General features: G+C 37.9%; 51 protein-coding genes and 1 other RNA gene. 23 read left to right on the forward strand and 29 right to left on the reverse strand.

Going from position 1 to position 47,803, the window contains the following annotated elements; genetic code table 11:
* Nucleotides 1-63 precede the first annotated feature (63 nt).
* Nucleotides 64-1,659, reverse strand: coding sequence for a phosphoethanolamine--lipid A transferase (locus tag P8M52_RS04490; protein ID WP_300307910.1), 1,596 nt, complete (start codon nucleotides 1,657-1,659; stop codon nucleotides 64-66).
* A 67-nt stretch (nucleotides 1,660-1,726) separates the two neighbouring features.
* On the opposite strand from P8M52_RS04490, the gene P8M52_RS04495 reads away from it, so the two are divergent.
* Genes P8M52_RS04495 through P8M52_RS04505 form a run of 3 tightly spaced genes read left to right on the forward strand, consistent with a single transcriptional unit; the run spans nucleotide 1,727 to nucleotide 3,717 of the window.
* Entirely contained in the window at nucleotides 1,727-2,401 is a 675-nt protein-coding gene (locus P8M52_RS04495) for a TatD family hydrolase (RefSeq protein WP_300307913.1), read from the forward strand.
* Nucleotides 2,401-3,138, forward strand: a complete 738-nt coding sequence (locus tag P8M52_RS04500; protein WP_300307916.1) for a tRNA threonylcarbamoyladenosine dehydratase — start codon at nucleotides 2,401-2,403, stop codon at nucleotides 3,136-3,138. The genes P8M52_RS04495 and P8M52_RS04500 overlap by 1 nt, the downstream gene beginning before the upstream one ends.
* Before the next feature lie 24 nt (nucleotides 3,139-3,162).
* Nucleotides 3,163-3,717: a thioredoxin family protein gene (locus P8M52_RS04505; RefSeq protein ID WP_300307919.1), complete on the forward strand. Its 555-nt coding sequence runs from the start codon at nucleotides 3,163-3,165 to the stop codon at nucleotides 3,715-3,717.
* Here the strand turns inward: P8M52_RS04505 and P8M52_RS04510 are convergent.
* Nucleotides 3,714-4,034 carry a DsrE family protein gene (locus P8M52_RS04510; RefSeq protein WP_300307922.1) on the reverse strand — a complete coding sequence of 107 codons (321 nt, stop codon included), beginning with the start codon at nucleotides 4,032-4,034 and terminating at the stop codon, nucleotides 3,714-3,716. The two genes, P8M52_RS04505 and P8M52_RS04510, sit on opposite strands and share 4 nt — an antisense overlap.
* Before the next feature lie 116 nt (nucleotides 4,035-4,150).
* On the opposite strand from P8M52_RS04510, the gene P8M52_RS04515 reads away from it, so the two are divergent.
* The 6 genes from P8M52_RS04515 to P8M52_RS04540 all read left to right on the forward strand — a co-directional run bounded on the left by P8M52_RS04515 (nucleotide 4,151) and on the right by P8M52_RS04540 (nucleotide 9,878).
* A complete protein-coding gene (locus P8M52_RS04515) occupies nucleotides 4,151-6,025 on the forward strand; it encodes a DEAD/DEAH box helicase (protein WP_300307925.1) in 1,875 nt (624 codons plus the stop codon).
* A gap of 162 nt (nucleotides 6,026-6,187) precedes the next feature.
* The gene (locus tag P8M52_RS04520) at nucleotides 6,188-6,391 is read left to right on the forward strand and encodes a cold-shock protein (protein ID WP_053951228.1); all 204 of its coding nucleotides are present in this window, start codon (nucleotides 6,188-6,190) and stop codon (nucleotides 6,389-6,391) included.
* 78 nt (nucleotides 6,392-6,469) lie between these two features.
* Nucleotides 6,470-7,885, forward strand: coding sequence for an exodeoxyribonuclease I (gene sbcB / locus P8M52_RS04525; protein WP_300307939.1), 1,416 nt, complete (start codon nucleotides 6,470-6,472; stop codon nucleotides 7,883-7,885).
* 79 nt (nucleotides 7,886-7,964) lie between these two features.
* The gene (gene nth, locus P8M52_RS04530) at nucleotides 7,965-8,597 is read left to right on the forward strand and encodes an endonuclease III (protein ID WP_300307942.1); all 633 of its coding nucleotides are present in this window, start codon (nucleotides 7,965-7,967) and stop codon (nucleotides 8,595-8,597) included.
* Between the two features lie 8 nt (nucleotides 8,598-8,605).
* Nucleotides 8,606-9,025: a DUF1841 family protein gene (locus P8M52_RS04535; protein WP_300307945.1), complete on the forward strand. Its 420-nt coding sequence runs from the start codon at nucleotides 8,606-8,608 to the stop codon at nucleotides 9,023-9,025.
* A 4-nt stretch (nucleotides 9,026-9,029) separates the two neighbouring features.
* Nucleotides 9,030-9,878 carry a fructosamine kinase family protein gene (locus P8M52_RS04540; protein WP_300307947.1) on the forward strand — a complete coding sequence of 283 codons (849 nt, stop codon included), beginning with the start codon at nucleotides 9,030-9,032 and terminating at the stop codon, nucleotides 9,876-9,878.
* On the opposite strand, the gene hisH is transcribed toward P8M52_RS04540, so the two are convergent.
* From hisH to folB, 9 genes are all read right to left on the reverse strand, one after another.
* Entirely contained in the window at nucleotides 9,875-10,492 is a 618-nt protein-coding gene (gene hisH, locus P8M52_RS04545) for an imidazole glycerol phosphate synthase subunit HisH (RefSeq protein ID WP_300307950.1), read from the reverse strand. The two genes, P8M52_RS04540 and hisH, sit on opposite strands and share 4 nt — an antisense overlap.
* A 12-nt stretch (nucleotides 10,493-10,504) precedes the next feature.
* Nucleotides 10,505-11,086 carry an imidazoleglycerol-phosphate dehydratase HisB gene (hisB, locus tag P8M52_RS04550; RefSeq protein ID WP_300307953.1) on the reverse strand — a complete coding sequence of 194 codons (582 nt, stop codon included), beginning with the start codon at nucleotides 11,084-11,086 and terminating at the stop codon, nucleotides 10,505-10,507.
* A gap of 13 nt (nucleotides 11,087-11,099) precedes the next feature.
* Nucleotides 11,100-12,125: an aspartate-semialdehyde dehydrogenase gene (locus P8M52_RS04555; RefSeq protein ID WP_300307956.1), complete on the reverse strand. Its 1,026-nt coding sequence runs from the start codon at nucleotides 12,123-12,125 to the stop codon at nucleotides 11,100-11,102.
* A gap of 115 nt (nucleotides 12,126-12,240) precedes the next feature.
* Complete coding sequence (locus P8M52_RS04560) at nucleotides 12,241-12,981, reverse strand: Nif3-like dinuclear metal center hexameric protein (protein ID WP_300307961.1); 741 nt, start codon at nucleotides 12,979-12,981, stop codon at nucleotides 12,241-12,243.
* A 10-nt stretch (nucleotides 12,982-12,991) separates the two neighbouring features.
* Complete coding sequence (gene hisC / locus P8M52_RS04565; protein ID WP_300307964.1) at nucleotides 12,992-14,056, reverse strand: histidinol-phosphate transaminase; 1,065 nt, start codon at nucleotides 14,054-14,056, stop codon at nucleotides 12,992-12,994.
* 1 nt (nucleotide 14,057) lies between these two features.
* Entirely contained in the window at nucleotides 14,058-14,810 is a 753-nt protein-coding gene (locus P8M52_RS04570; protein ID WP_300307967.1) for a hydroxymethylpyrimidine/phosphomethylpyrimidine kinase, read from the reverse strand.
* Between the two features lie 9 nt (nucleotides 14,811-14,819).
* Entirely contained in the window at nucleotides 14,820-15,440 is a 621-nt protein-coding gene (locus P8M52_RS04575) for a thiol:disulfide interchange protein DsbA/DsbL (protein ID WP_300307971.1), read from the reverse strand.
* Nucleotides 15,441-15,456: 16 nt separating this feature from the next.
* Nucleotides 15,457-15,948: a 2-amino-4-hydroxy-6-hydroxymethyldihydropteridine diphosphokinase gene (folK, locus tag P8M52_RS04580; protein ID WP_300307974.1), complete on the reverse strand. Its 492-nt coding sequence runs from the start codon at nucleotides 15,946-15,948 to the stop codon at nucleotides 15,457-15,459.
* Nucleotides 15,941-16,297, reverse strand: a complete 357-nt coding sequence (gene folB, locus P8M52_RS04585; protein ID WP_300307976.1) for a dihydroneopterin aldolase — start codon at nucleotides 16,295-16,297, stop codon at nucleotides 15,941-15,943. The genes folK and folB overlap by 8 nt, the downstream gene beginning before the upstream one ends.
* Before the next feature lie 45 nt (nucleotides 16,298-16,342).
* Between folB and plsY the strand changes: the two genes are divergently transcribed.
* Nucleotides 16,343-16,936, forward strand: coding sequence for a glycerol-3-phosphate 1-O-acyltransferase PlsY (plsY, locus tag P8M52_RS04590; protein ID WP_300307979.1), 594 nt, complete (start codon nucleotides 16,343-16,345; stop codon nucleotides 16,934-16,936).
* Here the strand turns inward: plsY and P8M52_RS04595 are convergent.
* On the reverse strand, nucleotides 16,926-17,684 hold the full coding sequence (locus tag P8M52_RS04595) for an ABC transporter permease (RefSeq protein WP_300307982.1): 759 nt from the start codon (nucleotides 17,682-17,684) through the stop codon (nucleotides 16,926-16,928). The genes plsY and P8M52_RS04595 overlap by 11 nt on opposite strands.
* A gap of 1 nt (nucleotide 17,685) precedes the next feature.
* Complete coding sequence (locus P8M52_RS04600) at nucleotides 17,686-18,600, reverse strand: ABC transporter ATP-binding protein (RefSeq protein ID WP_300307985.1); 915 nt, start codon at nucleotides 18,598-18,600, stop codon at nucleotides 17,686-17,688.
* Between the two features lie 131 nt (nucleotides 18,601-18,731).
* Here P8M52_RS04600 and P8M52_RS04605 point away from each other — a divergent pair, with 131 nt between their 5' ends.
* Genes P8M52_RS04605 through P8M52_RS04650 form a run of 10 tightly spaced genes read left to right on the forward strand, consistent with a single transcriptional unit; the run spans nucleotide 18,732 to nucleotide 30,025 of the window.
* Nucleotides 18,732-20,279: a dihydrolipoyllysine-residue acetyltransferase gene (locus P8M52_RS04605; protein WP_300307988.1), complete on the forward strand. Its 1,548-nt coding sequence runs from the start codon at nucleotides 18,732-18,734 to the stop codon at nucleotides 20,277-20,279.
* Nucleotides 20,279-21,682, forward strand: coding sequence for a dihydrolipoyl dehydrogenase (gene lpdA, locus P8M52_RS04610; protein WP_300308059.1), 1,404 nt, complete (start codon nucleotides 20,279-20,281; stop codon nucleotides 21,680-21,682). The genes P8M52_RS04605 and lpdA overlap by 1 nt, the downstream gene beginning before the upstream one ends.
* A 6-nt stretch (nucleotides 21,683-21,688) precedes the next feature.
* Nucleotides 21,689-22,345 carry a protein-L-isoaspartate O-methyltransferase gene (locus tag P8M52_RS04615; protein ID WP_300307991.1) on the forward strand — a complete coding sequence of 219 codons (657 nt, stop codon included), beginning with the start codon at nucleotides 21,689-21,691 and terminating at the stop codon, nucleotides 22,343-22,345.
* Nucleotides 22,346-22,368: 23 nt separating this feature from the next.
* Nucleotides 22,369-24,744: an MMPL family transporter gene (locus P8M52_RS04620; protein WP_300307994.1), complete on the forward strand. Its 2,376-nt coding sequence runs from the start codon at nucleotides 22,369-22,371 to the stop codon at nucleotides 24,742-24,744.
* Nucleotides 24,745-24,756: 12 nt separating this feature from the next.
* Nucleotides 24,757-26,307 carry an L-aspartate oxidase gene (gene nadB, locus P8M52_RS04625; RefSeq protein WP_300307997.1) on the forward strand — a complete coding sequence of 517 codons (1,551 nt, stop codon included), beginning with the start codon at nucleotides 24,757-24,759 and terminating at the stop codon, nucleotides 26,305-26,307.
* A gap of 2 nt (nucleotides 26,308-26,309) precedes the next feature.
* A complete protein-coding gene (gene def / locus P8M52_RS04630) occupies nucleotides 26,310-26,801 on the forward strand; it encodes a peptide deformylase (RefSeq protein ID WP_300308000.1) in 492 nt (163 codons plus the stop codon).
* 9 nt (nucleotides 26,802-26,810) lie between these two features.
* Nucleotides 26,811-27,785, forward strand: coding sequence for a tRNA dihydrouridine synthase DusB (gene dusB, locus P8M52_RS04635; RefSeq protein ID WP_300308003.1), 975 nt, complete (start codon nucleotides 26,811-26,813; stop codon nucleotides 27,783-27,785).
* Nucleotides 27,782-28,012, forward strand: a complete 231-nt coding sequence (locus P8M52_RS04640) for a helix-turn-helix domain-containing protein (RefSeq protein ID WP_300308006.1) — start codon at nucleotides 27,782-27,784, stop codon at nucleotides 28,010-28,012. The genes dusB and P8M52_RS04640 overlap by 4 nt, the downstream gene beginning before the upstream one ends.
* A gap of 49 nt (nucleotides 28,013-28,061) precedes the next feature.
* Nucleotides 28,062-29,603 carry a bifunctional phosphoribosylaminoimidazolecarboxamide formyltransferase/IMP cyclohydrolase gene (gene purH, locus P8M52_RS04645; RefSeq protein WP_300308009.1) on the forward strand — a complete coding sequence of 514 codons (1,542 nt, stop codon included), beginning with the start codon at nucleotides 28,062-28,064 and terminating at the stop codon, nucleotides 29,601-29,603.
* An 8-nt stretch (nucleotides 29,604-29,611) separates the two neighbouring features.
* A complete protein-coding gene (locus P8M52_RS04650; protein ID WP_300308012.1) occupies nucleotides 29,612-30,025 on the forward strand; it encodes a hypothetical protein in 414 nt (137 codons plus the stop codon).
* Between the two features lie 74 nt (nucleotides 30,026-30,099).
* Here P8M52_RS04650 and dbpA read toward each other — a convergent pair whose 3' ends face one another.
* A complete protein-coding gene (dbpA, locus tag P8M52_RS04655; RefSeq protein ID WP_300308015.1) occupies nucleotides 30,100-31,473 on the reverse strand; it encodes an ATP-dependent RNA helicase DbpA in 1,374 nt (457 codons plus the stop codon).
* Nucleotides 31,474-31,631: 158 nt separating this feature from the next.
* Between dbpA and ssrS the strand changes: the two genes are divergently transcribed.
* Nucleotides 31,632-31,813: non-coding RNA, 6S RNA (ssrS, locus tag P8M52_RS04660), on the forward strand.
* Nucleotides 31,814-31,836: 23 nt separating this feature from the next.
* Nucleotides 31,837-32,388 carry a 5-formyltetrahydrofolate cyclo-ligase gene (locus tag P8M52_RS04665; protein ID WP_300308018.1) on the forward strand — a complete coding sequence of 184 codons (552 nt, stop codon included), beginning with the start codon at nucleotides 31,837-31,839 and terminating at the stop codon, nucleotides 32,386-32,388.
* Here P8M52_RS04665 and P8M52_RS04670 read toward each other — a convergent pair.
* From P8M52_RS04670 to P8M52_RS04720, 11 genes are read right to left on the reverse strand one after another with little or no spacing between them, the layout of a single operon-like run.
* Nucleotides 32,385-33,539: a UbiH/UbiF/VisC/COQ6 family ubiquinone biosynthesis hydroxylase gene (locus P8M52_RS04670; protein ID WP_300308021.1), complete on the reverse strand. Its 1,155-nt coding sequence runs from the start codon at nucleotides 33,537-33,539 to the stop codon at nucleotides 32,385-32,387. The genes P8M52_RS04665 and P8M52_RS04670 overlap by 4 nt on opposite strands.
* On the reverse strand, nucleotides 33,539-34,849 hold the full coding sequence (pmbA, locus tag P8M52_RS04675; protein ID WP_300308024.1) for a metalloprotease PmbA: 1,311 nt from the start codon (nucleotides 34,847-34,849) through the stop codon (nucleotides 33,539-33,541). The genes P8M52_RS04670 and pmbA overlap by 1 nt, the downstream gene beginning before the upstream one ends.
* A 4-nt stretch (nucleotides 34,850-34,853) precedes the next feature.
* On the reverse strand, nucleotides 34,854-35,645 hold the full coding sequence (locus tag P8M52_RS04680; protein ID WP_300308027.1) for a sulfite exporter TauE/SafE family protein: 792 nt from the start codon (nucleotides 35,643-35,645) through the stop codon (nucleotides 34,854-34,856).
* Nucleotides 35,645-36,493: a CBS domain-containing protein gene (locus P8M52_RS04685; RefSeq protein WP_300308029.1), complete on the reverse strand. Its 849-nt coding sequence runs from the start codon at nucleotides 36,491-36,493 to the stop codon at nucleotides 35,645-35,647. The genes P8M52_RS04680 and P8M52_RS04685 overlap by 1 nt, the downstream gene beginning before the upstream one ends.
* 38 nt (nucleotides 36,494-36,531) lie before the next feature.
* Nucleotides 36,532-36,828, reverse strand: a complete 297-nt coding sequence (locus P8M52_RS04690; RefSeq protein ID WP_300308032.1) for an RnfH family protein — start codon at nucleotides 36,826-36,828, stop codon at nucleotides 36,532-36,534.
* On the reverse strand, nucleotides 36,828-37,562 hold the full coding sequence (gene hisA, locus P8M52_RS04695; protein WP_300308035.1) for a 1-(5-phosphoribosyl)-5-[(5-phosphoribosylamino)methylideneamino]imidazole-4-carboxamide isomerase: 735 nt from the start codon (nucleotides 37,560-37,562) through the stop codon (nucleotides 36,828-36,830). Before hisA ends, P8M52_RS04690 begins: the two co-directional genes overlap by 1 nt.
* Before the next feature lie 5 nt (nucleotides 37,563-37,567).
* Nucleotides 37,568-39,073 carry a YifB family Mg chelatase-like AAA ATPase gene (locus P8M52_RS04700; RefSeq protein ID WP_300308039.1) on the reverse strand — a complete coding sequence of 502 codons (1,506 nt, stop codon included), beginning with the start codon at nucleotides 39,071-39,073 and terminating at the stop codon, nucleotides 37,568-37,570.
* Nucleotides 39,070-40,095 carry a tRNA (adenosine(37)-N6)-threonylcarbamoyltransferase complex transferase subunit TsaD gene (gene tsaD / locus P8M52_RS04705; RefSeq protein ID WP_300308061.1) on the reverse strand — a complete coding sequence of 342 codons (1,026 nt, stop codon included), beginning with the start codon at nucleotides 40,093-40,095 and terminating at the stop codon, nucleotides 39,070-39,072. The genes P8M52_RS04700 and tsaD overlap by 4 nt, the downstream gene beginning before the upstream one ends.
* Nucleotides 40,082-40,816, reverse strand: coding sequence for an LPS export ABC transporter ATP-binding protein (gene lptB, locus P8M52_RS04710; RefSeq protein ID WP_300308041.1), 735 nt, complete (start codon nucleotides 40,814-40,816; stop codon nucleotides 40,082-40,084). The genes tsaD and lptB overlap by 14 nt, the downstream gene beginning before the upstream one ends.
* Nucleotides 40,817-40,851: 35 nt before the next feature.
* Complete coding sequence (locus P8M52_RS04715; protein WP_300308044.1) at nucleotides 40,852-41,610, reverse strand: biotin--[acetyl-CoA-carboxylase] ligase; 759 nt, start codon at nucleotides 41,608-41,610, stop codon at nucleotides 40,852-40,854.
* The gene (locus P8M52_RS04720) at nucleotides 41,589-41,891 is read right to left on the reverse strand and encodes a diacylglycerol kinase (protein WP_300308064.1); all 303 of its coding nucleotides are present in this window, start codon (nucleotides 41,889-41,891) and stop codon (nucleotides 41,589-41,591) included. The genes P8M52_RS04715 and P8M52_RS04720 overlap by 22 nt, the downstream gene beginning before the upstream one ends.
* Before the next feature lie 110 nt (nucleotides 41,892-42,001).
* Between P8M52_RS04720 and truA the strand changes: the two genes are divergently transcribed.
* The gene (gene truA, locus P8M52_RS04725; protein WP_300308047.1) at nucleotides 42,002-42,736 is read left to right on the forward strand and encodes a tRNA pseudouridine(38-40) synthase TruA; all 735 of its coding nucleotides are present in this window, start codon (nucleotides 42,002-42,004) and stop codon (nucleotides 42,734-42,736) included.
* Nucleotide 42,737: 1 nt separating this feature from the next.
* Here truA and P8M52_RS04730 read toward each other — a convergent pair whose 3' ends face one another.
* The 4 genes from P8M52_RS04730 to P8M52_RS04740 form a co-directional block, all read right to left on the reverse strand.
* A complete protein-coding gene (locus P8M52_RS04730) occupies nucleotides 42,738-44,681 on the reverse strand; it encodes an SLC13 family permease (protein ID WP_300308050.1) in 1,944 nt (647 codons plus the stop codon).
* 30 nt (nucleotides 44,682-44,711) lie between these two features.
* Complete coding sequence (gene sulP, locus P8M52_RS04735) at nucleotides 44,712-46,469, reverse strand: sulfate permease (RefSeq protein WP_300308053.1); 1,758 nt, start codon at nucleotides 46,467-46,469, stop codon at nucleotides 44,712-44,714.
* Nucleotides 46,470-46,763: 294 nt separating this feature from the next.
* A complete protein-coding gene (locus tag P8M52_RS06775) occupies nucleotides 46,764-46,853 on the reverse strand; it encodes a hypothetical protein (RefSeq protein WP_363320158.1) in 90 nt (29 codons plus the stop codon).
* A gap of 90 nt (nucleotides 46,854-46,943) precedes the next feature.
* Nucleotides 46,944-47,747 (reverse strand): CbbQ/NirQ/NorQ/GpvN family protein, encoded by an 804-nt coding sequence (locus P8M52_RS04740; RefSeq protein ID WP_300308056.1) that lies wholly within the window; start codon nucleotides 47,745-47,747, stop codon nucleotides 46,944-46,946.
* Nucleotides 47,748-47,803: the final 56 nt, after the last annotated feature.

The raw sequence follows: 47,803 nt of genomic DNA on the forward strand, positions 1-47,803 counted from the left end.
AAAAATTCAAATATCACAACTGCTACAACTAATGCTATAGCAACAGTTGGAATACTAAAAAAATTACTCTTCATATGATAGATAATCCATATTTTTGTCATACACTGTTGACCTAATATTCATCAGTCCTAAGAGTGTATGAAACATGCCGTCATGTGTCGTAGAGCTTTTAACTGTTTTTTGTAGGTCTTGTTGATTAATTTCCTTTGCAAATTGATCGTCAAACCACATAATTGAGCTAACATGAGTTTGCTCTTTTGGTGCTATAAAATACGGCATGCCGTGCAAATATAAGTTATTTTCACCTAAAGATTCACCATGATCACTCATATAGAACATAGCAGTTTTATGAGTTTTTTGATTATTTTTCAATAGTTCAACCACTTTAGCAAGAAAATAATCTGTATAAACAATGGTATTGTCATAGGCGTTGTTAATTTGCTCGTTCGTGCATTCATTTAGTTGATTGGTTTCGCACACAGGTTTATATTTCTCAAATTCTGCTGGATAACGCTTGTAATAAGCCGGACCGTGACTGCCCATCATATGTAAAACAATCATAATATCCTGATTTTTACGATCGTCTATATATGACTGCAACCCAACCAGCATCCCTTCATCACGACATTCATTGTCACAAATGGTATTACTATTATTTGACTGATAGTCTTGATATTCAACTCGATCTGCAACACTCTTTGAGCTAGAGTTATTATCACGCCACAATACATTAACCCCTGCTGTTGATAAAACATCTAAAGCATTGCTCATATTTTTTCCTTGGGCATGAGAATAATCACTCTTAGTTAGCTTTGAAAACATGCATGGTAAAGATACTGCAGTATCGGTGCCACAAGAACTCATCTGGGAAAAGCTAATTACATCTTGCTGAGCAAGCAATGGATTGGTGTCTCTTTCATATCCATTTAATGAAAATCGGTCAGCTCTAGCGGTTTCTCCTGCGACAACAATGACTATTTTTTTACTCTTGTCATTCCTTTGAATAGTGGCATCTTGGCCAATGGTGACAAATGGTGCATTAGCGCTTTTAAACTGATTGCCAGTATACTTGCCGATTGCGTATAAGAAATAAGTTGGATTAATGTGCAATCTAAGTTGTTTATTTTCTCTCGCAAATGACGTATAAGCTTTTGAAAACAACAGTGTCACCAAAACAAATACCATAATTAGAACCACAATGGCTTTAAACTTACTCCACAACATTGAGGATATCGCTGTCTTTTTAAGCTCTAGTTTATAAACCCATATTGAAGGTAAAACACCTAATACCACAAAATATACGATTAACTTAAAACTAAACAGATCGAGTGATTCTGACAAGTTAGTTTCCAAGGTATTAACAATCATATTATCATCGAAAACAGTGCCGTAACTGTTGGCAAAGTAACTAACAACAGAAGAGGATAACAATATAAAAATTAAAATGGGCTTAACACTATAACGATAAGCTACTAACAACAAAAAAACTGACAAGAAGGAAAAGAGCCAAACTAGCAAAGAGACTACAAAACCAAGATTCTCAGAGAGCGGATAGACTACTATTGTCTCTGTAAAAAACTTAACATTGCCTGTTAAGGTTATAAACAATGAAACGATCAGTACAAGCGACGTAATGGAGATTTTCTGAGTAAAATTCATGTTTTATATCAAACGTAATAAATGTCGATTATTATATTACGTAATGATCTTTCTTAGAAGCCAACATATGATTAATTCACACGCACATTTAGATTTTGACAATATGAATTCAGTTGCAGAAAATGCAGTTGCTATTGTGCCTAGTATTGGCCAGCAAAATTGGATCGATGTACAAATGTACCCTTATTTTGCTTTTGGCATTCATCCGTGGATGGTTGAATCTCACTCACAGCAAGAACTTGACCATTTAGAGTATTTAATTAAATGCAATAATCCAGTTGCAATTGGTGAATGTGGACTAGATTACATTAAAGATATTGACAAAGAAACGCAACTGCATTTTTTTAATTCTCAACTGATAATGGCGGAAAAATACGATCTTCCTATAATCATTCATGCAGTCAAAGCTACTGAAGATGTTATCTTTCTACTAAAAAAATACTCAAAATTAAGGGGTGAAATTCACGGTTTTTCTGGCAGTGAATCTCAAGCCAAACAATTAACTAGTATGGGGTTTTATCTTGGTTTTGGTATGCAAATTCTTAATCAAAAATCAACCAAAATTCGACAAATTGTTAAAAACTGTCCGCTGGAATTTATATTGATTGAGACTGATGACCATCATAATCCGAATGATTTACAGCTAGTGGCAGAAGAGATTGCCAAGCTTAAGAAAATTCCAATAGACACTGTGACCACTCAATGTGATAATAATGCTATTTTATTATTTAACTTAAAATAATGGCTGGAAGTTGTGCGCGTACTGAAATACTACTAGGTCAAAACGGCTTGGCACGATTGGCCGAATCCCACGTGGTCATTGCTGGACTTGGTGGTGTAGGTGGCGCCTGTGCTGAAAGTCTGTGTCGAGCTGGCATTGGCACCCTGACTTTAATTGATTTTGACATTGTTGAAACAACTGACCTAAACCGACAAATTATTGCGCTTAACTCTACTTTGGGACTCAAAAAGGTAGATGTATTGGCTGATAGGTTGCATGATATCAACCCAACGACTGTTATCATTAAGCGCGATGAGTTTATTGATCGAGAGAAGGCTCAATTAATAGCTCTGAATGAGGACTATCATTTTGTGGCAGATTGTATCGATGCAATTGCCTATAAAACCGTCCTAATAGATAGCTGTAATAAATCAGGCATGGCTATTATTTCAAGCATGGGTGCTGGCGGCAGACTGGATCCAACACAAGTGAAAATTTCGCGCATGGATAAAACTCAAAACTGCGCTCTAGCTAGGGAAATGCGCAAACAACTTAGAAACATCCGCGCCTCAATGAAATTTCCTGTAGTGCATTCTACTGAATTACAAATTAAAGCCTTGCCACATAAAGCAGTTACTGAGACAGATACAGCGCCAGCTGGAAGACCTAGAGCTGTAAATGGTGCAATTTCCTATATGCCCAATATCTTTGGACTCATGATGGCAGGCCATATTATTCAAACTTTATTAAAATCTTGACATAATTTAAACAAGGAAATACTTATGGTTAGTACTGAAACACCTATTTGTGACTTTAATTCACCGGCAGTTAATTTTGAACTAAAGGGTGTCGATGGAAAAACTCACACTCTAGAGAGCTGCAAAGGCGAGAAAGGCTTATTAGTTATGTTTATTTGTAATCACTGTCCTTATGTAAAGGCGATTATTGATCGAATCATTCGTGACACTGGAGAATTAAAAGCAATGGGCTTAAATACGGTGGCCATTATGTCGAACAACCCTGATGAATATGAAGCGGATTCTTTCGAAAATATGAAAAAAATAGCTGAAGAAATGAATTTCCCTTTTCCTTATTTGATCGATGAAACACAAGAAATCGCTAAATCCTATGGCGCAGTTTGCACGCCTGATTTTTTTGGCTATAACAACAAACTCGAATTACAATATCGAGGTCGTCTAGACGCATCACGCAAAGAAAGCGCAGCTGAAGATGTTAAACGTGACCTTTTCGATGCAATGAAACAAGTGGTCATTAACGGCAAAGGTCCGTTAGAACAAATCCCATCAATGGGCTGTTCTATTAAGTGGCTCGACTAAAAGGTGAGCACCTTATCAGAGTGCTTAATAATTGTATGTAAATCATCCAAGGTAGACATTGAACAAAAATTGGAGGATTTAGATTGTCTAATCTTTAGACATGTTCCGCAGGCAAATATTTTGCCACCTTGATCGACAAATTCTTGCATTAGTTCTGTAATCTTAAACTGGCCATTATCCAATGTTTCACTCTCTACACCCTTTGCCAATAAAAACACTTGAACTACCTCATTTTTACCTAAGGAAAAAACACCAATTCTGAATGCATTAAATACAGTTTCAGGATCATTAGAATAGATAATCATTCCAAGCTTCATCACAACCTCCATAAAGTTCGTATCTTATTAAGATTGTACGCCTAATTAATATAATAAAAAACTGATATAACATAGTTAGCGTATAATTGCGTTCTTTGCCTGTCTTATAAATCCGCATGTCTGAACAAAAAACTGATAATCAATCACAAAAAACATTTAATGATTTAGGTCTTTCCAATTCGATTCTAAGTGTACTAGATACTATTGGATATGAAACCCCTTCTCCGATTCAGGAGCAGTGTATCACTCATCTTTTAAACGGCGAGGATATCATTGGTCAGGCGCAAACAGGTACTGGAAAAACAGCTGCTTTTGCTCTTCCGTTATTAGATAATATTGATCTTAACTTAAATGCGCCTCAGCTACTCATTTTAGCGCCAACACGTGAACTGGCTATTCAGGTTTCAGAAGCCGTTCAAACTTATGCACGTGGCATGAAGGGTTTTCATGTGCTGCCAATTTACGGTGGACAATCTTATGATGTTCAACTGCGTCCTTTAAAGCGCGGTGTTCATTGTGTAGTAGGAACGCCTGGTCGTGTGATGGATCACATCAAAAAAGGCACTTTGAAGTTAGAAAACTTAAAGTCATTTGTACTAGATGAAGCCGATGAAATGTTAAAGATGGGCTTTATTGACGATATTAAATGGGTAATGGAGCGCATTCCTGAACAACGTCAAATTGCACTTTTCTCTGCTACCATGCCAAGTGTGATCAAGCGTGTTGCTGAAAAATTTTTAAACAAGCCTAAAGTTGTTCAAGTCAAAAACAAAACTGAAACAGCGCCAACTATTACTCAAAAATACTGTCTAGTTGGCGGCTTACAGCAAAAACTTGACGCACTAACTCGAATTCTAGAAGTGACAGAGTTTGACGCGATGATTATCTTTGCGAGAACCAAAACTTTGACAGTTGAATTAGCAGAGAAACTTTCAGCTAGGGGATTTACTGCTGAGGCGATAAATGGCGATATTCAGCAAAATCAGCGTGAGCGCTTGATTAATAACTACAAAAAAGGCAAGATTGACATTCTAATTGCAACTGACGTTGCGGCTCGTGGACTAGATGTACCACGTATTTCTCATGTAGTGAACTATGATATTCCTCAAGATGCAGAAACTTATGTACACCGAATTGGTCGTACTGGTCGAGCTGGACGCGAAGGTGAAGCAATTTTATTTGTCACTCATCGTGAGCGTCGTATGCTTAACAATATTGAGCGTGTAACACGTCAAAAAATTGAGCCTATTGAGCTACCTACTGCAAAAATCATTAATGAAAAACGTATTGACACGTTTAAGAAAAAAATAACAGAAACTATTAACAATCAAGATTTAAGCATCTTCGAAAAACTTGTTACTGAGTTTCAAGAAGCTAACGAAGACAGTTCGCATCTTAAAATTGCAGCAGCGTTGGCACATATTGCACAAGGTAACGAGCCTTTACTATTGTCTGAAAAAGAGCCAAGCTTTGGCAGAGATCAAAAACCAGGTGAAGAGAAAATTGTACCAGTAGAGGCAACTCCGCTAAAAGATCATCCGCAAATTCCAATGCGTCGCTATAAAATCGAAGTGGGCAATAGTAACAATATTAAGCCGGGAAATATTCTCGGCGCCATTGCTAATGAAGCAGATATGGATAGTGAATACATTGGCTCTATTCAAATTTTTGATCATTTTTCGACTGTTGATTTACCAGATGAAATGCCCAAAGAAATATTTGAGGTGTTGAAAAAAACAACAGTTAATGGCAAGCGCTTGAATATTGCTGAATTAACCGAAAAAAACAACAAGGCAACCGTTGGTGGCTTACAAAAATCTAAACGAAACTTTGGCCGTAAGAAGTTTTCTAAAGACTCGCGTGGTGGCAACCGAGGCTCTAGAGATGGCGGTCGAGGCTCTAGAGATGGCAGAAAAGGTGGTGGAGATAACAAGGGTGGCGGTCGTAATAAACCTAAATTCTCACGCTCTAAACCTAAAAACAATTCTTAAACATTAAATTTAACCTGTTAACAGGTGTAAAGTACGTTAAAATGCACGTGCTGGTAAAGTATACAGCTGCTATTTATATTGTTTTGACTGATGGTTTCATCCTCTCTAAGTTATAAATGTGGTCTATTTTTACGGTATTTTTTTAAACTTATAGGAGACATCATGTCTACAACAGGAAAGGTTAAGTGGTTTGACGCAAAGAAAGGTTTTGGTTTTATTGAGCAAGAAAGTGGTGACGATGTATTCGTTCACTTCCGTGCTATCCAAGGCGACGGTTACAAGTCACTAGAAGAAGGTCAAGAAGTAGAATTTGATTTAGAAGATGGTGCTAAAGGTCCACAAGCGGCTAACGTACATCCTCAGTAACTTTATAGTTATTTGAATTCAAAAAACCCAGCTTGAACGCTGGGTTTTTTATTGTCTAAAATTCGTTAAAATAGACTCATGAAAACATACTATTGGTACGACTACGAGACTTTTGGAATCAACCCAAAGACAGATCGAATTTCTCAATTCGCTGGAATTAGAACAGATGAAAATCTTAATATACTAGATGAGCATATGTTTTATTGTAAACCAACTAATGACTGTCTACCATCGCCAGAAGCCTGCAATGTAACAGGAATAACACCTCAATTGTGCGCTCAAAAAGGCATGATTGAGCACGAGTTTATTAAGAAAATACAACTTGAGTTTGCCACGCCAAACACCTGTATTGCAGGCTATAACTCAATCCGATTTGATGATGAATTTACCCGTTACACCTTGTATCGAAATTTCATGGACCCTTATGCATGGCATTGGCAAAATGGCAATACACGCTGGGATATATTAGATGTAGTTCGAATGTGTTATGCACTAAAAAAAGACAATAGTCTTAAATGGGTTTATGATGATAACGGTAAGCCTATTTTTAAATTAGATCGACTTTCCCCTGCTAATGGAATTGAGCACGCCAATGCACATGATGCTCTCGCTGATGTGCGTGCAACCATAGCACTTGCTAGAATTATAAAATCCACGCAACCAGGATTATTTGACCATGCATTTAAATTGCGAGAAAAGAAATTTGTTGAATCCAGTCTTAACTTATTTGAGCCTATGCTGCACACTTCTGGCATGTACCCAGCAGATAAGTCGTGTACACGTCTTTCTGTAGCACTTGCCTACCATCCTCAATATAACGATCGGGCTATTGTCTTTAATTTAGATCAAGATCCGTCAGTATTACTAGAAATGAGTACGGATGAGCTCAGAACGCTTACGTTTACCAAGCAAGCAGAATTGCCATCAGGTGTTAATCGGTTACAAATTAAAGATTTGGTTTTTAATAAAAGCCCAATGTTTGTCACTAATATTTACAAAATCGATCCAAAAATTGCGGAACAATTGCAAATTAATATGGAGCTTTGCCTTCAACACCTCACTTTTATTAAATATAATCAAGTTGCCATTGAGAAAGCGGTTCAAGATTTATACAGTAATAATCAAGATTTTTCTGATAACAATGACGTTGACCAATCTTTATATGGTGGGTTTATGGATAATACTGATAAACGTATCGCCCAACAGCTACAAACACTCAGCATTACCGAACTCAAGAATTTCCATCCAAAGTTTAAAGATGAAAAGCTTGCTAATTTACTCATCCATTTCAAAGCTAGGAATTATCCTGAATGCTTAACTGATGATGAAGCTGAAAACTGGTTTGAAATAGTACAAGGTAGAGTTCAAGCTGGAGAAAATGGTTATCTTTCAATTGATCAATATTTCCAACGTATTAATATTATGCGTGAACAGTATCCACAAAAAGAATCGCTTTGGCAACAACTCGAAAGCTATGGAGAATCTTTCTTTTAAGTTTTTTCAGCTCGTTTTGCTATTTATTTAGATTTCAGGTATAATCTTTGGCTATTGAGAAATTAAGCAAAAGAGAAGAATGAACGCTGAGACTCGTTTCGAAATGTTTGAAAGGTTACTGAAAAAGATACCTAACCCTACAACAGAACTAAACTATGAAACACCCTTTGAGCTACTGGTAGCAGTTACTTTATCTGCTCAAGCAACAGACAAAAGCGTCAACAAAGTTACTGATAAATTATTTCCTATTGCCAACACCCCTGAATCTATCTTTGAGTTAGGTGAAGATACTCTTAGAGATACGATTAAAACGATTGGATTATTTAATTCAAAAGCCAAGCATATTATTCAAGCTTGTAAAATTTTAATCGACAAGTACGATTCAAAAGTACCTGAAACACGCAAAGAATTAGAAGCATTACCAGGTGTTGGACGTAAAACAGCAAATGTTGTTCTTAATACTGCTTTTGGTCATCCGACAATTGCAGTTGATACACACATCTATCGTGTTGCTAATCGCACTGCAATTGCTAGTGGAAAAACAGTGCTTGAAGTTGAAAAAAAATTAGTTAAATTTATTCCTGATGAATATCGAGTTCCAGCTCACCATTTAATGATTCTACATGGTCGCTATACTTGCAAAGCGCGCTCTCCATTATGTACAGAGTGTATTTTATTAGACTTGTGTGAATACGAAGAAAAAAACCTATAGTCTGATCTGTGCTCTATACTCAAAACAGGACTGAGCAACGAAAATTTTTAGCCAAAGCCTGGCAGAAGTTTTTAGATAAAAAAATTCTTGACCCTTTAGAAGATCAACTAACACGAGTGATTGAAATTCATCCTGAATATCACACACTTATTCAAAATATTGAATCTGATTATTTCCCTGAACAAGGAGAGGTAAATCCCTTCTTGCATATTAATTTACACCTATCGCTTAGAGAGCAGCTTTCTATTAATCAGCCTCATGGCATTAAAGAAATTTATCAAAAAATTTTAAATAAATGTAGTGATGTGCATGAAGCAGAACATCAGATGATGGATTGCATTGCAGAGATGATTTTTTCTGCGCAAAAAAATAATGCAGCGATGGATCATCAAGCCTATATTCGTTGCCTGGAACAAAAGTCCAATTAATAATATGACTGTTCCATTAGAAACACTAATCGAACAGCATCTAAATCATTCAATAATTAGTAAAAATTCTATTGGCACAGGGATCTTTGAAGCTTATAAGATAACACTATCTAATGGCCAAACATACTTCGTTAAATACCAATCAACCTCATCACAACAGCTAATAAATGAGGCTAATATGTTGCGCATGTTGGGCGGCACAATATATACACCCAAGGTATTAGCAAATTGTAAACACTGTTTAATTCTTGAATGGATTGAGGAGCGATTTAAACAATCCAATCAAGCGCAATTAGGAAGGGACTTAGCATCCCTACATAGAATTACACAAGATTATTATGGTTTTAATGTGGATAATCACATTGGCACTACTCCTCAATTAAACGCGTCAGACAAACATATTAATAATTGGATAGATTTTTTTTGGAACTATCGATTGCTATTTCAAATCAATCTGGCAAATACCAATGGACATTTAAATCGCGTTGATTATCAATCTTTGATGGCTGTTAAAGATACCCTACCAAGCTTGATAGATATTGATATTACTCCCGCCCTACTTCATGGTGATTTATGGTCAGGCAATGTGATGAGTACAGATTCCGGACCTTGTTTTATTGATCCAGCTTGTTATTTTGGTCATCGTGAAATAGATTTTTCGCTCACCTTTATGTTTGGCGGATTTACCGAAGAGTTCTATAGCACCTATGAGCAAGAATTCCCATTTGACCAAGGCTTTGAACAAAGAAAGCCTTTGTATATGCTGTACCATTATTTAAACCATTTGAATATTTTTGGCAGTGGATATCATGCCAACGTTATGAACTGTGTTAGCCAATTAAAAGCTAGCTAGATCTTCCAATTAACAAAGTTAGTTAGCAATTGTAAGCCATCATGTTGAGACTTCTCAGGATGAAACTGAACGGCAAACATATTATCTTTCGCCACCGCACAAGTAAAATCCATTCCGTAATTAGTGACACCGGCAACAACTGCAGCATCAGCTTCGGAGACGTAATAGCTATGAACACTATAAAATCTGGAATTATCGTCGATATTGTGCCAAAGCGGATGGGCTATCGATTGTTTAACAGTGTTCCAGCCCATATGTGGAATTTTTAATTCATTTTTTTCAAACTTGACCACATTTCCAGGAATGATTGATAGTCCATCTGTACCATTATTCTCTTGAGAATGATCGAATAAAAGTTGTAATCCCAAGCAAATTCCTAAAAAAGGCTTTTCTTGTGCAGATTTTTTAATAACATCAACTAGTCCGTGCTCATTAAGTGCCTGCATGCAAGCGCCCATTGCTCCTTGTCCGGGAAAGACGATACGATCTGAACTGCTTATTAAATTGGCATCATTTGTAAGAAATATCTGATCATTTGGAGCGACATGCTCAATGGCTTTTTGCACACTGCGCACATTGCCCATGCCATAATCGACAATTGCAATACTTTGCATAATTATAAACCCCTACAAAGAGCCTTTAGTTGAAGGAATAATTCCTGCTTGACGTTCATCAGGTGTAATTGCCATTCTTAACGCTCTGCCAAACGCCTTAAAGATGGTTTCTGCTTGATGATGTGAGTTAACCCCTTTTAGATTATCAATATGTAGTGTTACCAAAGCATGATTCACAAAGCCAGTAAAAAACTCAGAGAATAAATCTACGTCAAATGTTCCAATTAAGGCGCGAGTAAATCTTACATTTAAATCCAAACCTGGACGACCAGAAAGATCCAACACAACACGAGACAACGCTTCATCTAATGGTACATATGAATGCCCATAACGAGTAAATCCTTTCTTATCGCCAACAGCTTGAAAAAAAGCCTGGCCAAGTGTAATGCCGATATCTTCAACACTATGATGATCATCAATTTCAGTATCGCCATCACATTTAATGGTTAAGTCCATTAAACCATGGCGAGCTATTTGATCAAGCATGTGATCTAAAAAAGGCACGCCTGTGTCAATATTAGCTTTGCCTGTTCCGTACAGGTTAAGTTCAACTGTAATATCAGTTTCGTTGGTTTTTCTAGATACTTTAATCATGTTTATTATCTTTTTATAAATACTCTTTAATCAAGATTTCAGCGATTTGAATAGTGTTTAACGCTGCACCTTTACGAATATTGTCAGAAACTACCCATAAGTTTAAACCTTTCTCATGAGAGATGTCTTCACGAATACGACTAACAAACGTATCATCATTGTTAGTTGCCTCAACAAACGGTGTTGCATAACCACCGTCTTCACGTTTATCCATAACAGTCACACCATCAGCTGTTGATAGAATTTTGCTCGCCTCTGCTGCCGTAATTTTGGTTTTGGTTTCAATATTAATCGCTTCAGAATGACCATAAATAACTGGAACACGAACTGCAGTTGGGTTAACTAAGATGCTTTCATCTTCAAAAATCTTTTTAGTTTCCCAAACCATTTTCATTTCTTCTTTGGTATAGCCATTCTCTTGGAATACATCGATGTGAGGTATTACATTAAAAGCAATTTGCTTTGGATACACGTCAATATCAATATCAGTATTACCACCTAATAATTTTGCTGATTGATCTGTCAGTTCAGAAATGGCTTCTTTACCTGAACCTGATACAGCCTGATAAGTAGCAACATTAATACGCTCAATGCCTACTGCATCATAGATTGGCTTCAATGCTACTAACATCTGAATCGTTGAGCAGTTGGGATTAGCAATGATATTACGTTGAGTATAACCAGCAATCGCATGTGGATTAACTTCTGGAACCACCAATGGGATATCTTCATCACGTCTAAAGTGCGCCGTATTATCAATAACAATACAACCAGCTTCTGCGGCAATAGGAGCGTATTTTTCAGAAATACTGCCACCTGCTGAAAAGAGGCCAACTTGCGCTTGTGAAAAATCAAACTTATCTAAATCTTGAACCGTCCAGCTTTTACCCTGACAAAAGACTTTTTTGCCGGCAGAGTTGGCGCTTGCCAATGGATATAGATTGTCAATAGGAAAATTTCGCTGCTCTAAAATTGAAAGGATAGTTTCGCCCACAGCGCCTGTTGCGCCTACAACGGCAACATTAAATTTCTTACTCATAAGTTTAATAAATTGAAAATTATAAAATCATAGTTATTATACTCGATTTTATAAAATAACATTCAGCCTAAAAATTAGGCCAACTCTTTGAGTTTAAAGCTATTTAGAGTAATTATTAAACAATATTATCAATATCAATATATTGATAATCTAATGAATATTTTTGACTTAAATGCTGACCTAGCGCCTGCACACCATATCGCTCGGTAGCGTGATGCCCTGCAGAAATAAACGCAATGTCATTTTCTTTAGCAATGGCAGGAATTTGTTCGGAAATTTCTCCGGTAATAAAGCAATCAGCATGACTATCAATAGCATGTTTAATATAGTTTTGAGCACCACCACTACACCAAGCCACTTTGTTCATTTTCTTATCTTGGGTGCCAAAAGACAAAGTTTGGCGTGATGTTGCACATTCAATAATATTACAAAGCTCTGTAAGAGTAGCGCTTGATTCGCCTTCCCATACCAAGGTGTCACCAATCGGCCGAGGGTTTTTAAGATTGAATAATCGCGCCAATTGCGCATTATTCCCAACAATTGGATGCGCGTCTAATGGCAAATGATAAGCAAATAAATTAATATTATTTTCCAGTAAAGCTTTAATGCGATTTTTCTTTATACCGGTAAGGGTTTGCACCTCACCCTTCCAAAAAAAACCATGATGAACCAACAGCGCGTCAGTCTTTTCATCAATTGCTCGATCAATCAAATCTTGGTTGGCACTGACACCAGAAACAATGCTCTGAATATCTGTTTTTCCTTCAATTTGAAGTCCATTTGGACAATAATCATTAAATTTAACAATATTTAAGTATTTATTAATATATTTTTCTAAGGTTTTATTGTCAATCATTGATGTCGCCTTACAGAGTGTAAAACTGCTTTACTATTTGCATAAATAACTGATTTTGATCATTATCACCTACGGTTACACGCAAACAATCAGTTAACTTTGGTGCACTGCTAAGATTTTTAATCAATACGCCATTCTCTTTTAAATAATCAAATAATTCTTGTGCTCTAGGCGCCTTAAATAAAATAAAATTAGCTTGTGAAGGATATACAGTTAAGCCAGACACCCTCTCTAATTCTATTAATAGTAGCTGGCGCTGTTCAATAATGATTGCTGCATTTTTATTAATTTCTGCCTTTTCTGTTAATAAAAAATTAGCACTCACTTGAGTCAAGGTATTGATGTTATAAGGTAGGCGTAATTTATCTAACTCTGCGACTGTTTCTTGAGCGCCCACTAATAAGCCCAATCGCAAACCTGCAAACCCGATTTTGGACACTGTGCGTAATACAACTAAATTTGGATATTTAGCAATATCATCTATAAAACTGTCGCCCGCATAAGCATAATAAGCTTCATCCAAAACCACCATAGCATCGGTGGACTGAATAATAGTTTCAATCTCTACTCTATCAAATGTATTGCCCGTTGGGTTATTGGGATATGCAATAAAAATTAGCTTAGGGTTATGCTTTTCAATAGCTTGCAACATGAGTGCTAAATCTAATTGATAATCTTTGGTTAGTGCCACACCCTGATAATTTAATCGTGTAAATTTTGCAATCATGTCATACATGACAAAACTTGGCTCAACACTTAAGATTGTATCATTGGTTTCGCAAGCCAATGCCAAAAGCTGGATTAATTCATCTGAGCCATTACCTAACAAAACACCGAAATCATCAGCAATATCCATTAGTTGTCGTAATGTCTGATTTAATTCCTCAGCACCTGGATTTGGATAACGATTAAGCTCACTGTCAGCCAAATAAGCCAAATATTGACCAATTAAATCATCAGGCAAGGGAAAAGGAGACTCCATGGCATCAAGTTTAACCATGTCGCCTGATGGGGGTACATGATATGCGTTAATCGCTTGAATGTCAGATCTTAGCCAATTATTTATAAAACTCATATCAAGGGGTTATTCTATTGGGATGATATTGTATTTTACCTATTCGTTTGGCATTTAACAAAGTTTGGTATGTGTAGTCTAAAGCACGCTTAACAGCTATATGCATCTCAATTTTTGAAGCTATTAGCGCACTAATAGCACTTGATAGTGTGCAGCCAGAACCGTGATAATCACCAGGTAATTTGTGATAAGAAAAACATTTAAATAATTTACTCTGATGGTAAAGCCGATGCTCAATCAATTGTTCAGAGGTGTCAGTTGTTGTCAACAAAACCCATTCACAAGGCAGTGAAGCGATAGCCTCTTGCTCACTCAATCCTGGTGCTAGAGCCTTTAATTCAGCAACATTTGGGGTTAATAAACTCACCTTTGGCAGCAATTCTTGTTTCAATGCTTGAATAGAGTCTTGTGTTAATAATTCGTCTGTCGTACTGGCTTTAATAATAGGGTCAAGCACAATCCAATGGTTTGTATTTAGCCAACTTGCGATTGTATTAATTTGCTTAGCAGATGATAGTAGACCAATCTTAACAACATTCATTTGAATATCATCAGTCAACATGTCCAGCTGTTTTTTGATGAATTGATCATCCACTGCTTGGACAGCACCAACTTGCTGTGTATTTTGAGCAGTAAGCGTGGTAATAATGGGCAGAGGTGTCACCCCAAATTGATTAATGGTTTCAATATCGGCAGCCATACCAGCGCCACCACAAGGGTCAAGACCAGATAAAACTAAGACGCAATCAAGCACAAAGATTATTTATTTAGATTCTTTTTCGATTAAATAATTGACCACTTTAAACATTGCTAATTCACCACCTGCATGAGAAGCGTCAGTCCAGTATTTACCGTTAACAACAATAGCAGGTACGCCTGAAGTGTGATATTTCACTGTATTAAGCTTAGATTTATTAACCTTAACTCTCACAGAGAAAGACTTAAATGCATTATTTGCTTTATTTTTATCAATGCCATGATCACCTAACCAGTTAACAAAATCACTTTGAGTAGTAAAGGCTATTTTTTGTAAATGAATAGCGTCAAACAATTTACCATGTAGGCGCTCAACCTCACCAAGCTGTTCCAACACATAATAAAAAATTGCGCCGTTAACCCATCGATCAGAAAAAACAGCAGGTTGACGGATGAATACCGCATTATTTGGCAAAGTCTTAACCCAATTGTTTAATACTGGCTCTACATTGAAACAATGCGGACAGTAATACCAAAACAACTCTCTAACTTCGATTTGCTCTTTTGTTGTCGTCTTAACTGGCTTATCAAGTTTTATATAATGCTCACCCTCTGTATAAGAGCCTGCAAAAGCAAACATTGAAAGATTTAACAACAGTACAGACAAAATAAATTTAATTTTATGCATAAGTTTCTCCGGAATGCTAAAGGATTTTTTCAATATTATACTGCGATAATTCGAATTGGTTTTTGCTTTGAAAGGCCTGCCAAAGCTGCTGGTAAGTTTTTCTCTCAATTGGATGAATGTCATTGCCACTTAGTTGAGCCAGTGGCGCCAAAACAAACGAATATATCATAATATCATCTCTAGGTAGGTTCTGCTCTGGCGCAATAATGTCATCATAAATAACCAAGTCCAAGTCAATGATTCGAGATGAAAATTTAGGCTGAGATCGATCTCGGCCAAAAGTTTTCTCAATACTCTTTAAGACTGCATTTACATCTTCAATACACAGCTGTGTCGTCGCATTGACGCCTACATTGTAAAAGTCATCGCCATCAAATCCTGCGGAAGGCGACTCAAAAATATCAGAAATCTTGATGTCAGAAAAATTCAGTTTCAAAAAATCAATAGCGCCCACAATATTCACTTCGCGATCTTGGTTTGAGCCAATATTAATATGAATTTTAGCCATTTTTATAGCGATTAATAATAACGCCTACACCCTGTGCACCGGTAACAGCTTTGCCTTTGTTGAGCGTCAGCTTAACCTTTTCAACCGTAAACTCGTTAAGAATAATTTCGCAAATTCTTTCAGCAAGCGTCTCAACCAACTGAAACTCACTATTTTTAACAAAATCAATTAAGCGCTTTGAAACCGCCTTATAGTCAAGCGTCTGGTCAATATGATCAGTCTTACTTGCAGGAACAATATCAAAACCCATTTCAATATCTAACGTGATATCTTGACGAATTTCACGTTCCCAATCATAAATACCAATAACACAGTCAATTTTTAATCCTTGTATAAATACAATATCCATAGTAACATTTTGAGCAATTAAACTCTTTTAAAAATTCAAGCCACTATGTTACCCGAGTTCTCTTTTGCAATCATCCTTAGCTATCTTATTGGCTCCATTTCAACTGCCATCCTTGTTTGTAAAGCGCTAAACTTACCAGACCCAAGAACTCAAGGCTCTAATAATCCAGGTGCAACCAATGTTTTACGTATTGGCGGCAAGAAAGCGGCGGCTATTACGTTAGTTGGTGATGGTCTTAAAGGTGCCTTACCAGTAGCAATCGCCCTTTATGTTGGGTTTGATCTAACAGATGCTACATGGGTCGCATTAGCTGCGTTCTTAGGGCATGTGTATCCAATATTTTTCGGCTTTAAGGGTGGCAAGGGTGTCGCTACTTTTTTAGGCGGGTTATTTGCATTAGGTTTAACAATTGGTGCTAGCTTTGCTTTGATCTGGGTTTTTGTTGCCAAAGTATTAAAGATCTCCTCTTTGTCAGCATTAATCGCTACTTTACTAACTCCTGTATTTTTCTTTTATTTAAGTAACAATAATCTTCATGCGACTTATATCATCACTATCATATGTCTCTGGATTTTTTACACTCATAGAAGCAATATTAAACGCATACTTTCAGGTAGAGAAGATTCGATTAAGTCTTAATATTAATCCCTCTTTTTAATAAATAATAAGCAACAGTTGCTAGGATTAAAATCATTGACAGCAATACAACTATTGATATAGAAAAATCAGTGGTAGAACTCCCCAAAAATCCCATTCTGAAGCTATCCACCATATAATAAATTGGATTGAACTTACTCATCATTTGCCAAAACTCTGGCAGGATATCAACACTATAAAACATACCGCCTAAGTAAGTCATTGGCATCAATATAAAGGTCGGAACAATTGAAATATCATCAAATGATTGAGCAAAGACTGCATTAATAAATCCAGCCAACGAAAACAAAACAGCCGTTAATAAAAAAGTAATTAGCACAACCCAAATACTGTGTATTTGCAGGTCAACGAAAAAAGATACCGCAATAAAAACACCAAGTCCCACCGTAAATCCACGTGCAATACCGCCAGAAATATAGCCCAATAAAATCACCCAATAAGACACTGGGGAGATTAATAACTCTTCAATACTATGGTTAAATTTAGCCAAAAAGAATGATGAGACTGTATTGGCATAAGCATTTTGAATAACGGTCATTAAAATAATACCAGGAATAATGAAGTGTAGATAATCCACTCCTTGCATTGGCCCGATACGCTCGCCCATCAAGCCACCAAAGATTAATAAATACAATGAAGTCGTGATAATGGGTGGAAATATGGTCTGCACCCAAATTCGTGAAAATCTTAAAATCTCTTTAACAACAATTGTTTTGTATGCAATCCACATGCTAACCAGCCTTTGAAGTTAAGCGTAAAAATAAAGTCTCTAGTCGATTTTGCGCACTTCTAACATGCTCAATTTCTACACCTTGTTTACTTAATTCATTTAAAGCAGAACTAATATTGATGCCATCTAAAATAACCTGAAGTGAGTAGTCATCTAGTCTTTTAGCTTCAAAGCTAACTTCTGGCAGAACAGCAGGCAAAACTTTAGCGCTTTCTAAGATTAACACTTGCTGTGAAACTTTAGCTAACAATTTCTTCATGCTACTTTGCTCAATGATTTGACCCTTATCCAAAATAGCAATATTACGGCATAAAGACTCAGCCTCTTCTAAATAATGAGTTGTGAGAATGATTGTCATCCCTTCGGCATTTAACTCCTTTAAAAACGCCCACATGGATCGACGAATCTCAACATCAACACCTGCACTAGGCTCATCAAGAATTAGAATTTTTGGCTGATGGATTAAAGCCCTTGCCAACATTAAACGTCTTTTCATGCCGCCCGATAATGACTTAGCAATATCTTGGCGTTTATCCCAAAGCTCTACTCGCCTTAACAAGGATTCAGCCTTAATTTTAGCCATTCGATGACTAATGCCATAATATCCTGCCTGATTAATTAAAATCTCTTCAATTGGCTCAAATGGATTAAAGTTAAATTCCTGCGGCATAAGTCCAATCATGCGTTTTACATTGTTAAGCTGTGTAGCTTGATTCATTCCCAACACATTCACCTCACCAGAAGTTTTATGCAACAACGAGCAAATAATGCCAATCATGGTGGTTTTTCCAGCGCCATTACTACCTAAAAGTGCAAAGAAATCACCTTGAGCTACGGTGAGATTAACTTGTGATAATGCCTGAACATTATTAGCATAAGTTTTGGTTAGATCTGAAATTAATAGTGCATTTGGCATTTAACAAAAGTCCAATAAGAAAATAAATCAAGCTGACAAAGATAATATCAAAAGTATTTTAACATTTATCTCCTTTTTACGCCTATTTTTGCGATAATTATCATCTTTAAATGAGTAGTGAAATTTACATTATGTCTGCGATAAAAAATATAGAATTACCTGATATTGGTGACTTTGATGAAGTTGAGGTTATTGAGATTTTAGTGAATGTTGGCGACACAATTGAAGTTGATGATAGCATTATAACTTTAGAAAGCGATAAGGCGTCAATGGAAATTCCAACACCTAGTGCTGGTGTTGTTAGTAGCATTAGTGTGAATATAGGCGATAAAATCAAACAAGGTGATGTTGTTATCGCCATAGAAAGTGCCGAAGAAAACGCGACAGATAACAATTCTGCTGCTGCAGAAATAGATGCTACTACAGAATCTAGCACTCAAATTATGCCTGTTATAGTGCCTGATATTGGTGACTTTGACGAAGTTGAAGTAATTGAGATTCTTGCCAATGTTGGCGATGAACTTTCAGAAGAAGATAGTATTATTACACTTGAGAGTGATAAGGCATCAATGGAAATTCCAACACCAGTTGCTGGAAAGGTTGTTGAAATCAATATTGCTTTAGGTGATAAACTCAGCCTGGGTGATTTAATTCTCAACATAGAGACAACTAACTCTGGTTCGGTAGCAATTGAAACTCCGATAGAAACAACACCTGTACAAACACCTGTAACAGCTCCAACTCCAGCAGTTAAGAAAGTTGAGACAGCACTAGATCAATCAATTTCAACCTTACCAAAGGGTGAATCTCATGCCTCACCTTCTATTCGCAAATTAGCAAGAGAGCTTGGTGTTGATCTTAGCACAGTATCAGGCACTGGCCCAAAAGGCAGAGTGCTTGATGAAGATTTAAAGAGCCACGTTAAACAAATTATTACCTCGGGTGGAACAGGTGCTGGATTGCCAAAAACACCGGTTATTGATTTTTCTAAATTTGGTGACACGGAAACACTGGCCTTATCAAGAATTAATAAGTTATCAGGCAAACATTTGACTGCATGCTGGCTAAACATTCCTCATGTAACTCAGTTTGATGAAGTTAATATCGACCAAATGGAGAGCTTTAGACAGGAGCAAAAGGCCAAAGGGGTTAAACTAACGCCATTAGTATTTATCATGAAAGCTGTAGTTCAAGCGCTAAAGAATCACCCTCGTTTTAACGCTTCTTTAGATGAATCTGGCGAAAACCTTATTATTAAAAAGTACTTTAATTTAGGTATTGCCATGGACACACCTAATGGTTTAGTTGTGCCGGTGATCAAAGATGTTGGCGGAAAATCATTAACCGATCTTGCCACAGAATTAGCGCAGACTTCAGCCAAAGCACGTGACGGCAAGCTTAAGCCAGCAGACATGCAAGGCGCAGGATTTACCATTTCTAGTCTAGGAGGTATTGGTGGTACGCAATTTACCCCGATTGTAAATTCTCCAGAAGTTGCTATTTTGGGCGTTTCAAAATCACAAATGAAACCAATCTGGGACGGCAAAAACTTTATCCCAACTTTAACTTTACCATTAGCTCTATCATACGACCACCGTGTCATTGATGGTGCACAAGGCGGACGCTTTATGGCTGATCTAAACTCAATTTTAAGCGATATCAGAGAGATTTTATTATGATTACTAAAACCCAAGTTGTTGTTATTGGATCTGGTCCAGGTGGCTATACAGCTGCATTTAGAGCAGCCGATCTGGGCAAAGAGGTAACCTTAATTGAGCGCTATGAAGCGCTGGGTGGTGTTTGTTTAAATGTTGGTTGCATCCCATCAAAAGCGTTATTACATACAGCTGAGGTTATCAACGAAGCCAAAGAGGCGTCGCATCTTGGTGTTACTTTTAACGAACCTGATATTAACATCGATAACGTGCGTGGCAACAAAGAAAGTATAGTATCTAAACTAACAGGCGGAATCAAAGCACTTGCCAAAGCAAGAAAGGTTAATGTGGTTACTGGCTACGGAAAGTTTATCTCTAATAACCAAATTGCTATCAATGACAGTGATGAAATTATAGAATTTGAACAATGCATTATTGCCGCAGGTTCACGTGTCACCAAAATTCCTGCATTTCCATTTGATGATCCGCGAGTTATGGATTCAACAGATGCACTAGATTTAGAAAATATTCCAGAGCGTCTATTGATTGTTGGCGGCGGTATTATTGGACTGGAAATGGCCACTGTTTATGCTGCGCTTGGTAGTGAAATAACTGTTGTAGAATTATCAGACCAATTGATTGCTAGTGCTGATAAAGATATCGTCAGCCCATTATTTAAACGTATTAAAAATCAATACGCTAATATTTTCTTGAGCACTAAAGTTGCTAGCATGGAAGCATTGGACGAAGGAATTAAAGTTGGATTTGAAGGTAAAAAAGCACCAGAATTCGACACCTTTGACAAAGTGTTAGTTTCAATTGGTCGCAGTCCTAATGGTCAATTAATCGATGCCAACAAGGCTGGGGTTGAAGTTGATGATTGGGGATTTATTAATGTTAATAAACAAATGAAAACCAATATTGATAATATTTATGCCATTGGTGATATTGTTGGCCAACCAATGCTTGCACATAAAGCTGTGCATGAAGCAAAGGTTGCTGCTGAAGTGATATGTGGACATAATTCAGGTTTTGACGCACTCACTATTCCATCTGTTGCCTACACCGATCCCGAAGTGGCTTGGACAGGCAAAACTGAAAAAGAACTTAAGGCAGAAGGCGCTGACTACGAAGTAGGTAAGTTTCCATGGGCAGCTTCAGGTAGAAGTTTAAGTATTGGCAGAAGTGAAGGTGTATCAAAAGCGCTATTTGACAAGAAAACAGGTCGAATTTTAGGCATGGGAATTTGTGGAACCAATGCAGGGGAACTGATTGCCGAGCCTACGCTAGCCATTGAAATGGGTTGCGATATGTCAGATATTGCGCTAACCATTCATGCACACCCTACTTTATCTGAGACCACTGCATTTGCCGTTGAAATGGCAGAAGGCACAATTACTGATTTACTACCTCCAAAAAAACGATAATATATTATGAACATCTCTCAAGCCAGAAAAAATGCTATTGATAATCAGATCCGTCCATGGGGCGGTTTAGACTATATTGCCAACAACGCTCTCAGAGACATACCTAGAGAGAATTTCGTACCCGAGAACTACAAGAATCTTGCTTTTGCTGATATAGAAATTCCTTTAACTGACAAATCAAAGATGCTCTCTCCAAAAGTAGAGGGTCGTTTACTTGATGCACTAGACATTAAAAAGAACGAAACTGTTTTAGAGGTGGGTACAGGTAGTGGCTATTTAACTGCAGTGCTATCCAAACTCTGTCAATCGGTTACCAGTATTGAAATTAATGAAGAACTAAGCAATTCTGCTCAACAAAGAATCAATGATCTTGGTATTTCCAACGTTACTTTGGAAGTTGGCGATGCCTCAAAAGGCTGGCGACGTTCTACTGATTTTTACGATGTAGTGGTTATCAGTACATCAGTACCAAAGATCACTGGGCGCTTCTTTCACTTGCTAAATGTTGGTGGACGAATTTTTGTTGTTGAGGGGACAGGAAAAGCAATGAGTGCAAAAATTATTACTCGACTTAGCGAACACAAATGGGATACGAAATCATTGTTTGAAACCCAACTAGATGTCATGCAAGGTTTAGAAACGGCAGCAAAATTTGAATTTTAATCCAACTTAAATCATCCGATTACATGAATACATTTTTTGATTTTGTTTTAAAAAAATCTATTTTAGGCATAACCCTGCTATTAATTATTGCAGGGTTTTTTGTCTCTCAAATTCCAAATTTTCAGTTTGATGCCTCTTCAGACTCTTTAGTACTTGAAGGCGATGACAATCTAGCATTCTACCAACGCATAAAAAAGAATTATGGCTCTGATGATTATCTAGTTATCTCTTACCAAGTTAAGAATAACTTACTTGATCCGCAACAACTAACTCATTTAGCAAATTTTAAGAGTGATTTAAAAAATATTAAGCAAGTTGAGTCGGTTACTAGTATTTTGGATGTGCCACTTTTCCGCTCACCACCATTATCATTAAGTGATTTAGCTGGAGAAAACATAACCATCGAAAATGGGAATGCCAATCTTTCACTTGCCATTAATGAATTTAAATCTTCGCCACTATATGGAAATAACTTAGTCAGCAAGGATGGGCAAACAACAGCTATTCTAATAACTTTAAAAGACAACCAAAGATTTATAGAGCTTAGGGAAACGCGTGACGCAATGCGTGTTGAGCGTACAAATAACAATCTAGATCCGAGTCAATTAGCCAAGCTTAAAAGCATAGAAAGACAAGTCCTGCGTAATACAAGCACGCAAAACAACCAACAAGCTCAAACGATTGCTCAGATTCGTGCGCAAATTATTAAATATTCTGACAAGGCCAGTTTATTCTTAGGCGGCTTGCCAATGATCACTACTGATATTGTTAGTTATATTAGTAGTGATTTAATCGTCTTTAGTTTGGCGGTTATCGGCTTAATGACATTGGTTTTGGCAATCATCTTTAAGGGATTGCGTTGGGTTGTCATGCCAATTGCCATTAGCATTACTGGCGCATTAATAATGACCGGCCTGCTAGCATTCTTAGAATGGAAAGTGACTGTTATTTCGAGTAATTTCTTCTCATTATTACTGGTCATGACTCTCTCAGTGATTATTCATCTGGTGGTTCGATACCGTGAATTAGCACAGCTTGATCCTAATCTTGATTCGCAACAACTGATTAAAAATACATTAACACAAATGTTTAAACCTTGCTTGTTCACTACACTTACTACTTTTGCGGCATTTATTTCGCTACTAATTAGTGGCATTCGCCCTGTTATTGACTTTGGCTGGATGATGTCAATAGGTGTTACTATAGCGTTAACTCTTTCCTTTCTGGCATTTCCAATGGTTATGTCGCTACTACCTAAACCAAAGATTGCCGCACATAAAACTGAACTAGGATTTACTACCGCTTTAGCTAAATTTGTTGAACGTTTTGGCAATCACTTATTGGTGGCTCTTGTTGTGTTTATTGCCATTGCGGGTATTGGTATTAACAAACTTAGCGTGGAAAATCGTTTTATTGATTACTTCAAAGAAAGTACGGAAATCAACCAAGGTCTCACATTAATTGACAAAGAGCTTGGCGGCACAATTCCTTTGGAAATTGTCTTTGAAGATTTAGCAGAAGACTATTGGTATGATGAAGACTTGCGTAACGAAGTGCATGCAATACATAACTACCTTGATAGTTTGAAAGAAACTGGGAAAGTCTTATCCATTGACACGCTAATGAGCATCTTAACCGAAGCCAATAATGGTGAGCCGCTTAATGGTTTTTTCTTAAACATCGTCCGCAGTCAAATTCCTGAATCAGCTAAAAAACACGTGTTAGATCCATATATTTCAGAAGATAGTGGGCAATTACGCATCGTTGTTCGCATTCAAGAAACTAATCAAGATTTAAAAAGAGATGAACTAATCAATAGAATTAATCACCATATCTCTGATGAATTTGGTTTTCGCCCTGAAAGTTTCCGTCTCAGTGGCATGTTAGTGCTTTATAACAATATGTTACAAAGCTTATTTGACTCTCAAATAAAAACCATTGCTGTTGTCTTTGGTATTATTTTCATTATGTTTTTATTTGTGTTTAAATCTGTGAGCTTGTCCATATTAGCTCTAATTCCAAACACCTTACCATCACTCTTCATTTTAGGCATTATGGGTTTGGCCAATATTCCACTTGACTTAATGACTATTACCATCTCAGCCATTGCCATCGGTATTGGTGTAGATAATGCTATTCACTATATTCACAGATTCAAGGATGAATTCAAAAAAGATGGTGATTATACGAAAACCATGTATCGTTCCCATGCAAGCATTGGTTTGGCCATGTTCTACACTTCAATTACGGTTGCTCTTGGATTTTTAATTCTAGCGCTATCCAATTTTATTCCAAGTATCTATTTCGGTGTTTTTACTGCCATTGCCATGTTAAGTGCACTAATAGCGAATTTAACACTATTGCCAAAACTCATCTTAATGGTCAGGCCAAAAATTTAATATTTTTATCGTATGTCCAAACAGCATCAATTCGACGTTTTAATCATTGGCACAGGTAGTGCTGGATTAATGAGCGCTCTACAATTATCAAAAAACCTTTCTATTGCACTAATTGCCAAAGACCAGCTATTAGAGGGTAGTTCTTTTTATGCACAAGGTGGAATTTCAGCTGTTTTAGATGCGCATGACAATTTTGACGCACATGTTGCCGACACCCTGTCTGCCGCTTGTGGCTTGGCTGATAAAAAAGCGGTTAGCTTTATGGTAGAAAACGCTCCTGCAGCTATTGCCTCATTAGAAGAGTCTGGTGTTAATTTCACTAGATCTAATCAAGATTATCATTTAACGACCGAAGGTGGCCATACTCACAGGAGAGTGGCACATGTTGCTGACAAAACTGGTCAATCAATACAAGTAAACTTGCTAGATAACGTTAAACAGTATGAAAATATCACACTGTTTGAAGAATACATTGCTATTGATTTGCTCATTCAAAAAAATCAATGTCATGGCGCTTACATCCTTAACAAACACACACATCAAGTTGAAAGTTTTGTGGCCCATAAAACCATTTTAGCAACTGGGGGTGCGTCCAAAATATATCGCTACACTTCTAACCCTGATACTTCAACAGGCGATGGGATTGCCATGGCTAAGCGCGCTGGCTGCAATATTGTTAACATGGAATTTGCACAATTTCACCCAACTTGTCTTTATCATCCACACGCCAAATCATTTTTAATCTCTGAGGCAATTCGTGGAGAGGGAGGTCAGCTACATCTAGAAAATGGTGAGAAGTTCATGCATAAATATGATGGGCGTGGCGAGCTCGCCCCTAGAGATATTGTTGCTAGAGCTATCGATTCAGAGATGAAATCTGGCGGCTTTGACTGTGTCTATTTGGATATATCATTTAAAGGCAAAGACTGGATCAAGAAACACTTTCCTACCATCTACGCTAAATGCAAAGACTTCGGTATAGATATTTCCAAACAGTCTATTCCTGTTGTGCCGGCGGCACATTACACCTGTGGTGGTATTAATACTGATCTTAATGGAAAAACCGATCTTACAAATCTATATGCTATTGGCGAAGTAGCACATACTGGCGTACATGGCGCCAACCGTATGGCTAGCAATTCATTATTAGAATGCATTGTGTTTGCCAAATCTTGCGCCCGTGATATTAATCACCAAATCTCAAATTCAAATTATATTGAATTTGAACCCTGGGATGCTTCTCGAGTTGAACCCTCTAAAGAGAAAGTTGTTATTACCCATTTATGGGATGAAGTGCGTTCAATTATGTGGAATTTTGTTGGCATTGTTCGTTCCGATAGACGTTTAAATTATGCCAATCACAGGCTAGAACAAATTGAAACAGAGGTAAATGAGTATTACAGTTTATATCTAATATCAAGCGATCTTATTGAGCTCAGAAATTTAGTTAAAACTGCTCAAATTATTATTCAATCAGCACTATTTAGAGATGAAAGTCGAGGCTTGCACTTTAATGAAGATCATCCAAGCCAATCTAAAAACACAAAAAACACTATAATATAATTATGTTACTCCCAATACTGCATTATCCAGATAAGCGTCTTCGAACTAAAGCCTCTCCAATTGAAGTGGTTAATGATGAAATTCGCACCCTGGTTAAGAATATGTTTGAAACCATGTACGATGCCCCTGGAATAGGGCTTGCGGCAACTCAGGTTGATCACCACATTCGCCTCATTGTTATTGATACATCAGAAGACAAGTCTCAGCCACTGTGCTTGATTAATCCAGAAATTATTGCAAAGGATGGTGAGCTAGAATGGGACGAAGGCTGCCTATCTGTACCAAATTATTACGAATGTGTAACGCGCGCTAATCATATCAAAGTTAAAGCGCTAAATGAACATGGTGAAGAATTTGAACTAGAGGCGCAAGAATTACTGGGTGTTTGCATTCAACATGAAATTGATCATTTAGATGGGGTGCTATTTGTTGACCATTTATCCAAACTTAAGCAAAGACGTTTGCTTGAAAAAACTAGAAAAGAAAAGAAATAAGTTAGTGTTGTGTCGATTCAAATTGGGCCTTACACTCTAAATTCATCTGCATTGCTTGCACCTATGGCTGGCACCAGTGATAAGCCTTTTAGAATGCTATGTAAATCTCTAGGTGCTGGACTTACTACCTCTGAAATGGTTGTTATTCAAGAGCATTTACTCAATACGAACAAGTCAAAATATCGTCTAGATTTTGAAGGTGAAGTTCAGCCAATTAGCATTCAAATTGCCGGATCGGATGCTATAGAGTTGGCGCAATCTGCTATTAAAGCTGTTACCTATGGCGCTGATATCATTGATATCAATATGGGTTGTCCTGCCAAAAAAGTCTGTAATAAGGCCGCCGGTTCAGCACTCATGCAAGATGAGCAATTAGTGCAAGACATCTTAGAGGCGGTAGTCGATTCTGTTGACATCCCAGTTACACTTAAAATGCGAACTGGATGGAGTGCTAATAATAAAAATGCCCCTACTATTGCCCAAATTGCACAACAAGCAGGCATTAAGATGTTAAGCATACATGGGCGTACAAAAGAAGATAAATACAACGGCATGGCCGAATATGACATTATTAAATCGATAGTTAGCCAAGTGGATATTCCAGTCATCGCTAATGGTGACATAACTAGCGCCGAAAAAGCTAAAGAAGTGCTTGACTACACAAACGCTTCTGGCGTTATGATTGGTCGAGCCACTCAGGGAAATCCTTGGATTTTTTCTCAAATTGATCATTACCTAAAAACAGGAAAAATAGCTGACCCTGTACCACTTGAAGTTAAGAAAGTCACGATCCTTCATCATATTCAACAAATTCATGAGTTTTATGGTGATTTTTTGGGATTGAGACTCGCCAGAAAGCATATTCTTTGGTATGCTACGCACCTTGACGAAAATCACGTTCAGAAATTTTGGAATTCTATTAACAAAGTAACCGAACGTAGACAACAATTCAACCTTTTTAAAGACTATTTAAACCGATTATGAGTTCGATGGATTTACCCACTTGTATCAATGCAAAATTAGATCGCTATTTTGAGCAACTCGATGGCGAGCAAGCCTCTGGCGTTCATAAAATGGTGATTAACGAGGTAGAGCCTATTGTTATTAAATTTGTTTTAGATTTGGTCAATAACAATCAAAGCGAAGCATCACGTGTACTTGGTATCAATCGTGGCACATTAAAGAAAAAAATCGAACTTTACAAGCTTTAACACTTTATAATAATTTTCTTTATTATTCATTAAAAATCAAAGGAATAACATGTCTATACAACGTGCGCTAATCAGTGTTTCTGATAAAACTGGTGTTATCGAACTTGCTCAAGCACTTGCTACAAATAACATCGAAATTTTATCTACAGGTGGCACAGCTAAGCTCTTGGCAGATAATAACATTCCGGTCATTGAAGTATCTGATTACACTGGCTTCCCTGAAATGATGGCCGGTCGTGTTAAGACCTTAAATCCTAAAATTCATGGCGGTATTTTGGCACGCCGTGGCCTTGATGAAGATGTGATGGCGCAAAATGATATTAATCCAATTGATTTAGTAGTGGTTAATCTCTACCCCTTCCAAGCAACCATCGCCAACCCTGACTGCACACTAGAAGATGCGATTGAAAATATTGATATTGGCGGCCCTGCAATGCTTAGATCTAGTGCCAAAAACCATGCATCAGTTACTGTTGTAGTTGATAGCGCTGATTATCAAACGGTTATAGATGAAATCAGTGCAAATGGTGACACAACACTAGAAACTAGAACAAAATTAGCGCTAAAAACTTTTGAGCATACAGCGCAATACGATGGCGCTATTGCCAACTACTTAGGCAAAGGCGAAGATGGTTTTTCTAATACCATGAATCTTCAATTTCATAAAACACAGTCAATGCGCTACGGTGAAAACCCACACCAAGCAGCCGCATTCTACAAAGAGAATAACATTAAAGAGGCTTGTGTAGCATTAAGCACCCAATTCCAAGGTAAGGAAATGTCCTACAACAACATGGCTGACGCTGATGCAGCATTAGAATGTGTACGCACATTTGATGAACCTGCCTGTGTCATCGTTAAACATGCTAACCCTTGTGGTGTGGCTGTTAGATCAAGCATCTTTGAAGCTTATGACGATGCATTTAAAACAGATCCGACTTCCGCCTTTGGCGGCATTATCGCCTTCAATCGTAACCTAGATAAAGATACTGCACAAACCATTATTGATCGTCAATTCGTTGAAGTAATCATTGCACCAAGCGTTGATGATGATGCCAAAGAAGTATTATCAGCTAAACAAAATGTCCGCGCTCTTGAGTGCGGCAATTTAACCAAGGCACAACCCTCACTCGATTATAAACGAGTCACTGGCGGTCTACTTGTACAAGACAAAGACCTGGGCTCAATCGCCAAAGATGATGTGAAATGTGTGAGCGACATCCAACCAACAGATGAACAAATGAATGACTTAATGTTTGCCTGGAAAGTAGCAAAAGCCGTTAAATCCAACGCCATTGTTTATGTTAAAAATCAAATGACTATTGGTGTTGGCGCTGGCCAAATGTCTCGTGTTTACTCAGCTAAAATTGCAGGTATTAAGGCAGCCGATGAAGGGCTTGTGGTTGAGGGTTCAGTAATGGCATCAGATGCCTTCTTCCCATTCAGAGACGGTATTGACGCTGCAGCAGAAGCCGGCATTAAGGCTATTATTCAGCCAGGTGGCTCAATGCGTGATGACGAGGTGATTGCAGCAGCAAATGAACATGGTATAGCAATGGTGTTTACAGGCATGCGTCACTTTAAACATTAGGAGTTATCATGTCTATTGAAAAAATGACAGTTTTTCCAATGATTCATTCAATCACGATTGATCAAGAACAAGAATTGGTGACTGAACTAGTACAAGACTTGCAAGATGAAGAAGCAGTTAAAGCAAATTTACTAGAATCTATTGCAACTGTAAGGATGTATGAAAATATAAACTTTTACCCGTTATCTCCACCAACCTTCGTTGAGGATGTTATGGGTAGTTTTGCCCAAATGGGCATGAGTAAACATCTAACAATTTCTGATAACACCTATCACGATATTTTTGGATACCCAGGCTGTACACGCGTATGGGAATTGCCCTTATTGTTTAGAGATCAGGTTGAATCGGCATTAACAGGTTATGAAGTTAGCTACGATTCTGAAACATGGGAAATTCTAGAAGTGACTCCATTAGAGGGTTAGTTGTCAATATAGATCATTACCTCAAATAATATCGCTACAAATCCAATCAAATTTCCAATAAAAATATTGTTAGATTAAGAAAGAATCCTTACTCTAAAAGTTTTCCCTTTCAGTTTATCGTTTTGAATTTTCTTTAAGGCTGTTTTAACCAGTGCAGTTTCAACTGCAACATAAGACCAATTACTAGCAACCGTAATTTTGCCAATTTTATCACCAGGAATTCCGCCCTTTCCAGTGAGTCCGCCAACAATATCGCCAGGTCGAAGCTTTTGCTTTTTTCCACCATCAATTTTCAACGTAGTCATGACTGGCTTCTTAACTGGCTTATCAAGATGCACCTCACTAGGTAAATCATCAGGACTTATTTCAATCTCTAAAGACTCAAGTTTTCTGGTCTCTCTATCACTGTAGAAAGTTGCAGCAACGCCACTACGCCCAGCTCTACCTGTACGCCCAATACGATGGACATGAACCTCAGGATCATGAGCAATGTTAAAATTAATCACCATATCAAGTGAATCAATATCCAAACCCCTAGCAGCAACATCAGTTGCCACTAACACGGAAACACTTTTATTAGAAAAACGAATTAATGCTTGATCACGCTCCCGTTGTTCTAAATCACCATGTATCGCTAATGCATAAAAACCATAATAGATCAATTCATCTGCCACATCCTGGGTATCACGCTTCGTATTACAAAATACTAAAGCCGATTCTGGCTTATTCTTAGCCAATATCAGACGCAATGCGGTCATACGCTCATCATCAGAATTAGTTTGATAGAAATATTGCTTAATGGTAGACTCTTCATGCGTGGAAGGTGCGCAAACAGTAGATGGGTCGTTCATAACCCGAGCTGCAATATCATCAATCTCTTGCGGATACGTCGCACTAAACAATAAGGTTTGTCGATGACTTGGAATTTTTTCAATAATATCGTCAATTGCATCTTGGAAGCCCATATCCAGCATACGATCAGCCTCATCAAGAACTAGTGTATCGATATGATCAAGTTTCAATGTGCGTTTACGCAAATGCTCTTCTATGCGACCCGGCGTTCCAACCACAATATGCGCACCATGCTCCAAAGAACCAATTTGAGGGCCAAATGGCGCTCCACCACACAAAGTTAATACCTTAATATTATGAATTGCTCTGGCTAATTTACGAATCTCGCTTGCCACTTGGTCAGCTAACTCTCGGGTCGGGCATAAAACGATTGCTTGGATTTTATATGACTTAACATCAAGTTTATTTAACAACCCCAATCCAAAAGCAGCTGTTTTTCCAGAGCCAGTTTTGCCTTGACCAATAACATCCTTACCCGTTAGAATCATAGGCAAACTCAATGCCTGAATCGGTGTCATAGAGCTGTAACCCAAGGAGTCTAGGTTTTTTACCAAATCAACATTTAAGGTTAGGCTGGAAAAGCTTAAGTCATTCACAATAAATTCACATTTATAAAATTAATAAGTGTGAATTTTACGCTGATATGTTTTCAATAGAAGCGCAACCCATTTTATATTACCCCTTTCAAATGTCAGAAAAACACTATATTTTTATAAAAAACTAGACACTTCTCAAGGAAGCAGGTGATAATATTAATTGTCTGTTGTACTTGTGATTGGCTATATCCCCTGAGCCGATAAATAAACAACTAAGGATATGAGATAGATTGCTATTGAGCAAGCCCACCTTGAAGTGGGAAGCCTGCGGTACTCTTCGAATTTCCGCCTTGAACCTTACTGGTTCAGGTTTCTGCCAACACGGTGCAATGGATCCCAAATTCTTCGGCTATAATGCAAAATATGAAAGCACTACGCCAATCCCTCCGACAACAAAGAAACAATATCACTCCATCCGATCGGATTAAATTTTCCAAAAAACTTTTGCCACAGGTGCAAAAAATGGCGAATTTTCATCATGGCCAAAAAGTAGCAATTTATTTACCAAATGATGGCGAAATTGACCCAAAATACTTACTAAAATTCCTTAATTTATTAAAAATAAGCGTATATCTACCCATATTATCTGGAAAAAAACTTAAATTTGCAAAAATAGGTAAAAATTTTAGAAAAAACCAATATGGTATTTTAGAACCCGTTTTTAGTCAAATTCTAGCTGCCAAACAGATGAATATTATCTTTATGCCATTAGTCGGGTTCGATAAAAATAAGAATCGAATTGGCATGGGTGGCGGATATTATGATCGCACTTTAGCCTTTAAAAAAAGACAGAAAGTCTTTAAAAATCCGAAGCTATACGGTCTTGCTTTTGACTGTCAGCGAGTTGATCAGCTTGATGCTCAAGATTGGGACATCTCTTTAGATGCGATTATCACGCCAAGTACCATTTATTAAGAATTGCCTAATGCGTGTTTTTGAAAAAATGACTTTAAGGTTGGATTTTCATTGATAACATTCATGCCAAAACCGCGCAACCATCTAAGTGGTTCGTTGTTTTCTTTATAAATCCAGTTAAGCCCAGTCATTGTTTTGGCCATTAATTCATTATCCAGGCGTCGCGCTCTAGCATATTTTCTCAAAACCATAAAGTCATCCAAATTGTAATTATTATCAGTTATTTGTTTTGATAATTCCACAATATCTGAAAAACCTAGGTTAACACCTTGGCCTGCTAAAGGATGAATATTATGTGCCGCATCACCAATTAAGGCTAAATGCTTCTTAACATATTCTTCAGCGCTGCGTTCAATGAGTGGAAATGCCTGTATTGGACTTGTTATCGTAAATTCACCGAATCGATATTCAACGCCAGCGGACAACCGTTTAGCGAATTCCAATGTAGATAACTGTATTAGTTCATCTGCCAATGGATTCTCAGCTGACCAAACAATTGAAGCTTTATGTTCACTTAAAGGCAATAAGGCAATAATACTATCGGACAGGAATCGTTGCCATGTTGTCTCTTCAAACCCATGTTCAGACTCAATATTACAAATAATGGCCTTTTGTTGATAGTCTGTATCAGCGGTTATAATGCCTGCAAGCTCTCTTACTTTAGACCTTGCCCCATCGGCGCCAATTAACAAATGACAATTAATTAATGATTGATCATCTAATTCAAGCTCATAACCTTGCTCTAATTTAATCAAATTGGTCACTTTTGCCGATATAAACTCAACATTAGTACTCTCTAAACATTGATATAGAGCAGACTGTATCGCATCATTTTCTACAATATGGCCCAAATGCTCTAGATTTTCATCTTCTGCATCAAAGGCGATACTTCCATGTGAATTTTGATCCCAGACTTTAGTAGATTTGAACAATTGCTTACGTCTAATATGATTCCATACGCCAAGATCATTTAATAGTTGTTCCGATTTTGGTGTAATGGCACTAACACGAGCATGAAAATCATCTGTTAATTCTGGATTTGGATTGTTAGGTTCAATAATTGCAATGCTGAAATCATGGTGCGACATGTTTAATGCAAATGCTTGACCTACCATTCCACCGCCAACAATGACAATATCAAATTGTTTCATTATTCTCCTGCTACGGTCATCTCATTAATCATTATTGAGCCCACCTTAATATTGCTGCGATGATCTACATCAGAGCCAATATGTTCAATCCCTAGCAACATCTCTTTAAGATTTCCTGCAACCGTAATACCTGATACAGGATATTGGATTTCACCATGTTCGACCCAAAAACCTAATGCGCCACGAGAGTAATCCCCTGTAGTGGCGTTAACACCTTGGCCCATTAATTCTGTTACTAATACACCTTTGTCCATTGATTTAATCATATCATTTAAATCGCCCGAATAGCTATGCTCAATGATTAGATTATTAACACCACCTGCATTAGCAGTGGTTTGCAAACCAAGTTGGTTGGCTGAATATTGACTAAGTACATATTGCTTAACATGGCCAGCTTCAACAAAATACTGTTTTCTTTTTAAAACGCCGTCTCTATCAAACGCTTTTGCGCCGATGGTTTTTTTAGCAAATGGATTTTCCAAAACGCTAATACTTTCTGGCAATATAATTTGATCAATACTATTAAGTAAAAATGTCGATTTTTTATATTGTTTTGATCCGCCTAAAGCGCTAATTAATTGAGAGAAAAGACCGCCTGATACTTTTGTCGAAAATATCACTGGACACTTTTGAGTAGGTAAAGATCGCGCACTAAGCTTACTTTTTGCAAGTATTGAAGCTTCGTCGCCCACTGTTTCCGGTGTCTCTAAATCTTGTGAATCAAGTGCAACTGTATATTCATAGGCAGTTTGCATATCATTATCTTTCTTGGCAATCACACTACAGCTAAGAGAGTGCCTGGCGCCTTTTTGCACACTCATCATGCCGTTAGAATTAGCATATAATCCTTCGCCTTGATAACTTGACACCTCAGCACCATCTGAATTGTTAATATCACTATGGGTTAACGCCTGGGCCTCACAACGTGTTGCCAAATCAATACTATGGGCTGGATCCAATTCCCATGGATGATACATATCTAAATCAGGAAACTCATAAGCCATCAATTCTTTTGGCGCCAGGCCATTAAATGGATCAGCTTGAGTAAATTTAGCAATCAAACATGCAGATTCAATAGTCTTTAAGATGCCATTAGCACTAACATCAACACTAGATGCGTGACCTTTGGAGTTGCCCATATAAACATTGATGTCGAATGACTTGTCTAAATGATATTCGAGCGTTTCGACTTTGCCTAAACGTACAGCAGTAGAAACGCCAGAACTGCTACTTAGCGAAATTTCATAGTCGCTAATATCAAACTTCTTTAGTAAATCTATAGCTTGTTGTGCGGTGTTTTCTAATGACATATAGTTAAGTTAGATAGTCTAAGTCGGATGGTTGTGGGGTATTAGTCTGGCCATATGGCTTGTGTATATCCATTTGTGGCTGATGAGTATTTATATGCCCATGTGGCTTGGTATTAAGTATTGAGTTAATCGGCATCCATAAAGCTGCAATTCCTAAAGCAATAATCAATAAACCTGATACTCTTCTAACAACAGGCTTCTGCACTAAAGTATTCAGCTGAGTAGACACGCTAGCCATCAACAACAAGCTTGGCAAAGTGCCTAATCCAAATGCCAGCATAATCATGCCGCCCTGCTCCGCAGAGCCTGAAATAATAGCAAAACTTAAAGCGCCATATACCAATCCACACGGTATTCCACCCCACAAGAGTCCTGTAAAAAATGCACTTTTTAGGCTTTTAATAGGTAAAAACCGCTGAGTTATAGGTTGTAATCTAACCCACAATTTAGCGCCTATTTTTTCTAATACCTGAATGCCTGACGACCAATTACCGATGTACAAACCCACCATAATCATCAAGACGCCTGAAAATATCCTAAGACTCTTATCCAAAACATTCATTTGTAATGATTGCGTTAACAAGGCGCCAACCAAACCAAAAATAGCGCCCATCAAAATATAACTAAGAATTCGACCAATGTTGTAATTAAGATGGAATAAAGCAACTTTTTTGGGATTGGCCCTAACTTGTGGATCAAGACCAGCTGTCAGCATGGCAACAACACCGCCGCACATACCTAAACAATGCACGCCACCTAGCAGCCCCATTAGAAAAACACTAATCAGAACTTCCATTAAAGCTTGCCTGTTTGTATGTGGCGAGACACTTCAAGCAAGTGAATGCGTCGAGAGTCTGTTTTTAATACTTTAAAGTTAAACCCCTGCAAAGTGATTTTATCCATTTGTTCAGGCAATCGAGTGAAGCCAGAAATAACAAATCCAGCGACTGTATCAACATTTTCAGCTATTAGTCTCGTTACAAAAAACTCATTAAATTCTTCAATTGGTGTATCGGCCTTAAGCAAATAACGACCATCACCAAAATCAATAATATTATCTTCTTCTAAGTCATGCTCATCTTCAATCTCACCAACAATTTGTTCTAGAACATCTTCCAGTGTCACTAAGCCAGCAATCTCTCCGTACTCGTCCATCACAATTGCTATATGCGATTTTTTTTGTTGAAAATCTCTCAGTAAAGAGCCCAGTGTTTTACTTTCTGGCACCAAGATTGCTGTACGTAAATATTCTTTATAGTTAAATTCGTTACGCTTATCACCTGCTAAATAACTAAGTAAATCCTTGGCCAAAACAACACCTAAGATTTTGTGGCGTTTTGAATCAATAATTGGAAAACGAGAATGAGCTGATTTGATCATGATATCAAGCAACTCTTTGGTATCTGAATGATGCTCAATAGTAACCATTTTTGATTTTGGCACCATGACATCTCGAACTTCCATATTCTCAAGCTGCATTGTGCCTTCAATGATATTGCGGCTATGAAAATCAATCACGTGATTAGCTTCAGCCTCTTTAAGCGTTTCTAACAACTCTTTGCGTGAGCCAAGTGGCGTGTGAAAAAATTGCTTAATTAGCCTTTTAAAAAATGATTGTGTCGACGGAGGTTGATCTTCGTTCATGTAGCTTGGTATTAATTAAAGGTATATTTTATCAAAAATTAGGTTTTTTTTCCACTACGCATTTTTTTTCCTTGAGCAGCGCGCTCTTTACGCACTTGCTTAGGATCAGCAATTAATGGCCTATAGATCTCAACTCGGTCTTTTTCTCGTAAAACAGTATCTAACTTGGCAATTTTTCCGAAAATTCCCGTCTTGTCTTTGAGTAAGTCAATTTGCGGATAACTATCTAAAATACCTGATAATTCAATGGCTTGCTTAAGAGTAACACCCTCTTCCACCTCTAAACTTAACAAAGTTTGCTTATCTTCCAATGCGTAAGCAACCTCTATATTCATTAGCCTTGCTGATCACACAATTGCTGCGCTTGAGCAAAATCAAGTGTGCCTTCATAAATAGCTCGACCGGTAATGGCGCCGCCAATACCATGATGTGCTGCACTCAAAAGATTGGTAATATCGTCCATATTAGTAATGCCACCAGAAGCAATAATATCAATTGAAGTTTGTTTTGCAAGATCGGCGGTCGCCTCTACATTAACACCCTGCATCATACCGTCACGGGCAATATCAGTATAGACAATTGAACTTACGCCGTCTTGTTCAAATTTCTTCGACAATTCCACCACATGTAAATCTGTTTGTTTGGCCCAGCCTTCAGTTGCCACTAAGCCGTTATTGGCGTCCAGGCCTACAATAATTTTTCCTGGAAATTCTCGACATAGTTCTGAGACAAACTCTGGATGCGTAACTGCCATCGTGCCAATAATCAGATAGCTAATGCCTGCCTCTATGTATGTATTGGCAATATTCATATCACGAATACCGCCACCAATTTGCACAGGTAAATCGGGAAACGCTTTGGTGATTTCAGTCACACTAGCTGCGTTAATTGGCTTACCCTCAAAGGCACCATTCAAATCTACTAAATGTAGGCGTTTAGCACCTTGATTAACCCATTGTGCCGCCATTTCAGCAGGATTATCGGAAAACACCGTCGTATCATCCATCAGACCTTGTCTTAGACGCACACACTGGCCATCTTTTAAATCAATTGCGGGAATAATTACCATTTTTTTTATCCATTATATCGACGGTAACCAATTGCCTCAATCAAATGCTGTGACTCTATAGTATCAGCATGATCTAAATCGGCAATGGTTCTAGCCACTTTTAAAATTCGATGATAAGCTCTTGCAGACAAATGCAATTGATCCATTACATTTTCTAACAACTGCTTATTATCTGCACTCAAGATAATTAAACTATCGACCTCATTGGCATCCAGCTGATCATTTAATTTACCTTGTCTTTTCAACTGTCTATTATAACAATCCAATACGCGCACTCTAATCGTTTCGCTGTTTTCTGTTGTCTTATCCTGTGGACTAAGCAAAACCTCTTTTGACACAGGTGGTACATCTAATATCATATCAATACGATCTAACAAGGGGCCGGAAATTTTCATCTGGTACTTACTAATTTGATCTTCAGTACAATGACACTTACTCGTACCATCTCCATAATATCCACAAGGACACGGGTTCATTGCACCAACAAGTTGAAAATTAGCTGGAAAAGTTACTTGCTGTTGAGCACGTGAAACATGCACCTCGCCGCTTTCCAGGGGTTGTCTTAACACTTCTAGAACGTGACGAGGAAATTCTGGCAATTCATCTAAAAATAACACCCCTCCATGCGCCAGTGAAATTTCTCCTGGTCTCGGGCTTGACCCACCTCCTACTAATGCAACTGCCGAAGAAGAATGGTGTGGCGATCTAAAGGGTCGAATATAAAATTGTGATAAATCGATAGATTTATTGGCTACTGAATAAATAGCAGCGCGTTGTAAAGCTGCCTCATTATCAAGTGACGGTAAAATTGATGGCAGCCTTTCGGCCAACATGGTTTTTCCAGAGCCAGGTGTGCCACGAAGCAGTAAATTATGCCCACCACTAGCAGCAATTTCTAAGGCGCGTTTAGCATGATATTGACCCTTAACTTGAGAAAAATTCTTGTCATGCTTAGTGTCAAAATCAGGCTGAATCATTGGTCTTTCAAGTGTGCCAATTCCAGTTATAAATTCACAAACTTGCAATAAATTCTTAGCAGGCAGTATGCGCGCTTCCTGCGCCAAAACACATTGTTCATGATTATCATAAGGAATAACTAGGTCATGACTGTCTTTGTGTGCTGCAATGACCGCTGGTAACAAGCCCTCAGTTGAATGAAGTAACCCATCTAACCCCAACTCACCATAGAATTCAAATTGGGCAATATCAATATCTGGCTTTATTTGCCCTGAAGCAATCAACACCCCTAGTGCAATTGGTAAGTCGTAACGCCCACTAGACTTAGGTAAATTAGCAGGCGCCAAACTAACCGTGATACGTCCTTTAGGCAGCTTAAATCTTGAATTCATTAATGCAGAACGCACCCGATCCTTACTCTCTCTAACCGCACCTTCAGGCAAACCAACAATTGAGAATCCTGGCAAGCCCCCTGAGATATGCACTTCAATAGTAACAACGGGCGCATCTAGCCCAGTCGAAGCACGAGTAAACACTTTAGAGAGTTGGCTCACACTGCCTCCAATTCTTCTAAGCTCCATCTTGGTTGAATGACAATTTCACCGCCTGGCGACACTTGACCTTTACTTAGGCGTAAATGCCCAGCTAAAGCGATCATGGCACCGTTGTCGGTACAAAATTCTTGCCGAGGATAAAATACTTTAGCGCCAAGCTTTAACCCCATTGCATCAAGCTCTTGTCGTAATGACAAGTTAGCACTAACACCGCCTGCCACAACTAGCGTACTTCTTTTTGTTTGCTCTAGGGCACGTCGACACTTAATCATCAAAGTTGATGTGGCAGCTACCTCAAACGCTTTGGCAATATCAGCCTTTTGCTCTGGATGCTTGGCGAAAGTGTTACGTGCAAAAGTCTTAAGTCCGCTAAAGCTGAAATCTAGCCCTGGGCGGTCAATCATGGGTCTTGGAAATTTAAACTGAGTTTCATCCCCCTGCTCAGCTAATGCCGCTAATGCCGGCCCACCTGGATAACCCAACCCTAAAATTTTGGCCGTTTTATCAAAAGCTTCGCCGACAGCATCATCTAACGACTCTCCTAATATCTTATATTCACCAATTGCCTTAACATCGATTAACATGGTGTGTCCGCCCGAAACCAATAGTGCCACGAACGGAAAACTTGGCTGATTATCCTCCAATAAAGGTGCCAATAAATGACCCTCCATATGATGAACACCTAGTGATGGTATCTTTAAACTCCATGCCAATGATTTAGCGACCGCACTACCAACCAATAAAGCGCCAGCAAGGCCAGGGCCTGCTGTATACGCAACACCACTAATATCAGATAAGCTTAGCTTAGCATCGGCTAATACTGATTTTATCAGTGGCAACGCACGTTGGATATGGTCACGTGAAGCCAATTCTGGCACTACCCCGCCATATTCCGCATGAATTTCAACTTGTGAAAATAACTGATGGCCAATTAAGCCTTTTTCGCTATGGTACAGTCCTATGCCGGTTTCATCGCATGAACTTTCAACGCCTAAAGTAATAAAAGGTTTAGTGGCCAACATTTGACTCACCAAGATATACACTCTTAACCTCTGCATTATCTAGAATGGTTTGCTTGTCACCTTGGGCAATGATGCCGCCAGCATGTAATACATAAGAGTGGTCGCAAGTGTCTAGCATTTCACGATAGTTATGATCTGTAATTAATACACCAATACCTTTGTCTTTTAAATGATAAATAATTTGCTGAATGTCGCCAACAGAAATTGGGTCAACACCAGCAAAAGGCTCATCCAATAAGATGAACTTAGGATCCATGGCCAAAGCTCTAGCAATTTCAACGCGTCGTCTTTCGCCACCAGACAAACTCAAGCCATCAATGTGGCGAATATGCTCAATATTAAACTCAGCCAGCAACTCTGCCAATCGATGTTTTCTGTTAGCCTTATCAAGTGTGGAATTTAATTCCAATACTGCCATAATATTATCTTCGACTGATAATTTGCGAAAAATAGAAGGCTCTTGAGGTAGATAACCCAGTCCTAGCTTAGAGCGTTTATGCATTGGCATTTTACTAACCTTAATGTCATCAATAAACACTTGACCCTTGTCCGCTCTAACCAAGCCACAAGCAATATAAAAACAAGTTGTCTTGCCGGCACCATTCGGGCCAAGCAAACCCACAATTTCCCCTGATTTAACTTCAAATGAAACATCTGAAACCACTTCTCGACGTGCATATTTTTTATTAATATTTTTAACAGTCAGTGTATTTAAAGCCATGATAATTCGATTAAATGTTTAACAGATATCTTACCCTAAACAAGGCGTATTTGTTTAGAGCTATAGACCTCAAACACTTGATTATCGGCCTCTATCAATAATGCGCCTTGTTGGTTAACACCTGTTACAATGCCGATAATTATACTTTCATTTATTTCAACCTCAACTTGCTTGCCCGACAAATAGTCCGTGTTTTCCCAAGATTTTAGAAAATAAGACAATTGATGAGTTGAGAACAATTGACAATACGTCAGTATGCTATTAATTAGTGCAACACTTAGGTCTTCGATCGCTGGCATATCTTGAATTGGCATTATGCTCGATAAGTCTATCCAAGGGGAGATGCATTCAAATGAGTCGCTTAGATTATAATTTAGACCAAGTCCAATAACTACAGACTGACATTCTCCTTGCACTGAGTTTTCAATTAAAATCCCAGCCAACTTTTTATCACCAACAAACACATCATTTGGCCATTTAAGCTTAGCATCAATAATACCAAATTCTGCTAGAGTCTGGATGATTGCAAGCCCTATTACTAGACTCAAGCCATTTAATGCGATACTAGAAGCAAACACATGTCGAATTGAAAGTAATACGCTTGTATCCTTTTGACTTAGCCAAGTTCGGTTATATTGACCCTTTCCTTGAGTCTGTTCTCTAGCAATACAAATTTGAGTTATTGCAGAAAATTCTAAAGTTGACAAATAGTGGTTGGTACTTGGAATTGAGTCAAAGACAGTAAGCTCGACTGGTAATTTTATTTGGTCCTTTATATAAGAATAATCAGCCATACAACAATCAGCAACATTAAAGACAACCAAACAGCAGCCGAACCCATATCTTTGGCAGCTCCAGATAAAACATGATATTCGTCGCCAATTCGATCTACTACAGACTCGATGGCTGAATTAAGAATTTCGACAATTAGCACCAAAAACACTGTTGCAATTAAGATACTCTGCTCAATACCAGTCTTACCAAAAATCATAGCAAGAGGAATCAGTATGACCGATAGCCATACCTCTTGTCTGAAAGCTGCTTCAGACTTGTAACAGGCTTTCAGGCCTTTCATTGAAAATTCAAATGCGGTAAAAATTCTTCTCAAGCCGGTTGCTTCATTTTTCACGAATGACTCCGTAAGTGGTTAAAATAGTTAAATCAATTTTACACACATGTTTAATTATGAAAATAGCATTAGGGGTTGAATACATGGGCACAAACTTCCATGGATGGCAACTACAAAAATCTGGCATTCGCACCGTACAACAGGTCGTTGAAAAGGCATTATCTAAAATTGCCAATCACCCAGTTAGGGTTTTTTGCTCTGGTAGAACAGACGCTGGTGTACACGCCATTGAACAGGTTATTCACTTTGAAACTAATGCGATTCGTGAAGATAAAGCTTGGCTTTTTGGTGGCAATGTAAACCTTCCTCATGATGTTAACTTTGTTTGGGCTAAACGTGTCGATGATGATTTTCATGCTCGCTTTAATGCGTGTGCTAGACGTTATCATTACAAAATTCACAATACTAAAGTTCGATCAGCTATTATTGGCAAGCATTCACTTTGGGAGCCTAGAGCACTTAATATTGACCATATGAACCAGTCTGCCCAATTCTTATTGGGTAAGCATGATTTTTCAGCGTTTAGAGGTAGTTTATGTCAAGCTAAGTCCCCTATTAAAACCATTGAATATATCCGCCTAAGCAAACAGGATAATGAGATTTTAATTGACATTAAAGCAAACGCTTTTCTACATCATATGGTGCGTAATATTGTTGGTACTTTATTGCGAGTAGGCAAAGGTGAAAAGTCGATTGACTGGGTTAAAGAAGTCTTGGATTCCAAACAACGAAAAGAGGCTGGTGCAACTGCCCAGCCTCAAGGTTTATATTTTGTAAAAGCGTTTTACTAATCTAAAACACAATATTAATCATTGTTAACATAACCACTAAGAATAATATAGTCATAATGCCACCAGCTTTAATAAAGTCAGCGACTTTATAACCACCAGGGCCCATGATTAACGCATTAACCTGGTGTGTGGGAATTAAGAATGAATTTGAAGTGGCAATTGCAACAGTCAGTGCATATATAGCAGGATCTGCACCAACCTGGATTGCAATGTTAACCGCAATAGGAACCAATAAAATAGTGGCGCCTACATTTGACATGACCAAAGTAAAGAAAGTTGCCAATACCGCAATAGCGGCTAATATAATCCAAGGTGCCATATCACCAACGACTGCTACCGTTTCTTGAGCAATCCAAAGCGCTGTACCAGTTTTAGAGACAGCTAAACCCAGTGGAATCAAACTTGCAAGCAAGAATACCGTTTTCCATGACACTGCTCTGTAAGCCTCTTCAATTTTCAGAACATTAGTTAAAATCATACCTAATGCACCAGTCATCAATGCAATTGATAGTTTGATGTCGGTAAACAATATTAAAAACAGCGCAATACCGAAGAAAACACCTGCCCATTTTACTTTTTCAGGTCTGGTTTCTTCTTGCTTAGGATATTCAGACGTTACGATAATAAAATCTTTGTTGTTTTGTAATCGTTCTAAATCTTCCCAACAAGTGTGGGCCACAATAGTATCACCGGATTGGAACTCAATATCTCGAATACCGTCTCCTTCCTTTAATGTTTCACCGTTACGATGCAGAGCAACCATAGCCAAACCATACGTCTTTCTCAACCAAACATCTCTAGCAGTTTTGCCAATTAAATTTGAGTTCGGTGGTATGACTACTTCAGCTGTTCCACAATTTTGTGTTGAAAGCAAATCGGTAAATTGTTCAATTTTATCCAAAAGTTCAAGTTTGAATCCACTAACAAAACTTTCAACGCTAGCACGTGATGTCAATACGCCAATTGTTGTATCTGGCTGAATAGTAGTATCTCTGTCAACAGAATCCTGACCAATAATGCCATTCCCCTTATCATCTTGTAAAGCTACCACCCGAACTTTGGAAATAGTTTCTATCTCATCTAATTTTAATCCGACAAGTTTACTATCGGCTGGAACTCTAATCTCATATAAATCATAATCAATCTTGTACACTTTTTGAAAATATTCAATCGCAGAGACGCTCGTATCTTTCTTTTCTTTCTGCGTTGGCAGTACAAACTTTCCGGCAATCATAAAATAGATAATGCCAGTAGCAACCAGTGCAATTCCTATTGGTGTTACCGAAAACAAACTCCATGTATCCATTTGGTTTTCAGCTGACAGACCTTGATTAGTTGTCAATATTAGATCGTTTAACAAAATTAATGGACTAGAGCCAACCATAGTCATAGTTCCGCCCAATATAGCTGTAAAACCCATTGGCATAAGTAATCTTGACATTGGCACACCTGACTTTGACGAGATACGACTTACCACTGGAATAAACAATGCGGCAGCGCCAACATTTTGCATAAATGAAGATATAAATCCAACTGTTGACGATACAATCGGAATAATCTTAGTCTCAGATTTTCCGCCATTTTTAAGAATAAAAGTTGCAACCTTGGTCATCAACCCTGTTTTATCCAGCCCAGCTCCGATTATCATTACCGCAATAATTGACATTACAGCGTTAGAAGAAAAGCCATCAAACAATCTATTGTTATCAACCAATCCTTCTTCTAAACCCATAATGGTGTAAATCAGTGGCAATGAAGTTAAACCTAAAATTACCATGATCGTAACAGCGGCTTCATCTACATCGACCACTTCAAATGCAAATAAATAAATTGTTAATAATAAGATAGCTAACATCCAAGCAATAGAAATAGTCGGAGTAATTGTTGATAAATATAGTGCGAAAATCGCAAAAATAATACCTGCAGTAATTTTAATATTTGGCATAGTAATAATAAGTTTAAGTTAAAAGAAAGCCTATGAAATTAAATGTTTTAAAGGGCTTTTAGATGCGGCATCTTCATCACCAAGCTCACGCCAAGCAAAACGAAGCGCATCAGTTCGTCGATCGTAAAAGCGGTTTTCACCGTATCTGTCCATAAATCCTGCTCGTTTTAGCACTTTTTCAATACCTTCAGTACGAGCAAATATAATCTCAACACCATTGGAAGAGCAACGATCCAATAATCTAGTAAGCATATCTTCACCACTTGCATCAATCCAATTAATTCCGGCCATATCAACAATAATATACTTTAAGCATTTTTGCTTTGATGAAATCAAGTCAAGAATCTTATCTTCAAAATAGCCTGCATTTGCAAAATAAAGGGAACCTGAATATTTAACAATAGAGACAACTTCGCAGCGTTCTAATTTATTTTCTAATGCATTGACCAGCATAGCAGAGCCATCATGGGCGGAAAGCTCTGTAAATCTTGGTTCCATCGTACGATAAAGGAACAATCCTAATGATAATATTATTCCAATCAGGATTCCATCTTCTAAATGTGGCGCAGCTATTAACGTTAAGACAAAGGTAACAACTGCAACTACTGCATCATGCTTTTCAACTTTCCATGCCTGTTTTATTGGTTCAATTTTAATCAAATTGAGCACTGCAGTCATAATAACAGCTGCTAATGCTGCTTGAGGGATATGATATAACAAAGGTGTTAGCCATAATAGTGTAAAGCCTACTAATACGGCAGTAACAACTGAAGAAAAGCCCGTCACAGCACCTGCTGAAATATTTACTGCTGAACGTGAAAAAGAGCCAGAGATAGGGTAGCCTTGAAAAGCTCCAGCAGCAAAATTAGCTAGGCCTTGACCCATTAGCTCCTGATTAATATCTAAACGTTGTTTTGTTTTAGCTTGCATTACCTTGGCAATTGCAATCGCCTCCATGAAACCAATTAATGCAATAGTAATGGCAACCACCATCATTCCGCTCATAGCTGAGAAGTCAAATTCTGGCATAATCAGACTAGGCAAACCCTCTGGAATCTTGCCAACAATAACACCTCCAAAACCACCTTCCTCAACTGGTTTGCCAAAATCTATCAAATAAGAGAAATATGTCGTAATCGCTACAGCTATCAATACTCCTGGTAATTTAGGCTGATATTTTCTAATTACAATAATAATGCTAGCAGCAAAGATGGCGATCACTAATGTCAAAAGATGGACGTCATTCGTGGCATTAACAACCGTTCCCCAAACCTGTTCGTAACTTTGTTCACCAGAGCCTTTTGAAACGCCGAAAATTTTATTTAACTGCGAGGTGGCGATAATAATAGCGGCTGCATTGGTAAACCCTACAACAACTGGATGAGATAAAAAATTAATAACAAATCCAAGCTTTAATGCGCCCATAGCTAATCGAAAGAAGCCAACCATGAATGCTAATAAGGAAGCATAAGCTGCATAAGTTACCATGTCAGCCCCTTCTGGAACTACCATTGGTATTGCTGCTGCAGTTAATAAAGAAACAATCGCAACAGGGCCAGTAGCTAATTGGCGCGAAGAGCCCATTAAGGCGGCTATCATTACTGGAAAGAATGAAGAGTAGAGGCCATACTGTGGAGCTAATCCTGCCAGTTGTGCATATGCCATTGACTGTGGCACCAATACCAATGCAACTGTTAATCCAGCTACCATGTCAGCTCTTAAGACTTTTTTATCTTTGAGTTCGTGTATCCATGCCAAAAAAGGCAAATATTTTGCAAATTTATTCATGATTTAACCCATCTGTACAACACAAGATTAGCAGTTAACTAGACTTTATTTCTTAAAAGAATAATTTGTATTCTTTTATCTAGTTAAGTAACGTTAGAAACTTATAAACCATAGAAGTTAATAAGACGGAGATCCGATTCATATAAGCAGATTATAACATACTCATAGTCTGTGCACGTTAGTTTTAGAGGGTGTTACGAATGACTAGTTCGTTATAATCGAATTTTTTACTTCTCAGAATACTAACATCACTAATACCTAGCAACAGATCAATAAAAGGTTGTTTTAATAACTCTATAGTCCTTTTTTTAAACCTATGGCGGTAACAAGAATAACACTTAGAAATTCATAGATTTCAGCAGGCAGACGGCTCTCTGCTCGCATTAATCCAGCTATCAACCCTAATATAACGGATAGTACAATTGGAACTAGAGCTATTAATCAATCACTCTAAGGATAGCTATAAATTTAACTTTATGCAAAGAAAGTGCTGACTGCCGCGCCCAATGTATCTCGCATATCAATATCATCAGTTAGTGGCTCTACTAATGCCATGTGACAAGCATCCTCAGGACTAATACCTTTAGAAATAAGTTGACCTGCATAAATCAATAAACGAGTAGACATACCTTCATCCAGTCCATGGCCTTTTAAATTACGTGAACGCTGTGCAACCTGAACTAATTTTTCAGCTGTTTCTCTGTCAATTCCAGTCTCATGTGCAACAATAGAAACTTCTGTTTCACTAGGCGGATAATCAAAAGACATGCCACCAAAACGCTGCTTAGTGGATTGTTTCAAATCCTTCATCATTGATTGATAGCCTGGATTGTAAGAAATTACAATTTGAAAATCTGGATGTGCATCAACTTGCTCACCTTTTTTCTCAAGCGGCAATTGACGACGATGGTCGGTCAAAGGGTGAATAACAACCGTTGTATCTTGGCGCGCTTCAACAATTTCATCAAGATAACAAATAGCACCAATACGTGCCGCAGTAGTTAATGGTCCATCTTGCCACTGCGTACCATTCGCATCAAGCAGGAAGCGTCCTACTAAATCTGATGCAGTCATATCTTCATTACAAGCAACACTAATTAATGGCTTTTGCAACTTCCAAGCCATATATTCAACAAATCTTGACTTACCACAACCTGTTGGACCCTTAATCAAAACAGGCATTCTGGCAGAATACGCCGCCTCATAACGTTCAACCTCTTGTCCAACCTTATGGTAGTACGGCTCTTCAGTTATCATATATTGACTAGTGTCTATCATTTTCTTTCCTTTCGATTAATTTATATCAATGTTAGAATACATTTTACCTAACTATT

Source organism: Candidatus Thioglobus sp., from assembly GCF_029243085.1.
Taxonomy (GTDB): domain Bacteria; phylum Pseudomonadota; class Gammaproteobacteria; order PS1; family Pseudothioglobaceae; genus Thioglobus_A.

Coding starts and splice junctions, on each gene's coding strand:
- P8M52_RS04490 (WP_300307910.1), bottom strand. CDS start 1,659: ATGAATTTTACTCAGAAAATCTCCATTACGTCGCTTGTACTGATCGTT.
- P8M52_RS04495 (WP_300307913.1), top strand. CDS start 1,727: ATGATTAATTCACACGCACATTTAGATTTTGACAATATGAATTCAGTT.
- P8M52_RS04500 (WP_300307916.1), top strand. CDS start 2,401: ATGGCTGGAAGTTGTGCGCGTACTGAAATACTACTAGGTCAAAACGGC.
- P8M52_RS04505 (WP_300307919.1), top strand. CDS start 3,163: ATGGTTAGTACTGAAACACCTATTTGTGACTTTAATTCACCGGCAGTT.
- P8M52_RS04510 (WP_300307922.1), bottom strand. CDS start 4,034: ATGAAGCTTGGAATGATTATCTATTCTAATGATCCTGAAACTGTATTT.
- P8M52_RS04515 (WP_300307925.1), top strand. CDS start 4,151: ATGTCTGAACAAAAAACTGATAATCAATCACAAAAAACATTTAATGAT.
- P8M52_RS04520 (WP_053951228.1), top strand. CDS start 6,188: ATGTCTACAACAGGAAAGGTTAAGTGGTTTGACGCAAAGAAAGGTTTT.
- sbcB (WP_300307939.1), top strand. CDS start 6,470: ATGAAAACATACTATTGGTACGACTACGAGACTTTTGGAATCAACCCA.
- nth (WP_300307942.1), top strand. CDS start 7,965: ATGAACGCTGAGACTCGTTTCGAAATGTTTGAAAGGTTACTGAAAAAG.
- P8M52_RS04540 (WP_300307947.1), top strand. CDS start 9,030: ATGACTGTTCCATTAGAAACACTAATCGAACAGCATCTAAATCATTCA.
- hisH (WP_300307950.1), bottom strand. CDS start 10,492: ATGCAAAGTATTGCAATTGTCGATTATGGCATGGGCAATGTGCGCAGT.
- hisB (WP_300307953.1), bottom strand. CDS start 11,086: ATGATTAAAGTATCTAGAAAAACCAACGAAACTGATATTACAGTTGAA.
- P8M52_RS04555 (WP_300307956.1), bottom strand. CDS start 12,125: ATGAGTAAGAAATTTAATGTTGCCGTTGTAGGCGCAACAGGCGCTGTG.
- P8M52_RS04560 (WP_300307961.1), bottom strand. CDS start 12,981: ATGATTGACAATAAAACCTTAGAAAAATATATTAATAAATACTTAAAT.
- hisC (WP_300307964.1), bottom strand. CDS start 14,056: ATGAGTTTTATAAATAATTGGCTAAGATCTGACATTCAAGCGATTAAC.
- P8M52_RS04575 (WP_300307971.1), bottom strand. CDS start 15,440: ATGCATAAAATTAAATTTATTTTGTCTGTACTGTTGTTAAATCTTTCA.
- folK (WP_300307974.1), bottom strand. CDS start 15,948: ATGGCTAAAATTCATATTAATATTGGCTCAAACCAAGATCGCGAAGTG.
- folB (WP_300307976.1), bottom strand. CDS start 16,297: ATGGATATTGTATTTATACAAGGATTAAAAATTGACTGTGTTATTGGT.
- plsY (WP_300307979.1), top strand. CDS start 16,343: ATGTTACCCGAGTTCTCTTTTGCAATCATCCTTAGCTATCTTATTGGC.
- P8M52_RS04595 (WP_300307982.1), bottom strand. CDS start 17,684: ATGTGGATTGCATACAAAACAATTGTTGTTAAAGAGATTTTAAGATTT.
- P8M52_RS04600 (WP_300307985.1), bottom strand. CDS start 18,600: ATGCCAAATGCACTATTAATTTCAGATCTAACCAAAACTTATGCTAAT.
- P8M52_RS04605 (WP_300307988.1), top strand. CDS start 18,732: ATGTCTGCGATAAAAAATATAGAATTACCTGATATTGGTGACTTTGAT.
- P8M52_RS04615 (WP_300307991.1), top strand. CDS start 21,689: ATGAACATCTCTCAAGCCAGAAAAAATGCTATTGATAATCAGATCCGT.
- P8M52_RS04620 (WP_300307994.1), top strand. CDS start 22,369: ATGAATACATTTTTTGATTTTGTTTTAAAAAAATCTATTTTAGGCATA.
- nadB (WP_300307997.1), top strand. CDS start 24,757: ATGTCCAAACAGCATCAATTCGACGTTTTAATCATTGGCACAGGTAGT.
- def (WP_300308000.1), top strand. CDS start 26,310: ATGTTACTCCCAATACTGCATTATCCAGATAAGCGTCTTCGAACTAAA.
- P8M52_RS04640 (WP_300308006.1), top strand. CDS start 27,782: ATGAGTTCGATGGATTTACCCACTTGTATCAATGCAAAATTAGATCGC.
- purH (WP_300308009.1), top strand. CDS start 28,062: ATGTCTATACAACGTGCGCTAATCAGTGTTTCTGATAAAACTGGTGTT.
- P8M52_RS04650 (WP_300308012.1), top strand. CDS start 29,612: ATGTCTATTGAAAAAATGACAGTTTTTCCAATGATTCATTCAATCACG.
- P8M52_RS04665 (WP_300308018.1), top strand. CDS start 31,837: ATGAAAGCACTACGCCAATCCCTCCGACAACAAAGAAACAATATCACT.
- P8M52_RS04670 (WP_300308021.1), bottom strand. CDS start 33,539: ATGAAACAATTTGATATTGTCATTGTTGGCGGTGGAATGGTAGGTCAA.
- pmbA (WP_300308024.1), bottom strand. CDS start 34,849: ATGTCATTAGAAAACACCGCACAACAAGCTATAGATTTACTAAAGAAG.
- P8M52_RS04680 (WP_300308027.1), bottom strand. CDS start 35,645: ATGGAAGTTCTGATTAGTGTTTTTCTAATGGGGCTGCTAGGTGGCGTG.
- P8M52_RS04685 (WP_300308029.1), bottom strand. CDS start 36,493: ATGAACGAAGATCAACCTCCGTCGACACAATCATTTTTTAAAAGGCTA.
- P8M52_RS04690 (WP_300308032.1), bottom strand. CDS start 36,828: ATGAATATAGAGGTTGCTTACGCATTGGAAGATAAGCAAACTTTGTTA.
- hisA (WP_300308035.1), bottom strand. CDS start 37,562: ATGGTAATTATTCCCGCAATTGATTTAAAAGATGGCCAGTGTGTGCGT.
- tsaD (WP_300308061.1), bottom strand. CDS start 40,095: ATGTTGGCCACTAAACCTTTTATTACTTTAGGCGTTGAAAGTTCATGC.
- lptB (WP_300308041.1), bottom strand. CDS start 40,816: ATGGCTTTAAATACACTGACTGTTAAAAATATTAATAAAAAATATGCA.
- P8M52_RS04715 (WP_300308044.1), bottom strand. CDS start 41,610: ATGGCTGATTATTCTTATATAAAGGACCAAATAAAATTACCAGTCGAG.
- P8M52_RS04720 (WP_300308064.1), bottom strand. CDS start 41,891: ATGAAAGGCCTGAAAGCCTGTTACAAGTCTGAAGCAGCTTTCAGACAA.
- truA (WP_300308047.1), top strand. CDS start 42,002: ATGAAAATAGCATTAGGGGTTGAATACATGGGCACAAACTTCCATGGA.
- P8M52_RS04730 (WP_300308050.1), bottom strand. CDS start 44,681: ATGCCAAATATTAAAATTACTGCAGGTATTATTTTTGCGATTTTCGCA.
- sulP (WP_300308053.1), bottom strand. CDS start 46,469: ATGAATAAATTTGCAAAATATTTGCCTTTTTTGGCATGGATACACGAA.
- P8M52_RS06775 (WP_363320158.1), bottom strand. CDS start 46,853: ATGCGAGCAGAGAGCCGTCTGCCTGCTGAAATCTATGAATTTCTAAGT.
- P8M52_RS04740 (WP_300308056.1), bottom strand. CDS start 47,747: ATGATAGACACTAGTCAATATATGATAACTGAAGAGCCGTACTACCAT.